51 protein-coding genes and 1 pseudogene (1 of these 52 only partly in view) are annotated in these 56,106 nt (G+C 67.3%); 20 read left to right on the plus strand and 32 right to left on the minus strand.

What is annotated here, in order from left to right:
• A pseudogene (locus ACO2RV_RS15120) lies at positions 1-124 on the plus strand (IS5/IS1182 family transposase); the annotation flags it as partial.
• On the opposite strand, the gene ACO2RV_RS15125 reads toward ACO2RV_RS15120, so the two are convergent.
• The 8 genes from ACO2RV_RS15125 to ACO2RV_RS15160 form a co-directional block, all read right to left on the minus strand.
• On the minus strand, positions 83-340 hold the full coding sequence (locus tag ACO2RV_RS15125) for a hypothetical protein (RefSeq protein ID WP_423294397.1): 258 nt from the start codon (positions 338-340) through the stop codon (positions 83-85). The pseudogene ACO2RV_RS15120 and the gene ACO2RV_RS15125 sit on opposite strands and share 42 nt — an antisense overlap.
• 64 nt (positions 341-404) lie before the next feature.
• The gene (locus tag ACO2RV_RS15130) at positions 405-914 is read right to left on the minus strand and encodes a hypothetical protein (protein WP_423294399.1); all 510 of its coding nucleotides are present in this window, start codon (positions 912-914) and stop codon (positions 405-407) included.
• Positions 915-950: 36 nt separating this feature from the next.
• Entirely contained in the window at positions 951-1,217 is a 267-nt protein-coding gene (locus ACO2RV_RS15135) for a hypothetical protein (RefSeq protein WP_423294401.1), read from the minus strand.
• A gap of 165 nt (positions 1,218-1,382) precedes the next feature.
• On the minus strand, positions 1,383-1,712 hold the full coding sequence (locus tag ACO2RV_RS15140) for a hypothetical protein (RefSeq protein WP_423294403.1): 330 nt from the start codon (positions 1,710-1,712) through the stop codon (positions 1,383-1,385).
• A gap of 20 nt (positions 1,713-1,732) precedes the next feature.
• The gene (locus tag ACO2RV_RS15145) at positions 1,733-3,826 is read right to left on the minus strand and encodes an ATP-binding protein (protein ID WP_423294405.1); all 2,094 of its coding nucleotides are present in this window, start codon (positions 3,824-3,826) and stop codon (positions 1,733-1,735) included.
• Positions 3,827-4,614: 788 nt separating this feature from the next.
• The gene (locus ACO2RV_RS15150; RefSeq protein WP_423294407.1) at positions 4,615-11,496 is read right to left on the minus strand and encodes an autotransporter domain-containing protein; all 6,882 of its coding nucleotides are present in this window, start codon (positions 11,494-11,496) and stop codon (positions 4,615-4,617) included.
• Positions 11,497-11,522: 26 nt separating this feature from the next.
• Positions 11,523-12,338 carry a sulfotransferase family protein gene (locus ACO2RV_RS15155; RefSeq protein WP_423294409.1) on the minus strand — a complete coding sequence of 272 codons (816 nt, stop codon included), beginning with the start codon at positions 12,336-12,338 and terminating at the stop codon, positions 11,523-11,525.
• Positions 12,339-12,803: 465 nt separating this feature from the next.
• Positions 12,804-13,658 carry a helix-turn-helix transcriptional regulator gene (locus ACO2RV_RS15160; RefSeq protein ID WP_423294411.1) on the minus strand — a complete coding sequence of 285 codons (855 nt, stop codon included), beginning with the start codon at positions 13,656-13,658 and terminating at the stop codon, positions 12,804-12,806.
• Between the two features lie 336 nt (positions 13,659-13,994).
• On the opposite strand from ACO2RV_RS15160, the gene ACO2RV_RS15165 reads away from it, so the two are divergent.
• The 3 genes from ACO2RV_RS15165 (at position 13,995) to ACO2RV_RS15175 (ending at position 16,142) form a co-directional block, all read left to right on the plus strand.
• Positions 13,995-14,333 (plus strand): GCG_CRPN prefix-to-repeats domain-containing protein, encoded by a 339-nt coding sequence (locus tag ACO2RV_RS15165; protein ID WP_423294413.1) that lies wholly within the window; start codon positions 13,995-13,997, stop codon positions 14,331-14,333.
• A gap of 35 nt (positions 14,334-14,368) precedes the next feature.
• Complete coding sequence (locus ACO2RV_RS15170) at positions 14,369-14,866, plus strand: Spy/CpxP family protein refolding chaperone (protein ID WP_423294415.1); 498 nt, start codon at positions 14,369-14,371, stop codon at positions 14,864-14,866.
• 523 nt (positions 14,867-15,389) lie between these two features.
• Positions 15,390-16,142: a hypothetical protein gene (locus tag ACO2RV_RS15175; RefSeq protein WP_423294417.1), complete on the plus strand. Its 753-nt coding sequence runs from the start codon at positions 15,390-15,392 to the stop codon at positions 16,140-16,142.
• Positions 16,143-16,442: 300 nt separating this feature from the next.
• Here ACO2RV_RS15175 and ACO2RV_RS15180 read toward each other — a convergent pair whose 3' ends face one another.
• Both ACO2RV_RS15180 and ACO2RV_RS15185 read right to left on the minus strand, forming a co-directional pair.
• Complete coding sequence (locus ACO2RV_RS15180) at positions 16,443-17,390, minus strand: DUF5681 domain-containing protein (RefSeq protein WP_423294419.1); 948 nt, start codon at positions 17,388-17,390, stop codon at positions 16,443-16,445.
• The gene (locus tag ACO2RV_RS15185; protein ID WP_423294676.1) at positions 17,380-18,705 is read right to left on the minus strand and encodes a site-specific DNA-methyltransferase; all 1,326 of its coding nucleotides are present in this window, start codon (positions 18,703-18,705) and stop codon (positions 17,380-17,382) included. The genes ACO2RV_RS15180 and ACO2RV_RS15185 overlap by 11 nt, the downstream gene beginning before the upstream one ends.
• A gap of 846 nt (positions 18,706-19,551) precedes the next feature.
• On the opposite strand from ACO2RV_RS15185, the gene ACO2RV_RS15190 reads away from it, so the two are divergent.
• The 9 genes from ACO2RV_RS15190 to ACO2RV_RS15230 all read left to right on the plus strand — a co-directional run bounded on the left by ACO2RV_RS15190 (position 19,552) and on the right by ACO2RV_RS15230 (position 27,311).
• Entirely contained in the window at positions 19,552-20,187 is a 636-nt protein-coding gene (locus ACO2RV_RS15190; protein ID WP_423294421.1) for a response regulator, read from the plus strand.
• On the plus strand, positions 20,187-21,509 hold the full coding sequence (locus tag ACO2RV_RS15195; protein ID WP_423294423.1) for a histidine kinase: 1,323 nt from the start codon (positions 20,187-20,189) through the stop codon (positions 21,507-21,509). The genes ACO2RV_RS15190 and ACO2RV_RS15195 overlap by 1 nt, the downstream gene beginning before the upstream one ends.
• A gap of 106 nt (positions 21,510-21,615) precedes the next feature.
• On the plus strand, positions 21,616-22,566 hold the full coding sequence (locus ACO2RV_RS15200; RefSeq protein WP_423294425.1) for an AAA family ATPase: 951 nt from the start codon (positions 21,616-21,618) through the stop codon (positions 22,564-22,566).
• Positions 22,560-23,399: a DUF58 domain-containing protein gene (locus ACO2RV_RS15205; RefSeq protein ID WP_423294427.1), complete on the plus strand. Its 840-nt coding sequence runs from the start codon at positions 22,560-22,562 to the stop codon at positions 23,397-23,399. Before ACO2RV_RS15200 ends, ACO2RV_RS15205 begins: the two co-directional genes overlap by 7 nt.
• Positions 23,386-23,727 (plus strand): hypothetical protein, encoded by a 342-nt coding sequence (locus ACO2RV_RS15210; RefSeq protein WP_423294429.1) that lies wholly within the window; start codon positions 23,386-23,388, stop codon positions 23,725-23,727. Before ACO2RV_RS15205 ends, ACO2RV_RS15210 begins: the two co-directional genes overlap by 14 nt.
• Complete coding sequence (locus ACO2RV_RS15215) at positions 23,724-24,665, plus strand: VWA domain-containing protein (protein ID WP_423294431.1); 942 nt, start codon at positions 23,724-23,726, stop codon at positions 24,663-24,665. Before ACO2RV_RS15210 ends, ACO2RV_RS15215 begins: the two co-directional genes overlap by 4 nt.
• Complete coding sequence (locus tag ACO2RV_RS15220) at positions 24,662-25,546, plus strand: VWA domain-containing protein (RefSeq protein ID WP_423294433.1); 885 nt, start codon at positions 24,662-24,664, stop codon at positions 25,544-25,546. The genes ACO2RV_RS15215 and ACO2RV_RS15220 overlap by 4 nt, the downstream gene beginning before the upstream one ends.
• Entirely contained in the window at positions 25,543-26,157 is a 615-nt protein-coding gene (locus tag ACO2RV_RS15225) for a hypothetical protein (RefSeq protein ID WP_423294435.1), read from the plus strand. Before ACO2RV_RS15220 ends, ACO2RV_RS15225 begins: the two co-directional genes overlap by 4 nt.
• Complete coding sequence (locus ACO2RV_RS15230) at positions 26,151-27,311, plus strand: hypothetical protein (protein ID WP_423294437.1); 1,161 nt, start codon at positions 26,151-26,153, stop codon at positions 27,309-27,311. Before ACO2RV_RS15225 ends, ACO2RV_RS15230 begins: the two co-directional genes overlap by 7 nt.
• A 13-nt stretch (positions 27,312-27,324) precedes the next feature.
• Here the strand turns inward: ACO2RV_RS15230 and ACO2RV_RS15235 are convergent, their stop codons facing one another.
• On the minus strand, positions 27,325-30,171 hold the full coding sequence (locus ACO2RV_RS15235) for an ATP-binding protein (RefSeq protein ID WP_423294439.1): 2,847 nt from the start codon (positions 30,169-30,171) through the stop codon (positions 27,325-27,327).
• Between the two features lie 138 nt (positions 30,172-30,309).
• Here ACO2RV_RS15235 and ACO2RV_RS15240 point away from each other — a divergent pair, with 138 nt between their 5' ends.
• Both ACO2RV_RS15240 and ACO2RV_RS15245 read left to right on the plus strand, forming a co-directional pair.
• The gene (locus tag ACO2RV_RS15240; RefSeq protein WP_423294441.1) at positions 30,310-31,485 is read left to right on the plus strand and encodes an MFS transporter; all 1,176 of its coding nucleotides are present in this window, start codon (positions 30,310-30,312) and stop codon (positions 31,483-31,485) included.
• A gap of 200 nt (positions 31,486-31,685) precedes the next feature.
• Positions 31,686-32,276: a hypothetical protein gene (locus tag ACO2RV_RS15245; RefSeq protein WP_423294443.1), complete on the plus strand. Its 591-nt coding sequence runs from the start codon at positions 31,686-31,688 to the stop codon at positions 32,274-32,276.
• A gap of 122 nt (positions 32,277-32,398) precedes the next feature.
• On the opposite strand, the gene ACO2RV_RS15250 is transcribed toward ACO2RV_RS15245, so the two are convergent.
• The 8 genes from ACO2RV_RS15250 to ACO2RV_RS15285 all read right to left on the minus strand — a co-directional run bounded on the left by ACO2RV_RS15250 (position 32,399) and on the right by ACO2RV_RS15285 (position 40,044).
• Complete coding sequence (locus ACO2RV_RS15250; RefSeq protein WP_423294678.1) at positions 32,399-33,694, minus strand: MFS transporter; 1,296 nt, start codon at positions 33,692-33,694, stop codon at positions 32,399-32,401.
• A 108-nt stretch (positions 33,695-33,802) separates the two neighbouring features.
• Positions 33,803-34,756 (minus strand): PDR/VanB family oxidoreductase, encoded by a 954-nt coding sequence (locus ACO2RV_RS15255; RefSeq protein WP_423294445.1) that lies wholly within the window; start codon positions 34,754-34,756, stop codon positions 33,803-33,805.
• Between the two features lie 7 nt (positions 34,757-34,763).
• A complete protein-coding gene (locus ACO2RV_RS15260) occupies positions 34,764-35,258 on the minus strand; it encodes an MOSC domain-containing protein (protein ID WP_423294447.1) in 495 nt (164 codons plus the stop codon).
• A gap of 10 nt (positions 35,259-35,268) precedes the next feature.
• Positions 35,269-35,655: a Rid family detoxifying hydrolase gene (locus ACO2RV_RS15265; RefSeq protein ID WP_423294449.1), complete on the minus strand. Its 387-nt coding sequence runs from the start codon at positions 35,653-35,655 to the stop codon at positions 35,269-35,271.
• A 67-nt stretch (positions 35,656-35,722) separates the two neighbouring features.
• Positions 35,723-36,322 (minus strand): helix-turn-helix domain-containing protein, encoded by a 600-nt coding sequence (locus ACO2RV_RS15270; protein WP_423294451.1) that lies wholly within the window; start codon positions 36,320-36,322, stop codon positions 35,723-35,725.
• A gap of 223 nt (positions 36,323-36,545) precedes the next feature.
• Entirely contained in the window at positions 36,546-37,334 is a 789-nt protein-coding gene (locus ACO2RV_RS15275) for a sulfite exporter TauE/SafE family protein (protein WP_423294453.1), read from the minus strand.
• Positions 37,331-39,028, minus strand: a complete 1,698-nt coding sequence (locus ACO2RV_RS15280; protein ID WP_423294455.1) for a TIGR01244 family sulfur transferase — start codon at positions 39,026-39,028, stop codon at positions 37,331-37,333. Before ACO2RV_RS15280 ends, ACO2RV_RS15275 begins: the two co-directional genes overlap by 4 nt.
• Before the next feature lie 92 nt (positions 39,029-39,120).
• Positions 39,121-40,044, minus strand: a complete 924-nt coding sequence (locus tag ACO2RV_RS15285) for an MBL fold metallo-hydrolase (RefSeq protein ID WP_423294457.1) — start codon at positions 40,042-40,044, stop codon at positions 39,121-39,123.
• Positions 40,045-40,145: 101 nt separating this feature from the next.
• Between ACO2RV_RS15285 and ACO2RV_RS15290 the strand changes: the two genes are divergently transcribed.
• Together ACO2RV_RS15290 and ACO2RV_RS15295 are read left to right on the plus strand one after the other, a co-directional pair.
• Entirely contained in the window at positions 40,146-40,799 is a 654-nt protein-coding gene (locus ACO2RV_RS15290; RefSeq protein ID WP_423294459.1) for a peroxiredoxin, read from the plus strand.
• Between the two features lie 5 nt (positions 40,800-40,804).
• Positions 40,805-41,218: an ArsR/SmtB family transcription factor gene (locus ACO2RV_RS15295; protein ID WP_423294461.1), complete on the plus strand. Its 414-nt coding sequence runs from the start codon at positions 40,805-40,807 to the stop codon at positions 41,216-41,218.
• A gap of 26 nt (positions 41,219-41,244) precedes the next feature.
• Here the strand turns inward: ACO2RV_RS15295 and ACO2RV_RS15300 are convergent, their stop codons facing one another.
• From ACO2RV_RS15300 to ACO2RV_RS15315, 4 genes are read right to left on the minus strand one after another with little or no spacing between them, the layout of a single operon-like run.
• Positions 41,245-41,940, minus strand: coding sequence for an ABC transporter ATP-binding protein (locus tag ACO2RV_RS15300; protein ID WP_423294463.1), 696 nt, complete (start codon positions 41,938-41,940; stop codon positions 41,245-41,247).
• Positions 41,937-43,097 (minus strand): ABC transporter permease, encoded by a 1,161-nt coding sequence (locus ACO2RV_RS15305; RefSeq protein ID WP_423294465.1) that lies wholly within the window; start codon positions 43,095-43,097, stop codon positions 41,937-41,939. Before ACO2RV_RS15305 ends, ACO2RV_RS15300 begins: the two co-directional genes overlap by 4 nt.
• Positions 43,094-44,293, minus strand: a complete 1,200-nt coding sequence (locus ACO2RV_RS15310) for an efflux RND transporter periplasmic adaptor subunit (protein ID WP_423294467.1) — start codon at positions 44,291-44,293, stop codon at positions 43,094-43,096. Before ACO2RV_RS15310 ends, ACO2RV_RS15305 begins: the two co-directional genes overlap by 4 nt.
• Positions 44,294-44,314: 21 nt before the next feature.
• Complete coding sequence (locus ACO2RV_RS15315) at positions 44,315-44,572, minus strand: cysteine rich repeat-containing protein (RefSeq protein ID WP_423294469.1); 258 nt, start codon at positions 44,570-44,572, stop codon at positions 44,315-44,317.
• Between the two features lie 269 nt (positions 44,573-44,841).
• Here ACO2RV_RS15315 and ACO2RV_RS15320 point away from each other — a divergent pair, with 269 nt between their 5' ends.
• The 3 genes from ACO2RV_RS15320 to ACO2RV_RS15330 all read left to right on the plus strand — a co-directional run bounded on the left by ACO2RV_RS15320 (position 44,842) and on the right by ACO2RV_RS15330 (position 47,572).
• A complete protein-coding gene (locus ACO2RV_RS15320) occupies positions 44,842-45,558 on the plus strand; it encodes a response regulator (RefSeq protein WP_423294471.1) in 717 nt (238 codons plus the stop codon).
• A 14-nt stretch (positions 45,559-45,572) separates the two neighbouring features.
• On the plus strand, positions 45,573-46,889 hold the full coding sequence (locus tag ACO2RV_RS15325; protein WP_423294473.1) for an ATP-binding protein: 1,317 nt from the start codon (positions 45,573-45,575) through the stop codon (positions 46,887-46,889).
• A 95-nt stretch (positions 46,890-46,984) separates the two neighbouring features.
• Positions 46,985-47,572: a hypothetical protein gene (locus ACO2RV_RS15330; RefSeq protein WP_423294475.1), complete on the plus strand. Its 588-nt coding sequence runs from the start codon at positions 46,985-46,987 to the stop codon at positions 47,570-47,572.
• A gap of 87 nt (positions 47,573-47,659) precedes the next feature.
• Here ACO2RV_RS15330 and ACO2RV_RS15335 read toward each other — a convergent pair whose 3' ends face one another.
• From ACO2RV_RS15335 to ACO2RV_RS15375, 9 genes are all read right to left on the minus strand, one after another.
• A complete protein-coding gene (locus tag ACO2RV_RS15335; RefSeq protein WP_423294477.1) occupies positions 47,660-48,292 on the minus strand; it encodes an SH3 domain-containing protein in 633 nt (210 codons plus the stop codon).
• Between the two features lie 164 nt (positions 48,293-48,456).
• Complete coding sequence (locus tag ACO2RV_RS15340; RefSeq protein WP_423294479.1) at positions 48,457-48,798, minus strand: hypothetical protein; 342 nt, start codon at positions 48,796-48,798, stop codon at positions 48,457-48,459.
• A 130-nt stretch (positions 48,799-48,928) separates the two neighbouring features.
• Complete coding sequence (gene cydX, locus ACO2RV_RS15345) at positions 48,929-49,069, minus strand: cytochrome bd-I oxidase subunit CydX (protein WP_423294481.1); 141 nt, start codon at positions 49,067-49,069, stop codon at positions 48,929-48,931.
• A gap of 15 nt (positions 49,070-49,084) precedes the next feature.
• Positions 49,085-50,242, minus strand: a complete 1,158-nt coding sequence (gene cydB, locus ACO2RV_RS15350) for a cytochrome d ubiquinol oxidase subunit II (RefSeq protein WP_423294483.1) — start codon at positions 50,240-50,242, stop codon at positions 49,085-49,087.
• Between the two features lie 4 nt (positions 50,243-50,246).
• On the minus strand, positions 50,247-51,824 hold the full coding sequence (locus ACO2RV_RS15355; RefSeq protein ID WP_423294485.1) for a cytochrome ubiquinol oxidase subunit I: 1,578 nt from the start codon (positions 51,822-51,824) through the stop codon (positions 50,247-50,249).
• A gap of 479 nt (positions 51,825-52,303) precedes the next feature.
• Positions 52,304-53,089: an ATP-binding cassette domain-containing protein gene (locus ACO2RV_RS15360; RefSeq protein ID WP_423294487.1), complete on the minus strand. Its 786-nt coding sequence runs from the start codon at positions 53,087-53,089 to the stop codon at positions 52,304-52,306.
• Positions 53,089-53,943, minus strand: a complete 855-nt coding sequence (locus ACO2RV_RS15365; protein ID WP_423294489.1) for an alpha/beta hydrolase — start codon at positions 53,941-53,943, stop codon at positions 53,089-53,091. The genes ACO2RV_RS15360 and ACO2RV_RS15365 overlap by 1 nt, the downstream gene beginning before the upstream one ends.
• Positions 53,940-55,964, minus strand: a complete 2,025-nt coding sequence (gene fhuB / locus ACO2RV_RS15370) for a Fe(3+)-hydroxamate ABC transporter permease FhuB (RefSeq protein ID WP_423294491.1) — start codon at positions 55,962-55,964, stop codon at positions 53,940-53,942. Before fhuB ends, ACO2RV_RS15365 begins: the two co-directional genes overlap by 4 nt.
• Positions 55,957-56,106 carry the end of an ABC transporter substrate-binding protein gene (locus ACO2RV_RS15375; RefSeq protein ID WP_423294493.1) on the minus strand. The gene runs 756 nt beyond the window's last position, so the window shows 150 of its 906 coding nt (coding positions 757-906); its start codon lies off the right edge, out of view; it ends in the stop codon at positions 55,957-55,959. The genes fhuB and ACO2RV_RS15375 overlap by 8 nt, the downstream gene beginning before the upstream one ends.

Below are 56,106 nucleotides of genomic sequence, written 5' to 3' on the forward strand. Positions count from 1 at the left end.
CAACAAGCTCAAACACTTCAGGGCCGTCGCCACCCGCTACGACAAGCGAGACGACAATTTCCTCGCCTCGATCCAACTCGCATCAATCCGCATCTGGCTGCGAAGTTATGAGTCGGTCACCTAGGGCACGCTGTGGGACGAAGCGCGGCCGACCGGCGATCTTCTCTTCTTCGACGAGCTGCCAACCCTCCAAGCGCAGTTGGTCGTTGAACTCCTGGACGAGCTTAAGGGCACCATTCCGGTCGGGCCTCACGACGGGGTGGAGCAGCCGACCGACAGCAGATTTCTTCGGCGTATGTGTTCCAATTCGACGCTGTCCACCAACCCGGCCGATTTGCATACCGCCTTCGACGCAACGCTCTTCGACGTGGCGTCATTTTGCTAGATGACGTCATTTGCAGCGGTCACATCGCGTGATTCCGGCTGTCGACCTGGTTCGGATCGGGCCGATAGAGTCGCAAGAAGTCACGCCAGAACCGGACCACCACCTCGAGCAGGCTCGCGACGGCCTGGTATCTCATCTCTGGCACCGCACCCTCGCCCCAATCGATCATCAGATAGCCAATTCCGAACATTCCGTGACCGCTGGTGCCGGTGCCCTTTACGAATGAAGTGCCGATGCCCACTCGGCTAAAGTGCTTGCTGCCATTAGCTATGTCCTGCAGTGGTCGAAACCAGACGCAGTGCTGGTCTATCCACGCCATGAATAGCGCCTTTTCGCGGCCGGCGATCCCCATCGTCGAGCGGGCGGCCGCGTCCTTGCTGAGCCAGTCTCCCCACACCCAGTCCGCCATGTGATTGGCGGTGATCGCGCAGTGAATCGCCTTTCGCGCTGAGTGCTGTTCGGCGCAGAAATCGTCGAAGTCCTGGACCAGCATGGCGTAGAAGTCCTGGGCGGTGACGACATTGAACATAGCTATGTGCTTCTTTTCTTTGTCTATCGGAACCAGCTAGCGGAGGGCGTTTCTCACGTCGTCCAGCGATGTCCGGGAGTAGTCGAGCGACCGGTATCGCGAGGTGGATTTCAGGACCGGGACGTGGCTAAGGCCGATCCTCGCCAGGTATCCCTTGACCTCGTTTATCGCGCCATCCGCGGAATTCGGCCCCAGAATGATCTTCGTCACCATTTTGGTGCGGTCGAAGGCGTAGGGCACGAAGGGCGTTCCGCGCTCATTAACTCGCAGCACGGCATCGTATTCGCTCTTGAGCCCAATCATGGCAAGGCGTGTCTTCCGCTCCGGCTTATATCCTGGAGTGCTTCGTCGTCAGCGCGCTCCACATCGTTGGTCCGGCGATGACCTCATTGGCGAATTCCCGGATGATCTCCCATTGTGCGGATTGGTCGCCGCGGACTGCCCCACCGATCTCGCTGACGGCATTGCTCAGCGTCTGCGCGTGACGGCCATCGGATCGCGAAACCTTGGCGGCAGGCGCCTGCCGGGGTATCTCACCCTCCCGACGAAGACGCGCTTCTCGACCGGTTGCAGGTCGTCACTGTCGGTCTTGAACATCTCCCTGGAGAAGCCGATCGCGCAGCCCTGGCCGTCCTTGGCGACTTGCTTCGCCTTGAGGTTTTCGAGGCTTAGCAGGATGCGATTGTCGAGATTTCCGTTGTTGTTGAGCCCATCAATGAGATTCGTGTCGAGCGTGAAGCCGACGATCCCGCCTTCGGCAATCAGCCCCCTGAGCTCGTCTGCATCGAACAACGGCATGCGCTTTCTCCCCGCCGAAATTAGGTCACAGGCGCGTGGGCCGGTGCCATGGCGTCGGCCGCCAGTTCGTCCTGGGCCCGAAGGCGCTGATGCGACGTTTCCTGGGCCTCGACGAAGAAGCTTTTGCCTGAGATTCCAGCGCGATCAAAGAACGCCTGATTTCGCTCGCGGGCATCGCTGAGAAGGGTGTCCCATGCGATGAGTTCAATCGAACCTTTGAAGCCGGAACGCGGTTGGTAGAAGCGCCCGCGACCGTCGGCCGTGCGATCCCATGAATAGGTCCAGTCGTCCATCTTGCCCACGATGTCAGCGACTATAAAGCAGTAGAAAACCGTGTCCTCCTTCAGCTTTATGGGGCGCCCCTTGACGTCCAGCTTCCCCCCTTCGAGCAGCCGGCGCACATAACGTTCGACCTGGTGTTGAGGGTTCTCGTCCGCCGCATAGCTGGTTCGACCCGGGCGTTTGAACTCAACGAGCAGCACGCGCGAGGGATCATCAGTTTGGCGTAGCCCGTGGACGTGATCGAAAATCAGGACATCCGGCCGCTCGTCGCTGGCGACGGCGTCAGAGAGATGCTGGAATTCCTCATCCGAGCTAAAATACTGGGCGAATGTCAGTCGCTCATCGATTATCCAGAGATCGTGCGACGCGGCCGGCACGACCTTCCTGGCGCCATCGGATAGGGTGTTGACCCGTAATGGGCAGATGAACGAGTGCAGGATGTCTTCGCGCTGATAACTGCTGTCACGCGTGTCGTCGCGGACCTTTTGTAGGAGGATCTCGATGAAATCGAGCACGACCTTTCGTCGGACGATGTACTCGGTGAGGCTTTTCTGCTCGGCTTCCTCAATGGCCTTACCGGCGGCTTCGATCGCGCTCGCGAACGAATTGACATCGACAGACGGCTCTTTCAATCGCTCCAGGACGGTCCGGATTTTCTCCGCCTGCCGCTGATCGCGCCGATAGCGCTCACGGGAGAGGTGCCCAAAGATCGCATCATCGTTTAGCTCGCCCGAAGGGAGCCTCTCTTGCAGTTCGTCGACGTCGCCGAAAGCTACAGATGGGTAGGATTCCGCAATCGCCTTAACCCGCGTTCGCTGGTCTTGACGCAGCGCCTGCAAGGGTTTCTCCAGAAACTTCTCAATATAAGGCGTGCAGACGTCGGTCACGATTTGATCGAGTACGGCGTCCTCGAACTGGAACTTCGTCCGCTCCTGATTGACGTTGTCGTCAAGAAACTTGCCGGCGAGAACGGCGTGAAAGACCCGATCCTCATTCGGGCCGAAATACTTCAGGCCCAGCTTGCCGTCGATCTTTTGGGAATGAACCGTTCTGTCGTGCGCTATGAAATGGACGAAGTGTGACCCCTGCAGATCCGCACTCGCAACCTTGTCGCACTCCATCAACGTGAGAGAGAGCGGCCCGTAATCAGCAGTGGGTATGCTTTGGATGGTCTCCCGGCGATGGATGATCGCGTTAATTTCATCGGGATAGTGCCGAGTTTCATCACCGCAGTGCACCGTGATGCGAGGCGAGCGCGACCCGATGAAAGTCGGCAAGAAATGCGACGTAAAATGCTGAAAAACATAAGCCGGTCGCCCCGGGAATTTGGCTCTATAGCCATTGTCCCGGAGGCCGTCGAATTCGACCATCACTCCGGTGTCAGTGGCGGCACCCTCAGGTTTGCTTTCTTCATAGTCCTGTATCTGGTCGGATTGCGACAGCACAAAGCGAAATTTCCGGCGCTTCGGATCACCCGTCTCGACCGACGTGCTGGATACGCTGATTGCCTCAAAACAGTCCAGCCACAAAAGACGCCCCACTCCCTTGCCGCCACGCGCAATCTTGTTGTCGGTATCGGTGGTCGTGAATGCATCGTAGTTTTTGCTATCGAGCCCCACGCCGTTGTCTTCGACTACAATCTTTGAGGGGGATTGTCTGCTCGCCATGGAGAGCGTGACAATGATTTTCCCTTGGGTTGCGACGTTTTCCTTGAATCGATCCTGGGTACTGTGGATCGAGTTACTGACCGCTTCGAAGAGTGGTTGCATGGCGTCAGCCGCGTTCGTCGGCTTGGGAAGCCGATCAATTCTTTTAATGAGATTTGTCTTCAATGAAGGCATGTATTCCCCCAAGCTGGATATAGCTTAGCTGCCGAGTAGTTGCGGGTCTATTGTCAAGCGTTTCCTTGTAAATTCGCCCCGCTCGGGTCATCTCCCGGGACGGCCGCGTGGGTAAAGAGATTGAGCGCAGCACGTTGGTACTGCGAATGCAGGCTACCGCAGCACCCCCGCCCAAGCCAACCTATCCGCCCGGCCCAAGTGCTGCGGTTTGGCAGAGCGAACGAAGGGCCAGTTTCGGGCGGCGACAACGGCGCTCCGAGCGGCACTGCACAACGGCGGCTATCTGCACAGCGGCCCCAAAACCGGCCAGTCTGCCCTCGGCCCCAAAGCGGCGGTTCGGAACGTCCGGTCATCGGACAGTGCTAGCGAGTGCAGCACGTTAAATGGCATACAGCTCACTTCACCGCCGACAGCCGAGAGCGAATTCCGCAACTGTTTCGAGAGATTTTTCGAGAGGGTTTACAGCCCAAGCGCTTCCAGGCTCCCGCGACTATTTTGTGTTGATAGACGCCTCGCTATGCGGGTCTTCCGGAAGTTGTGCGGATGCTTCTTGAGTTTGTTGAGCGGAATGAAACCATCTCGCCGCCCACGACGGCGGTTGTGACGGTCGTTTCGACTACAGCAGTCGCCATGGTTTTTGCTCCCGACGGGGAGGTTGCCGCGCAGCGCCCCCCCCCCGTCGGCTTGCCTTGACCGGGACCGATACGAGCCGACTGTCATCGTATGAAGATCCGTCTTGAACTCCGGGTATTCAGTGTTTTTCGGAGCTGTCCGGTCTTTCAGAACCTCAAGACGAAGCTGCCGCGCACGCCGTGGTCGTAGGCATCCTCGGCGAGCTGACCGGAATAGGCGATGCCGAGCTTGGCGTCAGTGCTGACAGCGATGTCGAGGCCCGCCTCCACCACCGCCGCGTCGCGCGCGATCGGCACGCCGGCGATGGTGAACGGCACGCCGCCGCTCAAGGCAAACGTCAGCTCCGGCGTCACATCGCCGAAAGCGTGCTGCCAGCCGAGCGTGCCGCGCGCGGTCATCACCATGCCGTTCGTTACGCCGAGCAGGGCCGAGCCGCGCAGGCCGAGTGTGGTGAAGGTCGCGTCCAGGGATTGACCGGCCGCGCCAAGCGCCGCGACGCCGCCCGTCTCGGTGAAGCCGCCGGTGCGGAGGTTGACATAGGCCACGCCGGCGAACGGCGCGAGCGCGGCACCGCCGAGCGGGATGGCATAGCCCACCTCGCCGAACACCTGCGTGGTGGCGGCGTCGTAATCCGCGGTCGCGAGCTCGGCAAAGCCTGGGAAGGTGACCGAACGCACGGTGTCGAGCTGGTGCCAGGTATAGGCAGCGCCCCCGCGCAGGCCCCACGGGCCTTGCTGGGTGCCGCCGTAGAGCGCGAGGTGGAGATTGTCGAGGGAGGCCGACGAGTTGCGGGCATCCACATCCAGCGAGGTCTGGGTGTAGCCGGCGGCAAGACCGAGCCGCCAGCTGTCGGCGAAGGTGACATCGAACCCGCTTATGAAGCCGCCGACGCTGCGGTCGAGCGTGGCGGCATTGCCGTCGCCGTCCAGCTGTCCCCAGGCGCCGATCACCTGCGCCCAGGCCGCGGACACGGGCTCATTGGGTGTCTGGGGCGGCGCCCTGTCCACCGGCCGCGCGCCGGCTGCCCCGTACCCAAGCGCGGCAGAGCTTTGCGACGTCGTAGGTGCAAAGGTGACGGTCGACACCTCAGGCCCGAGCGCCGCCAGCGGGCCGGGGATGTCACCGTAGGCCTGCCGCGCGCGCCCGAGCACCGCGTCGCGAAGGTAGCGCGACTCGTCGAGCATCACGCCTGCCGCACTCGCATGCACCTCGCCCGACAGCGCATCGAAGGCTTGCCGGGCGTCCGCGCCCGTGGCCTGATTGAAGACCGCTGTGCCGAGCGCGCTGTGGGTGCCGCTGACCTGCAGCGCATCGGCGACTGCTCGCTGGTTCGGCGTCCACGCCACCGAGCTGAACGGCAGCTGCGTCAGATCCAGGAAGACGTTGTTGGCGTCGAAGCTGAGCGTCGGATCGAGGAACAGGGAGTTGACCGTCGTCGACAGCGTCTCGGCCCCGCTCACGCCGCCGTCGGCGTGAAGAATGGTGTAGCTGGTATGGGGCCCATAGTCATCGGGCGTGGCCGCCACCTGCACGGTGCCGCCGAGCGTCGCTGTGCCGCTGACATTGGTGCGGTCGGCGGCAGTCGCCGAGACTTCGATCCGCTGGGTCGCCGCGGTCGAGAGCGCGAGATTACCCTGCACGTTGATCGTCCCGATCGAGTTGCCGGGCGCCAGCGTGCCGCCGTTGATCGTGGTCGCGGGCAGAGTGCCGGTGCCGCCGACGAGACCGCCAGCATCGACCGTGAGCAAGCTCGATGCGCCGATCGAGCCGTTCACGACCAGCGCACCGGCGCTGACGGTTGTGCTGCCAGTGTAGGTACTGACGCCGGTGAGGATGGTGGTGCCGGTGCCGTTCTGCTGCAGGGCGCCGCTGCCGGAGATGGCGCCGGCGAAGGTGACGTCGTCCGAGCGGTTGAAGGCCAGCACGCCATTGTTCAGCACATCGCCGATGATCGAGCCCGACGTGCCGCCGTCGCCAAGCTGCAGCACCCCCGCGCCGATGCTCGTGCCGCCGGTGTAGGTGTTGGTGCCCGTCAGGGTCAGACCGCCGTCGCCGGTCTTGGTGAGCGCGCCGGCACCGGAGATGACGCCGGAGGCGGTGAGATCGGCGGTGGTGCGCAAGGTGCCGCCCCCGGCGGCAAGCGTGATGGCGCGCGCCGTCGCGAACGCCGCCGTGTTCTCAAGCGTGCCGCCGTCGAAGGTGAGCCCGCCGGTCGCCGCGCCGAGATTGTTGTCGGCCGACACCGACAGCGTGCCGCCGTGGAGGACCGTGCCGCCGGTGTAGCTGTTGGCCGCCGCGAGCACGATGGTGCCGGCCCCGATCTTGACGATGCCGCCCGCGCCGGTGATCGGGGTGGCGAGGGTCGCGGTCGTCCGCGTGCCTTCGGCCCACAGCTGCGCCATGCCCGTTGGAGCCAGGGCTCCGCCGCTGCCGGCGACGAGCGTGTAGCCGTCAACGACGAATTCGAGGCTCTCGAAGGCCTGCGTGCCTTCGACCGTCACGGTGCCGGGCGTGCCGTGGAAAATCCCCTGCACCCCACCCCACAGCGTCGACATGCTGCCGTCCGCGTTCAGCCAGTTGGTGGCGGTCGCGGTCCAGGTGCCGCTGCCCCCGACCGGGTTCGAGCCGCCCTGCCAGAACTGCGTCTTGGTGGGATCGGCGTAGACCGTGAGGTTCACCTGCTGGGCGGTGGCGGTGTTGACCGCGGTCGTGAAATCGAGCGGCTGGCTTCCGAGCGCCAGTCCATTGTTGGTGAGGCTGCCGCCATACTCGATCAGGTGGTACACGCCCGTGCCAAAGCCAGTGGCGCCGGAGAGGTTGAGCGTGCCGTCGAGGGTCAGGTTACCGCCGACGTCGAACAGGGTGCCGCTTGGAGTGCCGAGCACGACATCGACGTTCGAGGTCGCGTTGAGCGCAAGGGCCCCCATGCTCAGCGTCGAACCGCTCGCGCCGGCGAGGATGCCGCCGTCCTGCACGGTCGCCGTGCCGCCGATGCTGCCGGAGCCGGTGAGCGTCGCGCCATTGGCGACGCTCACCGCGCCGGCGCCGATCGAGCCGTTCACGATGAGCGTCCCGGCGCTGACGGTCGTGCCGCCGGTATAGGTGCTGGTGCCGGTGAGGATGGTGGTGCCCGTGCCGTTCTGCCGCAAGGCGCCGCTACCGGAGATGGCGCCGGCGAAGGTGACGTCGTCCGAGCGGTTGAAGGCCAGCACGCCATTGTTCAGCACATCGCCGATGATCGAGCCCGACGTGCCGCCGTCGCCAAGCTGCAGCACCCCCGCGCCGATGCTCGTGCCGCCGGTGTAGGTGTTGGTGCCCGTCAGGGTCAGACCGCCGTCGCCGGTCTTGGTGAGCGCGCCGGCACCGGAGATGACGCCGGAGGCGGTGAGATCGGCGGTGGTGCGCAAGGTGCCGCCCCCGGCGGCAAGCGTGATGGCGCGCGCCGTCGCGAACGCCGCCGTGTTCTCAAGCGTGCCGCCGTCGAAGGTGAGCCCGCCCGCCGCCGCGCCGAGATTGTTGTCGGCCGACACCGACAGCGTGCCGCCGTGGAGGACCGTGCCGCCGGTGTAGCTGTTGGCCGCCGCGAGCACGATGGTGCCGGCCCCGATCTTGACGATGCCGCCCGCGCCGGTGATCGGGGTGGCGAGGGTCGCGGTCGTCCGCGTGCCTTCGGCCCACAGCTGCGCCATGCCCGTTGGAGCCAGGGCTCCGCCGCTGCCGGCGACGAGCGTGTAGCCGTCAACGACGAATTCGAGGCTCTCGAAGGCCTGCGTGCCTTCGACCGTCACGGTGCCGGGCGTGCCGTGGAAAATCCCCTGCACCCCACCCCACAGCGTCGACATGCTGCCGTCCGCGTTCAGCCAGTTGGTGGCGGTCGCGGTCCAGGTGCCGCTGCCCCCGACCGGGTTCGAGCCGCCCTGCCAGAACTGCGTCTTGGTGGGATCGGCGTAGACCGTGAGATTCACCTGCTGGGCGGTGGCGGTGTTGACCGCGGTCGTGAAATCGAGCGGCTGGCTTCCGAGCGCCAGTCCATTGTTGGTGAGGCTGCCGCCATACTCGATCAGGTGGTACACGCCCGTGCCAAAGCCAGTGGCGCCGGAGAGGTTGAGCGTGCCGTCGAGGGTCAGGTTACCGCCGACGTCGAACAGGGTGCCGCTTGGAGTGCCGAGCACGACATCGACGTTCGAGGTCGCGTTGAGCGCAAGGGCCCCCATGCTCAGCGTCGAACCGCTCGCGCCGGCGAGGATGCCGCCGTCCTGCACGGTCGCCGTGCCGCCGATGCTGCCGGAGCCGGTGAGCGTCGCGCCATTGGCGACGCTCACCGCGCCGGCGCCGATCGAGCCGTTCACGATGAGCGTCCCGGCGCTGACGGTCGTGCCGCCGGTATAGGTGCTGGTGCCGGTGAGGATGGTGGTGCCCGTGCCGTTCTGCCGCAAGGCGCCGCTACCGGAGATGGCGCCTGAGAAGGTGACGTCGTCCGAGCGGTCGAAGGCGAGCACGCCGTTGTTCAGCACATCGCCGAGGATCCAGCCCGACGTCCCCCCATTGCCGATCTGCAGCGTGCCCGCGCCGATGGTCGTGCCGCCGGTGTAGCTGTTGGCGCCCGTGAGGATGGTGGTGCCGGTGCCGTTCTGCTGCAGGGCGCCGCTGCCGGAGATGGCACCTGAGAAGGTGACGTCGTCCGAGCGGTCGAAGGCGAGCACGCCCTTGTTCAGCACATCGCCGAGGATCCAGCCCACGGTGCCCCCATTGCCGATCTGCAGCGTGCCCGAGTTGATGGTCGTGCCGCCGGTGTAGCTGTTGGTGCCGGTGAGCGTCAGCGTGCCGTCGCCCGCCTTGGTGAGCGCGCCGGCACCGGAGATGGCGCCGCTCACGGTCAGGTCGGCATCGGTCTGCAGCGTGCCGCCGCCGGCTTCCAGGGAGATGGTGCGCGCGGTGGTGAAATTGGAGCCGTTCTCGAGCACGCCGCCGTTGAAACTCAACCCACCGGAGGTGTCGCCGAGATTGGCGTCGGAGGAGACCGACAGCGTGCCCGCGCTGATCGTCCAGGGGGTTACGGCGTCCGTCGTGCCCGTCAGCGTCCAGATGCCGCTCCCCGTCTTCTCGAAATTCTCGAAACCCTGATATTGCTGGGTCGCACCGATCGAACTGACCGCGAAGATCCCATAAGCGGTCCCGCCCAGCGCCAGTGTGTCGTCGGTTCCGCCATTGGCGTTCACATTGCCCTGGATGTCGGAGCCTGGACGCAGTTCCAGCCGGTTGCCGCTACCTGCGAAAGTGATGGCGTCAGCGTGGTAGCTGGGGAGAACCGCGCTCGTGCCGCCGATGATCGTGCCGCTGTTGATCACGGTGCCACTACTCACCGACACGCTGGTGCCACCGACGACGTCGCCGCCACCGCCGGTGATCGTGCCGGAATTGATCAGGGTGGCGCCGTTGCCGAGCGAGACTCCGGCGCCGCCGGCGCCGGGCCGGCCGCTACCGGCATATCCATAGGCGCCCTGGCCACCGCCCCCGCCGAGGGCGCCGGCCCCGCCGGTGATGGAACCGCTATTGGTCAGAGTGGCGCCAGTGCCCGAGAAGACGACGCCGGTCCCGCCGGTGCCGCCGCTGCCGCCGCTGCCGCCGTCGTGGACGCCGTAGCCGCCGGTGCCGCCGCCGGCGCCGGCGCCGCCGTTGATGGAACCGCTGTTGCTCAGGCTGGCGCCAGTGCCGGAGAGCGAGACGCCGGTGCCGCCCCCGCCGCCATTGCCGCCGCTGCCGCCGTCGTTGGCGTCGCTGCCGCCGGTCCCGCCCGTGCCGCCGCTACCGCCGGTGATCGTGCCGCTATTGGTCAAGGTGGCGCCAGTGCCGGAGAGCAGGACGCCGTCGGCGCCCCCGCCGCCGGCGCCGCCAGGAGTGCCGGTGAGGCCCTGGCGGTCGATGCCGCCGTTGCCGGCGTCGCCTCCGGTACCGCCATTGCCACCGGCGATCGTGCGGTTATTGGTAAGGGTGGCGCCAGTGCCGGAGAGCGAGACACCGGTGCCGCCGCTGCCACCGCCGGCGCCGTTGCCACCGTTGCCGCCGAAGATGCCGTAGCCGCCATTGCCACCGCTGATATAACCGCCATTGGTGATCGTGGCGCCGGTAGACGAGTAGACGCCGACCCCGCCGCTTCCGCTACTGGCGCTGGTATCCGTGTTGGCGGAGCCGCCGGTGCCGCCGGTGCCGCCCGTAATAGTCGAGGAGGCGCCGATCCCCACCTGGCTGCTTCCGGTGAGCATGAGGCCGATGCCGCCGGTGCCGCCTCCGCCGCCGTAACCGGAAGTGACTCCCGCGCCGTCACCGCCGTTGCCGCCGTTGCCACCGGTGATGTTGACGTTGATCTGCCCGAGGTAACCCGAACCCGTGACGACCGCGCCGAAGCCGCCGGCGCCGCCGCCGCCGCCGCCACCCTTGTGATAAAAGACAGCGCCGCTGCCCTCGCCACCATTGCCGCCATTGCCGCCGGTCGCGTCGCTGCCCGGCAGCGTGCTGCCATAAAAGCCGTGCGCCCCGCCTCCTCCTCCTCCGCCGCCCGCACCGCCACTGCCGTCGCCGCCATTGCCGCCGGTACCGCCACCGGTGGAGCCCGGAAGACCGCCGGCGCCGGGGCTGCCGTCGGTGCCGTCGTAGGCGCCGGTGCCGCCGTAGCCGCCGCTGACCCCGGCGCCGCCGCCACCGCCGCCGGCACCGCCGTAGCCGTTGTTGGCGTAGGTGGAGCCGTTTCCGCCGGCGCCTGTCGCGCTGTCGGTCCCCCCGGGGGCGCCGGGGTTGCCGTCGCTGCTGGCACCGCCGGTGCCGCCATCGGCAAAGACCGGCGTCGCCGGCACGATGAGGAGAGTCCCCACCAAAGCGACGGCGACCAGCGCCGTCGTGCCGATGAGCGCCCGCCTCAGCCGGCGCGCGCGGCCGGAAGGGTCGGGCGAGAGTTTTACGAACCGCGCCTGGCGAACGGCGATGTCAATTCGCCCCTGCGCGGGGGCGATCGGAGCACTCGACCGATCCAAGTGAGGCTTGGGGCGCGATGCCACCGCTATACCACCCGCACGCCGCGCAGATTTCGCTTGGCATCGGTCCAGAAGGCGTCGTTCTCGACACGACGGACCAGATCGGGCGGCAGGATGGTCTGTCGCTCGACATGTTGCACTTTGGCGGCGACGCGGTGCAGGCCCGGCGTGCCGAGCCGCGCGTCCAACTCCTCTTCCGCGTAGTCGACGTGATCGAAGTCATGGGCGAACGGCGGTTGGCCGATGAAATCGTAGACCGCCGCCATCGCCTTGGCCGGCGTACGCGTCAGCGTCTCGTAGGTCAGCAGCATGAACCGGTCCGCCTGCTCCCCGTAATAGGCTTCCTTGAGCGCGTTATAGGCGAAGCCGACCATGCCATTCATTCCGAGCAGCCCATCCACCCGGTTGTAGACCGTGCCGCCGGGCTCGAAGTTGAAGATCTTGGACGGCTCGAACTTGTTGCGCCGGACCAGCCGCTCCAGGCTGTCGAGCACCCAGTGTATGTCGCGCACGCAGGCGATCACCTTCGCGTCCGGGAACAGCGCCGCCAGGGCCGGCAGCTTGCTGCACCACAGGCGATTGGTGTCGAACACCAGCTTTTCCGCCTGGATGTCCCGGTAATAATTCTCGAACAGGCCGGCGAGGATGGCCTCGCGCTGCGCCTCCGTGATGAACAGGGCGAACTCGTTCTCCTGGCTCATCTGCCTGAGCAGGGCGGTGAACAGCGCGCCGACCGGACTGCTCATCGCGGCATGGACGCCCGGATTCTGGCGCAGAATGCCCGCCAGCAGCGTCGAGCCCGCCCGCGGCAGGCCGGAGATGAAATGGATGCCGTGCTGCATGCCTCCTCGCGTGCCGTTTGCTTCCACTTAGCCCGGGTCGCGGCTCAGGCGTGAACGGCAAGCGGCAATACAGCGCTCGGCCTCGACGCGGACGCTCTTGACCCTTCCGCCTCGACCACGAATTGCTTCGATTTGCACCATTCCAGCCCCAAGAAAACAACCTGCCCTCAGTCCGGCACCAGACAAATTCGCGCGTAGCGCGCCATGCCGTGACATGCAGGTCCGTGTGCACCCAAGTATGGGATGATGCGATGCGATCGCCGGGATAGGCCATTACCCGAAGGAGTAAGAGAGGAAATGTCGCGCTCGCCCGCGAGGTCGTCGCGCTCTGCGCGGCGGAAGCCGTGATGGTCCACCCGCCTATGCCGGACACCATATCGAAAACAACGGTGCCCCCTTCATGCAGCGCGGTTATCGCGGCAGCGGTTTAGTCCTTTGGCGCGTAGTGGTCGCCCAAACTCCCGTTCACGCTGGCGGATGCCCGCCCCAGACTTTCTCGCCGATCCGCCACAAGGGCGGCATGCGCGCGAAAGGCGGGACGGTATGCGCCATCACGGCGATGGCAAGGCGCCCATCGGCGCCGATCTTGGCGTGGATCGCCTTCACATGCGCCTTGATCGTCTCGATACCGACATCGAGGATCGTCGCGATATCCTCGTTTGACTTACCCCTGGCGATCCAGGACGCCACTTCGAGCTGGCGCGGGGTGAGCTCGGGAAAGGCGATGCGCAGCCGGTCGGTGGGTGTCATCGAGGCGAGCGTGCGGTCGCAGGCCTGCCGGTAGCTGCGCAGAACGTGCGGCCGGTAGGCTTCCAATAAATCCCGCTGCCGGTCGCTGAACGTGGCGCGCCCGATCACGCGGTGCCCGGAGATGGTCAGCACATAGTCCCCGCTCTGCATGACGATCGACATGATGCGCCGGGCCATGGATGGCAGGAACACCTCGCGCGCGATCGGCAGGGTCGCGAACTCCTCCTCGCCGAAGAAGTCCGATTCACGTAGCGCCCGCTCACCGAAGAAGGCCGGATGGCAGCGCCAGAAATCGTGGCTGTGCATGTGGCGGGCGAAGGCGGCCATCGCCTCGGCACGCCGCGAAGGATCGTCCTCGACCGACAGGAGGGAACGGAACTCGCCGCTCACATGGTGGAACTCAGAATAGGTCACGACATCGGCGTCAATCAGGCGGCCAACGCCGGCGAACAGGATTTCCGGCAGGCCGATCAGATCAGCTTCCGCCTCGTAGAGCTTGATGATCTCGCCCGGGAGATTCGCCTCGTCCGCTTCACTCTTCCGAGTAATGGCCTGATCCACCAGCCGCATTGCATCATCATCCCATCGGAACGCCTACCGGTCCGCATGCTACGGCAAGTCCGGAGCAGGCGCGAAATTTTTGTGTCTTCCGGCGGGACGGGAACGCCGATCGATTGCTTGGGGTGAAAACGGTGAAAATCGGAACAAATCGCCGGAATTGTGAAGCCAACAATTCCGGGAGCAACCCCAACATCTTCCTCGCCAGCGCCCGATCTTGACGCACGATTCTATCGATCGAGCAGCTTCGAGATGAGGTTCGGCTACGCCGCCGATTTCGGAGACTCCTATCTCGGCCGGACCGCCAGCGGGCGGTTGGCCTACCACTTCTGACCAAAACGGATGGAGATGCAGATGATGTTCACCCGCCTGCTGATAGGGGCCGGATTGCTTGCAGGGACGATCCTGCCGGCCTCGGCGCTGCCAGCCCTTCCCCTGCCGGATCGCCCGGCGGCCTATCTTCCGGTTGCGGATGGATGCGGTCTCGGCGCGTGGCGCGGCCCATGGGGGCATTGCCGCGATACTCCCTATAGCGGCCCGCTGCCGGGAGGCGGCGTCGCCGTGCCTCCGGCGGCCTATGGCGGCTATTACGGCAATGGCTGCCCTCCCGGCTTCTGGCGTGGCCCGTGGGGCAACTGCCGCGACACGCCCTATCACGGGCGCCTGCCGGACGGCTCGTGGCAGTGAGCCCGCTTCCCCTCATGTGGATCAGGAACCAGAAAATGCCCAAGCTCATGTTCGCGCTGCTGCTTGCCGGCGCCGGCCTTGCCTGCCTGCCCGCCGCGCACGCCCAAGAGACGCCGCCCGCGCCGGCCCCCCAGATCGTCGAGCTCTATACCCGCGAGGACGCCCAGGCGGTGCTGGATGCCCGCGTCATCGCGCTCAAGACCGTGATCGGTCTCACCCCCGAGCAGGCGGCGCTGTGGGAGCCGGTGGAGGCGGCGATCCGCACGATCGCCAAGGACGCCGCCGCCCGGAAGGCGGAGCGGGCTAAAATGCCGGCGCCGAAGGATTTCGTCGAGCTGATGGAGCGCACCGCCGACGCGGAAGCCCTGCGGGCGCAGGAGCTGAAGACGCTGGCCGCCGCGCTCAAGCCTCTCATCGCTTCATTGAGCGAGGAGCAGAAGCGTCGCATCCCGACCTTCCTCGGCTTGCAGGAGAATTCACTAGGCCTGCCGCAGCCGACAGCCGAACTCTGGCTGTTCGAGGAAGAGCAATAGAGCTTCGGCGCGACAATGCCATGGGCGACCGCAGCGACGCCTCTGATGACCACTGCGGAGACCCATGGCCCACGGCCGTGCGATAGGCCAGGGGCGGCCGGGGAGATCCGGGTCGGCCATGATCTCTGAGACCGGCCCCTCGGTGAGGCGTAGCGACACCGGCTGATCGGCACAGCCATGGAACGCCACCAGCCGGTGCAGGGAGACTGCGAGATCCGGCATGGTCGTGATGATGGAGCAGTGGCGTCCGTCGGACCGCCCTCCACTATTCCCGCCTTGCCGTCGCGCTGGGCAAGGGATTGATCGAACTTGTAGACCGCGTCGGGCTGGAAAAGGTGGTCGTGGCCGGTGGGTGTTCATTTCCGTCGAGATTTGACCCTGGATTCCCACTGAGAACTGACCCGGGCTGATGGCCGCCACCGGTCAGATTACGCTCACATTCCGTGCTCTCCGCTGGCGAGAGGCAATGAGAACATGGACCAATTCTCGATGGAAAAATTCCCGCTTAAAGGGTCAAATCTCGATGGAATTCAACACCAAGGATCTCTCTGGCCCTCTCGGTGCTGTGGAATCGGTATCCGCGTGGCAGATTGTAGCCAAGGGTGTTGATTTCACTCGACTTTCGCCACACAGCGAGCATTGCTTTGCATGCAAGGAAGCGAAGGAACGGTATATGGCCATTCTGAACGTCGAGGGGCTCTCGCTCGAAATCATCTACGCGGCATTCGATGATGGCGATCTGCACTATGCGATCAGCCTGCAATGGAACGGCCAGTCCATCCTGAATCCCGACCTTCTAAAGCAGGAGGCTTTCGAGCCGGGGCATCCACCGGGCTGGGTTTCTGCAGTGGATGGACCGATCTGCAAGCTGTTGCCACTGCTGCGACGCGCGCTGGAGGAGAACAAGGCCGATTACTGGGAAACCACCGACATGAGCGTAATTTTGGCGGTGTATCCGGATGACCTTTTCCCGTTCCTGCCAAGCCACCTCATTCGAATCCCGCGCGATAACGAAGATCAAAAGGCACGAGAACAAACACCGCCCGAGCCCGAGCAGGACTTTTTCGAACTGCTTGTTTTCGTGGATGCCTTCAACCTCAAGGGAATGGCTTATCCCTCCGGCATCGGCGCCGGGATCCGGCTGTCCCCGACACGCGCTGATCTGAGGGCATTCTACGAGACCCTCAGATCAGAATATGCAATCTTCTACGAGAAAAATAAGCGCTCTACACTGCCTCTCTACTACAAGCAGCCTGGAATACCGCTGCCATTTTAGCGCCATGTCCAGGCAGATTTATCTGCCTGGACATACGTTTATTTGGAGTCTGCACACGCTAAATGGCGAGCATCAGAAGCTTCTCGACCGCCTCGCTCGAATACACCGAGACAATCGCAAGTTGGCAGACGCCTATGCCCCAGTGCCAATCGACGAGTTGCGGGCGCTTACCTGGGTCGAGCCAGCCGATACCACCGCCTGACGGCTTGGCAGCCGTGTTGCCGCATTATGGAGCGAGGACAGCGCGGTTATTGTGAGCCACCCTGCCAAACAGTTCGCAAGGAAACTAAGCGCCCGCGTTTATGAGGCTTTCGGCCAAGGCATGCCCTCGCCAAACTGATGATAGGTCTTCTCGAACTCGGCGAAGGAACGATAGCCTCCACGCTGAAGCAAGGGCTTCATTGCGCTGTTAACGACCCGATAGGTTTCCTTATCCATTGCCCCCGAGAAAGACGGGGGCCGAAGTTCATCGGCCCGACCGCACTGAACAGCGACAAGCGCACGGAGGTCTCCGAGCCGAGCCATCATCAGTGTCATCAGATCGACCTCGCAATGATCGATGATCTGCCATCTTTTCGGCAGCCGTACATCCCAGAACACCCAAAGGTCCCCGATAGAAGCGCGATCGAATTCGCTGTCTTTCCGTTCTCGCAGATCCAGAGCCAAGCGCGCGAATAGGGCATCTCTCTCGGCGCGGCAGTAAACGAAGTACGGCACATCCCTCTCATCGTAGGGTCCACGGATGTGCCAGTGCCGAGTGCCGCTTTCGATGAGAACGTCGTCCGGATGCGGCCAGGGATCGACGGGATCGACGCCACTTTTCGCAGCCGCCGCCCATTTGCCAGCCTGCTGCTCCTTCAAGGAGCAGATGTACTGGAAAACACGTTGCTTCTGTTCCTGGTCGGCTTGCTCGCGCTGCCCGTCTCGCAGCTCCAACTCTCGCCACAGTTTCAAAGCTTCACGCTGCGCACGGACGTCACCCTTTGCGGCGTTATTCGTCAATGATCGGCAAACCACTTCATACATGGCGAGGTCTACAGACCCACTGCCATCGTTCACGCGCACGCGGCGCTCGCGTTCTTTGCGTAGCGCATCGTCCAGTAAGCTAGGGCTGGCCGTATCCGCACTGGTAATGGGCTTTTGCTTGCGCGGGCGACCGCGAGGATTACCGGATTGCCCCTTCTGGAAACGAGTCCAGCTCGGAGGCTTCTTATAGCCCAGCGGTTTGTCGTCCCAATCAGTGCTCATTGGAGACCGCTCCTGTTGTCACCAAAGCCGTGCCAAGTAGCATTTCCTCATGCTCTTCGAAGCCGACGCCGCTGGAACCGTGGCGTGCCTGCTTACCGGTGACCTGCTGCCAGCGTCTTACGATCGTGTCGCAATAGAGCGGGTCGTATTCGATCAGCCGGGCGTGCCGTCCGGTCTTCTCAGCGGCAATCAATGTCGAGCCCGATCCGCCGAAGCCATCCAGCACGATCTCACCGCGCCGCGAGCAATCCCGAATGGCGTCGGCAATCATTGCCACCGGTTTCACGGTGGGATGCATGGCGAGTTCCTCACCGCGTGCCTTACCAGGGCTGGTGATCCCCGGATAATCCCAAACATTGGTCCGATGCCGACCGGTTCCGCCCAGCTCAAAGCTATTGGTGTGAGGCCCCTCCCCATTCTTGAACACGAAAATGAGCTCGTGCTTTGAGCGGTAGAAGCTACCCATGCCTCCGTTAGCCTTGTTCCACACCACCAAGTTCTTGAACTCGGTGAAGCATTCGCGGCCTGCCGCCAGCATCTCCCCCATATGCCGCCAATCCATGCACACGAAGGCGACGGCGCCATCCCGCATTACGGACGCCATGTTGCCGAGCGTCGCGGTGAGGAAGTCCGTAAATGCATCTGCGCTCATCTCGCCGCTGGCAAACGCGAACTCACGATGCCGCACACTGCCGAGCCCGCAGACATTGCCATCTATCTTCACGTTGTAGGGTGGATCCGTAAAAACGAGATCGGCGCGCTCATCGCCCATCAGTGCAGCGAAAGTCTCCGGCTTCTGGGTATCGCCGCAGATCAGCCGGTGACGCCCCAAATGCCAGACGTCACCCAACGCACTAACCGCCGTTCCGCCCACTACCGGAACGTCGTCTTCGGCCGCGTCCCTGCCATCAGGCTTGGCGTCGCGCGCCTCGTCAAGCACCAGGTCTATTTCGGCAAGGCTGAAGCCGGTCAGTTCGACGTCGAACTGCAAGTCGATCAGTCCCTGCAACTCGATAGCAAGCAAGTCGCGGTCCCAGCCGGCGTTAAGCGCGAGCTTATTGTCGGCCAGCACGTAGGCCTGCAGTTCGGCCGTGCTGAGATGGGAGAGCGTCAGCGTTGGCACACTGGTCAGCCCAAGCAACCGAGCGGCCTCGACACGCCCGTGCCCGGCAACAATCTGCCCCTCGTCGCTCACGAGCACCGGATTGACGAAGCCGAAGCGCTCAATGCTCGCAGCGATCTGGCGGATCTGCTTCTTCGAATGGGTACGCGCGTTGCGCGCATAGGGTTTTAGCGAAGTGATAGGGCGTTCCATGAGCGCGGCAGACGCGCGGGACGACGATCGGGACAAGAGGATTCTCCGTGAAAATCTGAGGTCATGTTTAAGCTTACGAAGGTTCTGCTCATGACTGATTTCCTTGCTGTTGGAGGCTCTTACGACCAGGCAGCGGCCTGCGGCGACCGTCTCGACCCGTCATATACTATGAGAACAAAACAAGTTCGCGCAACTCCAATTGCGGTAAATAATTACCGACTCATTACCGAATACCGGGGAGAAGTTCCGGGAATGACGTTTCCTGCGTCCAACGGAAAATAGGGATTTCCAGCGCTTGGACCTGCACAATTCCCTGTTCTGCCGAAACCAATTCCCTGTTGATTGGCCGCCGAATTGATACTCACGAGCTTCTTTAGGGCGGGCCAAACGTCAGAAAACCCCGCGATATTATCGGCTTGCCGCCGGCACTGTCGGCACATGGCAGGCCGAGATGCCTGCTTTGCGGATGGAAACAGGGATTTACAGGCAGAGAGCAGTTCGCAGGTGACTACACCCTCCGCCATTTCAGTCCCAAACTGGGAATGCCGAGTGCCTCGCCTGTGCTGGGTTTTCCCACGAGCGTAGACTACCGAGCGCGGGCCCGAATCTGTCCCATATCGCCTTCGACCCGTTGCGCGAACACAGGCGGCGTGTCCGCCTGCCCATCCACCGCCCCGGCTCGGATGCGGTGACGATCGACCTGGCGCCCGGCTCGATATCCCGCGTGACGGCTCTGCTTCATGCGCGCTCCCACATGAAGCAGACATACTCAGTGTCGGACCGGGTCATCCGGACGGGGTTACATCGCCATTTGTACCGCGGCCGGAGCGCGATACTCTCGCCGCCATGGATCTGATCCGCATCCTCCTGGTCGACGACCATCCGATCGTGCGCGAGGGGTACCGCCGGCTGCTCGGGCGTCAGCCCGGCTTTTCCGTCGTGGCCGAGGCCAATGACGGGGAAGCGGCGCTGGCGGCCTTTGCCGAGCACGCGCCCGACGTCGTGCTGATGGACCTCTCCATGCCGGGAGGCGGCGGCTTTGCCGCGGTCGAGGCCATGCTGGCGCGCGATTCGAAGGCCCGCATCATCGTCGTGTCGATGCATCAGGGGGCGATCTTCGCGCGCAAGGCCATGGCCGCCGGCGCGCGCGGCTTCGTTTCCAAGAGCAGCCCTCCGGACGAACTGGTGCGGGCCATCACCACCGTGATGTCGGGGCGGCGCGTGCTCTCGGACGACATGGCGCAGGAATTCGCCCGCACCTCGCTGGAACACGACGACGTCGCCGGCCTGACGCCGCGCGAGCGCGATATCCTGCTGCTGCTGGCGCGCGGCATGAGCGGGCGATCCATCGCCAGCAGCCTCGGCCTCTCCTCCAAGACGGTGCAGAACAACCTGTCGCTGATCCGGGCCAAGCTCGGCGCCTCCGGCGACGCCGAACTGGTGCTCAAGGCGCAGCGCGCCGGCTTCGTCGACGCGCTGTGATGCGCAGGCTGCTCCCCCAGTTGGTCCTGCGGGTGTTGGCGGCCGGGTTCCTGACCGTATTGGTCGCCGCCGGCTGGGTGCTGTGGGACACGGCGAGCGCCGCCCGGCTGGATGCGCAGACCACCGCCACCCGCGTCGCCGACGCCATCGCCGCGCGGCCGAGCTTCGAGGGCCTCGCCTTTGGCGGCGTGGCGCCGACGCCGGTCTTCCGCGACTGGCAGGAATTTCCCGCCTGGAGCCTGATCGCGCCCGGCATCTGTGTCGAGCTCGGACCGCGCGGCCAGCCGATACAGCGGCGCTGCGGCCCTTATCTGGCGGCCCCTACGCCGCCGGACTGGTTCGTGTGGCTGGCGCAGCATCTCGGCCTCGTGCCCCAGCCGATCGCCGTGCCGGTGCGCACGCGCTACGTCACCGATGCCTATGTGACCGCCATCGCCGATCCCGGCGTCATCGTCACCCGCGCCTGGGCCCGCACCGGCGACCTGATGCGCGTGGCGGTGGGGATGGCGATCGGCGGGGCCATCCTCACCGGCCTGCTCGTCATCCGCCTGCTGGCGCCGTTCCGCATCATACTGCGCGGCATCGAGCGTCTACAGCGCGGCGATTTCGCCACCCGCCTGCCGCGCCTGCACGTCGCCGAGTTCGACCGGCTGAGCGCGGCGCTGAACGACACGGCGGCGACGCTGCAAGAGGCGCAGGCCATGCGCACCGAGCTGACGCGGCGCCTGTTCACGGTGCAGGAGAGCGAGCGCCGGGCGCTGGCCCGCGAACTGCACGACGAGTTCGGCCAGTGCCTGACCGCGACCCGCGCCCTCGCCGCGGCGATTTCCCAATCGGGCGAATCCACCGCGCAGGACGGCGCGCGGATCGCGGAAATATCGGGCCAGATGATGGACAGCCTGCGCGCCGAGCTCTCCCAGCTGCGCCCGCCGGACCTTGACGATCTCGGGCTCCGCCCGGCGCTGGAGCGGCTGGTCGCCGACTGGCGCAACCGCTTGCCGGCGGTCCGTTTTGCGCTGGCGCTGCGCGGCGATGTCGATGCCGTGCCGGACGAGCTCGCGCTCAGCCTCTACCGCATCGCCCAGGAATGCCTAACCAACGCCATCCGGCATGGCGCGCCGAAGACGGTCTCGCTGGAAATCGAGGTTGCCGAGGATATCGTCCTCACCGCCACTGACGACGGCTCGGCGCGACGCGACATCCCGGTCGGCGACGGCTACGGCCTGCTCGGCATTCGCGAGCGGGTGGATGCGCTCGGCGGCAGCTTCTCGCTGGAGCCGGCCGAGGGCGGCATGCGCGCCACCGCCCGGTTGCCGCGCTGAACGCAGCGATCTTCCCGGGCGATCTTCCCGGGTGGGCCGGGAAAGCCTCTCTAGCGCGCCTCCCGTCGCCGGGCGCATCCTCGCCGGGTAAAGGGAGGCTTCCCGCATGAACGACATGAGCCATCCGATCGCGCGGCTTGGCGCCGAGGTCTCCGCCGGCCTGATCGGGCATGAGGAGATGGTCGAGCGCCTGCTGATCGCCCTGCTCGCCGGCGGGCACGTCCTCATCGAGGGGCCACCGGGCATCGCCAAGACCCGCGCCGTGAAGCGCCTCGCCGCGTCGCTTCCAGGAAGCCATGCGCGGATCCAGTGCACGCCGGACCTGCTGCCTTCGGACCTGACCGGCACCCAGGTGTTCCGGCACGAGAGCGGCGGCTTCGACTTCGTGCCTGGCCCGCTGTTCCACGCGCTGGTTCTGGTGGACGAGATCAACCGAGCGCCGCCCAAAGTGCAGTCGGCGCTGCTGGAAGCCATGGCCGAGAACCAAGTGACGAGTTCGGGCGTCACCCGTCCGCTGCCCGATCCCTTCATGGTGGTGGCGACGCAGAATCCGATCGAGCACGAAGGCACGTTTCCCCTGCCCGAGGCGCAGATGGACCGCTTCCTGCTGCACCTCTCTCTCGGGCTTCCGCAGGCCGAGCAGGAACGTGCCATCCTGGATCTTGTGGCGGCCGAGCGAATCGCGCCGCCGCTCCTCACCACGGTCTCGCTGTCGGCCGGCAAGCTGCACGAGGCCAAGGCGGAGGTCGCCCGCGTGCATCTCGCACCGGCGCTGAAGGACTATATCGTGCGGCTGGTGATGGCCTCGCGGCCCGGCGGCGCCGTCGCCGACTGGGTGGAGCACCCCATTTCCCCGCGCGGCACGCTCGCTCTGGCGGTCGCGGCGCAGGCACTGGCCTGGCTCAGGGGCCGCGACTATGTGCTACCGGAGGATGTGACGGCACTCGCCCCCGACGCGCTTTCCCACCGCCTCGTGCCGAGCTGGGCCGCCATCGGCGAAGGGCGCACCGGGCGCAGCCTCGTCGCCGACATCATGCGCGCGGTCGAGCCATGGTGAGGCCGGAGCTGGACGCGCCGGGCATCCGCCTCAGTGTCGGCGAGCTGCTGGCGCTGCGTGACGGCGCGCTCCGGCCCGGCCGGCATCGGCCCGCGTCCCGCCGGCCCGGCGCGCTGCCCGCCAAACCGGCCGGCGCGGGCATGGACCTGCGCGAGATCCGCGCCTTCACCGAGGGCGACGATACCCGCCGGATCGACCCGGCCGCCACCGCCCGCACCGGCATGCCGCACATTCGCAGCTTTCACGAGGACCGCGACGACACGGTGCTGCTGATCGCCGATTTCCGCCCGCCCATGCTGTGGGGCACGGGGCGCGCCCTGCGCTCGGTCCGCGCGGCACGCGCGCTGGCCCGGCACGGCTGGCGAGCGCTCGCCCGCGGCGCTTCGGTCGCGGTGATCGGCGTCAGCGCGGCCGGCGTGACGCTGGTAAGGTCAGGCGCCGGCGTGCAGCATATGGGTCGTATCGCGCTCATGTTGGCGACAGGGCACGACCGGGCGCTCGATGCCGCTGGCGAGAGCCCTTCGCTTTCGGAAGCGCTCATCCGCGCCGCCCGGCTCGCCCCGCCCGGCGGCGAGGTGCTGCTCGCCACCAGCGCGGAAGGGGTCGCATCGGAGGACGAGCCGCCCCTCGCCCGCCTTGCGCGGCGGCGGCGGGTGCGGCTGCTGCTCCCGCTCGATCCCATCGACACCGCGCCGCCGACGCTGGCGCTGCCCATTCAGCATGGCCCGCTCAGCCGGCTGGCACGGTTGCAGCCCCTCGACACGCTCGCGCTGGCCCGGCGCCTGCGGGCGCTGAATGTGAGCCTCGAGGTCATCGCCGATGACGCAGGCTGAGCTCATCGCCACCCTGTCTCAGGGGCGGCTGCCGCCGTCCCTGATGCAGCTTCACGCGGGCGACGTGGTGGCGCTGTTCGGTGCCGGGCTCATCCTCGCGGCGCTGCTGTGCTGGCTGGCGACGCCCTTCCTGCATCGCCGTCCCGCGCGCCGCACCCTGATCCGCGCCACGCGCGGCCTGCCGCCCGAGGAGCGGGCGCTGGCCGTCGCGCGCCTTCTCGGCCATCTGCCGGAAGAACTGCGCGCCACCGCCTATGGCGGCGGACAACCGCTCGATGCGGAGGCGATCGAGCGCATTGCCTTGAAAACGAGGCCGGCGCGCCGATGAACTTCGCCCTTCCCCTCGCTTTACTCCTGCTGCCGCTGCCCCTGCTGGTCAGGCGGCTGCTGCCGGCCCGTCCGCCGGTGAGGACGTCGCTGCGCGTCGGCGCCGGTACTTTCGCCGCCGCCACTCCCATGCGCGCCGGCGACGGCCTCGTCGGCATGCTCCTCCTGACTGCCGCCTGGACGGCGCTGATCGTTGCGCTGGCAGGCCCGCGGATTGCCGCCACGAGGGACATCGTTACGGCCTCGGGGCGCGAGATCGTGCTGGCGCTCGATTTGTCCGGCAGCATGGTCAAGGAGGACTTCGTGCTCGACGGCAAGCCGCTGTCCCGGCTGGATGCGGTCAAGCGTGTCGCGGCGCGCTTCGTAGCGGCGCGGCGCGGTGACCGCATCGGCCTGGTGATCTTCGGCGACCGGGCCTATGTGGCGCAGCCGCCCACCTTCGACGTCGCCTCGGTCGCGCGCGCGATCGAGGTCGCGCAGATCGGCATTTCCGGCCGCTCGACGGCGATTTCCGACGGGCTGGGCATGGCCGCGCGGCGGCTCGTGCAAAGCGACGCAAAGAGCAAGGTCGTCGTGCTGCTCTCCGATGGGGTCGACACCTCGGGCAAGGTCGGGGCAAGCGACGCGGCCAGGCTCGCGGCCAGCCACGGCATACGGGTGCACACCATCGCGCTCGGGCCGGACGATCTCGAGAGCCAGCCTCAGTCCCGCGACGCCGTCGATGCGCAGGCCCTGCGTGCCATGGCCGAGGCCGGCGGCGGCACCAGCTTCCGCGTGCGCGGCATGGACGATCTGGAGGCGATGGCGGCCACCCTCGACCAGCTCGAGCCCAACCCGATGCGCCGTCCGCCCCTGCACTATTGGCGCGAACTCTGGATGTGGCCGGGCGGCATCGCCCTGGTTCTCGCCGTGCTGCTGGCGCTGCGGAGGCGCGCATGAGCACGCTCATCCTGCTGCGCCCCTGGTGGCTTGCGACCCTGCCGCTCCTCGCCGTCCTTGCGCTCTGGCTGCTGCGGCGGGAGCCGGCCGCGGGCGGTTGGCAGCGGGTGATGCCGCCGGCGATGTTGGCGGCGATGCGGACGCTCGGCCATCTCGGCGGCGAGGACGGGCGACGCGGCCTTGTGGCGCTGACGACGGCGGGGCTGGTGGGCTTGGGCCTCTGCGGCCCGGCCGTGCCGCGCGCCGACGCGCCGCTGCTCGCCGGCAGCGGCGCGATCCTGATCGCCATCGACATGTCCCCTTCCGTTGCCAGGGGCCCCGCCATCGCCGACGCGCAAGCGGCCGCCGCCGGGGTACTGGGGGCGGCCGGCGGAAGGCCGGTGGGCCTCGTCCTGTATGCGGGCGAGGCTTATGAGGTCGCCGCGCCGACGGCCGATCCGGCGACGCTGGAGAGCCAGATCGCCGTGCTCGGCACCGACACCATGCCAGGCGGCGGCAGCCGGCCCGCCGCCGCGCTCGCGCTGGCGCGGCAGATGCTGCAAGGCAGCGTCGACGCCGATCTCGTACTGATATCGGACGGCGGCGGCGTCGACGATGCCGCGCGGGTGGAAACCGAACGCCTCGCCGGCGAAGGGATACGCCTCTCCGTCCTGACACTGGCAGGAGCCGCAGGTGGGAAAACCGATATTCGCGCGCTCGAAACGCTCGGCAGCGCCGCCGCCCCGGCCCGTTCGCCCGACGCGGTGTTCCGCCGCCTGTCGCGGGGCGGCACGCTGGAACGCGATCCTGCGCTGACGGCGCTGCAGTTCCGCGATCTCGGCCCCTTCCTTGCCGCGCTGGGCATCATCCCCCTTCTCAGCCTGTTCCGGAGGCGGGCATGAACCGCGCCGTGCTCATGGCGGCCGCCGGCCTCGCCTGTCTCGCATTTGCGGGCCCGGCGCCATGGGGGCGCCTCGCGCTATGGGCCGGCATTCCGGGGAGCGCGGCCTTGCTCGACGATGCCGCCGCGCGTGGCCTCGCGCTTTATCGCGAGGGGGACTACCCGGCAGCGGATGCCGCCTTCGCCGAGGCGGGACGCAGCCAGACCTTCAACCGCGCCCTCACTCTGGCCGCGATCGGGCAGCACAGCCTGTCGGTCGCCTATCTCGACGCGGTACTGTTCGCCAATCCCGCCGATGCCGAGGCCCGCCGGTTGCGGGAGCTGATCGACGCCATGGTGCCCAAGATCCAGGGCGACAGCACCGTGCCGGGACGGCTTGCCGGCCATGGCGGGCTGGCGCCGTCCGATGTCGCGAGCGGCCATGCCATTGCCAGCACGCCGGACCCGACCTGGAAGAAGGCGATCGAGGCGCGCGGCTTTGCCGCCTCCGATGCCTGGCTCGACACGCTGACGGACGATCCGGGCGAGTTCCTGCGCCTGCGCCTGCAAAAGGAATATGAGCGGCGCGCCGGCCTCGGCCTGCTCCGGCCGGTGGAGGGCGACCCATGGTGATCCGGCTTGCCCTGCTTCTCTGCCTGCTGGCCGGCGGTGCCCGCGCCGAGAGCCTGCGCCTCCTCGTGCCGCAGATGCAGCCCGTGGTGAGCGAGATGATCCCGCTCACCCTCCGGGGCGAGTATACGCGCCAGATCGCGCTGGAGACGCTGACCTTCCCGAACTCCGAAGACTATGACTGGATGCAGCTGTCGCGCGACCAGTGGCGGAACGAAGAGATCGAGGGCCGCACCGTCCGGGTGTTCGAGCGCCGCATCGGCATTTTTCCCCGCCATGCCGGCGCCCTCACCATCGGTCCGGTCACGCATCATCTGACCGTGGTGGGCAGCAACAATCTGCGCGAACCGCTCGAGGTGACGGCCCCGCCGATCACGCTGCCGGTAGCCCCGTTTCCGGCGGAGGGTTCTCCGCTGTCGGCCCGCAGCCTTGCCATCGAGGACGAATTGTCGGCCGCGCCCGGCGCCTTGCGCGATGGCGAGACCCTGGTCCGGCGGGTGACGCTGAGGGCCGACGGCACGCTGCCGCATCTGCTGCCCCCACGCCCGGCCCTGCGCGAGCCGTGGCTCATCACCTTCGCGGCGCCGGAGCGGCGCGAGATGCAGCCGACGGCGGACGGCCCGCTGACGACCGTCATCTGGGAATGGCATCTACGCCCCAAGACCGGCGAGCCGGGCGTGCTGCCGGCCGTCGCCATCGCCTGGTTCGACACCAACAGCCGGCAGATGCGCACGGCCGAAGTCCCGGCGATCCCGTTCGGCTATGCCAGCTTTGGCGACAATCGTGCCGGCGCCGAGCACCTGCCCGCCGGACAGGTCGGCGCCGCGCTCCTCGCCCTTGCGGCGGGGCTCGCCGCCGGGGTCGCGGTCGCACTTGCCGGCGTTTCGCGGCGGCGGCGGGCGGAGGTCCGGCGCCTTCTGCTCAGGCTGTCGCTCATCGTCCCGCCAAGGCGCGCACTGCTGCGGGTAGCGGCGACCGGCGACCTGTTCGCGCTCCGCCGCGCGGCAGAGCGCTATCTGCGCCGCCGGCACGATCTGGGTTTGCCGGTGACGGGCCGCGAAACGGCCCATCTCGACGCGGTGCTGTATGCTCGCCCCGGAAGTGCCCCGCCCTTCGAGGCCGGGACCGGGGTCGGCGCCATCCTCACCCACAAATAGGACAGCGCCGTCATCACGACGGGCGGGTATGACCGAGCCCGTCGAGCACGTGCCGCGCCGCGCGATAATCCGGCTTGGCGTGGCCTTCGCCGAAGGCGGCGACGATGGCACCGAGGCGTTCGGCGGACTGACGCGCCTGCGGCATCAACTGCGCGGCAAGCGTCGCCCCGCGCAGCGCCCAGGAGCGCAGGCCGGTGCGCTGCGCCAGTTCCCACGCCTCGTCGAGGGCGTCTCTCGCCGCGTCCGGCCGCTCAGCGCCGAGGATTTTCGCCCGGATCCGCAGCAGCTCCGGCAGCACCCAACCCTCGCCGCTGGCGCGCGCGAAAGAAATCGCCTCGTCCACGCAGGCCAGCGCCTCCACCCCGCGCCCAACTCCGTGAAGCGCCATCGCCCGGTGGCCAAGGAACATCGCCCGGCGGATCGGCCAGCGCGTGCGCGCCAATGCGTCGAGGCCGCCCGCCAGATCCTCGGCAGCCTGCGAGAAAGCGCCGTTCAGCAGGTGCAGCGAGCCACGATAGCAGCGACGCCAGGCCTGCCACGGCCCGAAGGGGTGCCGGCCGGAAACGTCGGCGAGGAGTTCCAACCGCTCCGCAAGCGTCTCGGCCTCTCCGCAATAGAAGGCGACGGGACAACCGGAATCCACCAGATTGAGCGCCAGCGTGGTGGCATGGCCGCGTTCGCGGGCATCGGCGGTGTTGCGGGTCGCAAGTTCCGACGCCTGATCCTGCAACCCTTGCAGCCACAGCGCCGCCGAATAGAAGGCCCGCCCGTTCAATTCCTGGTCGTACTGCATGCGCACGATGGCGTTGGCCGAGATGCCGACGCTGATCGCCGCCTCCAGCGCCAACCGCGCCTCCTCGATGCGCCCGAGGAACAGCAGCGACACGCCGGTCAGGCGATTGGCGATGACCAGATCGGCGGACCTCTCCCCCGCAGCCGCGAGCCGGGTGAAATCACCGGCGATCTCCAGCGAGGCGCCATAGCGGCCGGAGCAGAATGCGGCGAGCCACATGCCCCAGCTTGCCCGCAATTGAAGTTCCACGCTGCCGGTTTCCCGCGCGATCCGGCACGCCGTCCGCAGCGTGTCCCCGGCCTCGGCGACCGGGCCGATGGTGTAGATCAACGCGGTGCCGAGCGAGGTCAGCAGCGCCACTTCGCGGCCGGCATCGGTCGGCATGCCCTCGCCGAGGCTCGCCACCGCGCGCTCGAAACGCGCCCGGCACTCGTTCACCAGCGACAGCTGGAACCACAGCACCGCCGAGGAGATGGTGAGCGCCGCGCCGATCTCGCGGTCGCCCTTCGGCCCGAAGCACCAGTCGAGCGCGGCGCGCACATTGTCCAGCTGGCCGGCATAGGTGGCGAGCCAGTCGGCGGGGCGGGCGCGCGGCCATTCCTGCTCGGCGTTGGCGATCATCTCCTTCATGAGCACGGCATGGCGGCGGCTCAGCCGGTCGAAATCGCCGCTTTCCCGGAGCTTTTCCAGCGCGTAGGCACGGGTGATCTCCAGCAGGCGATAGCGCGGCAGCGCCTGCGAGAAGTCGGCGGCGACCAGCGATTTCGAGACCAGGCTGGTGAGGTTTTCGATGATCTCCCAGCTCGGTTCCTCGATGGCGGCAACCTTGCCCGCGGCGTCGAGCGAGAAATGGCCGGCGAAGACGGAGAGCCGGCACAGCGTGGTCCGCTCGCCCGGGCTGAGGTGGTCGTAGCTCCAGCCCAGCGTCGCCTGCAACGTCTGGTGGCGTGGCAGGGCGGTGCGCCGGCCGGCGACCAGCAGGCGGAACACATCGTCGAGCCGCTGCGCCAGCCCCTTGACGCCGAAGGCATCGACCCGCCCGGCGGCAAGCTCGATGGCGAGCGGCAGGCCGTCGAGGCGGCGGCAGATGGCGACGATGTCCGGCATGTCTTCAGGGGTCGGCTCATAACTGCCCAGCGTGGCGGCGGCCCGTTCGACGAACAATCGGACCGCCGGAAAGCCGAGCGCCACGGCGCCGGCACCCTCGGTCTCGGCCTCGCGTGGCGGCACTTCCAGCCCCTGCAGCCGGAAGACATGCTCCCCCTTGGCCCGCAGCGGCTCGCGGCTGGTGACGAGAAGCCGCAGCGCGGGATTCGCGTTGAGCAGCAGTTCGGCGAGCGCGGCGGCCGCGGCCACCACCTGCTCGCAATTGTCGAGGATCAGCAGCCCGCGCTCCAGGGGCAGCCGGTCGGCCAACCGGACAGGCCCGGCGCCCAGCGTCATGCCGAGGGCGGAGGCGACAGCATTCTCCACCAGCGCGGGATCGCTGATCTGCGCGAGTTCGACCAGCACGACGGCGTCGGGGGCTGCGGCGTCATCCTGCGCCAGCGCCGCCCGCGCGGCATCGAGCGCCACCGTGGTCTTGCCGACGCCACCGGGGCCGACCACGCTGACGAAGCGGCGCCGGGCGAGTTCCTCGCCGATCGCCGCCACCGCCGCGCCGCGCCCCAGCACCGGGGTGAGGTTGAGCGGCAGGTTCTGCCGGATGAGCGGCGCCGCCGGCGCGTCGCGGTCGGCGATGTCGGTGAAGGTGACGTCGGCCACGAAACTGTAGCCACGCCGGGCGATGTTGGCGATGTAGTGCCGCCCGTCCTGGCCGTCGCCGAGCACGCGGCGCAGCGCCGTCATCTGCACCCGCAGATTGGCCTCCTCCACGAACAGGTCCGGCCACGCGCTGGCCAGAAGCTCCTGCTTGGTGACCACCTCGCCGGCCCGCTCGACCAGCGCCACAAGCAGTTCCAGCGCCCGTCCGCCCATGGGAATGACCGCCCCGTCCTTCAGCAGCTGCTTCGGGGCGAGGCCCAGGCGGAACGGACCGAACAACGCGGCGCGGGAAGCGGTTTTCATGAGTGATCCGAGGGGGCTTCAGTCGGCCATCGCATACGGTATTATACCTACTGCCGTCCTAGGCTGATAAGAGCGCTGCACGGTGATTATTCACAGCCGTGACAACGACTTCACCAAACGGCAGGAACGGGCAGCTTCATGGACACCACCCCTTCCGTAGCGGCCGCGCGGACGGAATCGAAGCCCGGCGGGCTGATCGTCGCCGTGCTGCTGGCCCTGCTCGCCATGGCGGGGCCGCTCTATATCGACATCATGCCCTCCATCGTCGCGGCTCTGCGCAGCGACTACGGCCTCAGCGCGACGCAGGCCGGCTTCGTCGCCGCCAGCAATGGCTATGGCTCGACGCTCGGCGCGCTGCTCGCGCTGTTCGTCGTGCCGCGCCTGCCCTGGCGGCCGCTGGCGGTCGGGTTGCTGCTTGCGCTCATCGCCGCCGATGTCGCAACCACCTTCGTGAACGGCTATGAGGCGCTGATCGCCGTGCGGGCCACCCACGGGGTGATCGGCGGCCTGCTGGTCGGCCTGTGTTATGCGCTGATCGCCCGCAGCGCCGATGCCCGGCAGGGGTTCGGCATCCTGTTCGTTTTCCATTTCGGCTTCGGCGGCCTCGGCGTGCTCGCCTCGACCTTCCTGGCGCCGTACATGACGCATGGCGTGGTGTTCCTTGTCCTTGCCGCCTTCGGCGTGCTGGCACTCATGGTGGTGCCGCTGCTGCCGGCGTTCGAGCCGCCGCAACGGGAGCCGGAACGGGCAAGCGCTGCCGGCCGGCTCCCCGTGCGCAGCTTCCTGCGCATCGGCGGGCTGTTCCTGTTCCAGGCCGCCAATCTCGGCCTCGGCGCCTTCCTCGTCGGCATCGGCGCTGATTTCGGCCATGCCGCGAGCTTTTCCGGCGCGGCGGTGGGGCTGGGTCTGTGGGCGGGTGTGCCCGGTGCCCTTGCCATGCTGGTTCTCAGCCGCTTCCTCGGCTGGAGACCGCTGGTGCCGATCGTGCTCGCCGCCGGCTTCAGCAAGGCGCTGATCGGGCTCGGGCAGGAGCCGGCAGTGTTTGCCGCCGCCATCGCCACCGTGTTCCTCACCATGGCGATGGCGCTGCCCTATGTCTTCGCGCTCTGCGCCGAGGGCGATATCAGCGGCCGCTCGGCGGTTCTGGCCGGCTTCGCCTCCAAGCTCGGCCTCTCCACCGGACCGGCGATCGGTGGTCTGATCTATCCGCTCGGGGCCGGGGTGCTGATCACCGCGTCCATCGTCACGGTGACGGCAGCCGCGCTGCTCTTCGCCCTTTCGCTGTATCCGCAACGAGTCCGGCAGCCCGCCTGACCCGAGATTTTGCAGTTTTTTGCACCTCCGCCCGCCCCACATCGGCTATTTCCTAGGGCCTGATCCGATCAGGTTGAGACAAGCTGATCGGTAAATCAGTCTCTAATCTACGAGTAGAGAACGCGTTATTCGATCAGATTGCGCTGTAATCCGATCGGCGCGTGCTCTAGGTGCCGTCAGGTGACGGCGGGGGAACGGCGATGGCCATGGTGTCCGGATCCGGAGCGCGCTGGGAACTGCCTTCAGGCAGCGAGGAGGCCGGCCCGCTCGATGCGCGCGAGCTGGAGCTTGTCCGCCAGGCAATGACCGAGGCCCTCGGCAGCGGCAGCGATTGCGAGATCGAGCAGATGGTGCGGCTACGCAGCGTGCTGCCGGTGCGCCGCAGCGTGCAGGTGCGGCTGGAGCGCGACCTCAACGACGAGATCACCGCGGTGCGCATCGTCTTCGGGCGTGACGGCGACCCCGTGGTCGAGTGGACGCTCGCACCACAGGACGAGATCGCTGGCAATGACGACGTCGACACCGCGCCGGGGGCGGTCGAGGCCATCAATGCCTTCACCGCCATCCTCCTGCACGCCGAGGCGGTCAAGCGGCAGGTGGGGCGGCAGGCGGCCCGCCGGGCGAAGCCCGTAAACGGGTTCGAAGCGGCAGGGCACGAGGTCGCACACGATCCGGAGCACCATATGCTGGCCGATATCTCCGCTTCGGTCGAGCATATCCTGACCAACGCCCACCGGGCCTGGCGCCATGCCGGCAGTTTCCGCCGCGAAGGGGTCGCTTCCGCGTCGTAGGCGCGCCGATCCGCGCCCGACGAGCGGGCGCTTGGGCGCTCACCAAGTGCGCACCCGTCAGCCCGGCCGCGACGGGCGTGGGCTGACGGGTCTTTCCAGGGTTGCGGGATTGCCGCCCCCAATCAATCGATCTTCTTGCCGGCCGTCTCCGGCGCGCAGAAGGTTGCCGCGAGCGTGATCAGGGCCAGCACGATCAGATACACCGAGATCGGCCAGGTCGCCCCGCTCCACGCCAGCAGACCGGCGGCAATGATCGGGGTAAAGCCTCCGCTGAGAGCCGCACCGACCTGGAAGCCCAGCGACGCGCCGCTGTAGCGCAGTCGCGCATCGAAGAGCTCGGACATCCAGGCAGCTCCGATGGCGAACATCACGCCCTGACCCAGGCTGAGCGCAATCGCGACCGTGATGGCTATGATCATCGGATCCGCGGTGTCGAACAGCCAGAACAGCGGGAAGGCGAAGAGAATCGAGAACAGGCAGGCGAAGATGAACATCACGCGCCGGCCGTAGCGATCCGCCATCCAGCCGAACAGCGGAATCGTGAAGAGCTCGATGAATGCCGCGATGAGCAGACCGTTCAGGATCACGCTGCGCGGCAAGCCGAGCTGGACGGTGACGTAGGAAATCGAGAACACCGTGACCACGCTGACATAGGCGATCTCGGACACCTTGAGGCCCACCGCCGTGAGGAACGTGCGGGGATGCTGCGTCAGGATCTCCACCAGCGGCAGCTTGGCGACGCTGTTCTGCTTCTTCACCCGCTGGAAGGCGGGGGTTTCGTGCAGGCGCAGGCGGATGAAGAGGCCGACGGCGACCAGCAGCGCGCTGGCCCAGAACGGGATACGCCACCCCCAGCTCAGGAACTCGCTTTCGGGCAGGCGGGTGGCGAAAGCGAAGACGCCGATCGAGGCGAGCACGCCCAGCGGATAGCCGAGCTGCACGACGCTGCCGAAGAAGCCGCGCCTCTGGTCCGGGACGCTTTCCACCACCATCAGCACGGCGCCGCCCCACTCGCCGCCGATGCCGAGGCCCTGGACGAGGCGCAGCGCGACGAGCAGCACGGGCGCCCAGATGCCGATCTGGTCGTAGGTCGGCAGGCAGCCGATGAGGAACGTGCCGACGCCCATGATGATGATGGTCAGCGACAACATCGCCTTGCGGCCGAGCTTGTCCCCGAAATGGCCGAAGATCGCTCCCCCGAGCGGACGGGCGAGAAAGCCGACGGCATAGGAGCCGAACGCCGCGATCGTACCCACGACCGGGTCGAAGCTGGGGAAGAAGAGCTTGTTGAACACCAGCGCGGCGGCGGTGCCGTAAATGAGGAAATCGTACCACTCCACGGTGGTGCCGATCACGCTCGACCAGACGACCTTGCGACGCTCGGCCGGCGAGAGCGGCCCGGAGGACTGAGCCGACATCGGCGTGTCGGCTGGCATGGTTGATATCGACATTGCTCTCCCAATCTCCAGTTTAGTGGAATAATTTCCATCAAACTGGATGCAAGCCCTATGCCAGCCGACCGTCGATCAGAGCGCGAGCGTGACCCCGACGCGGGCGCGAGACACGCACGGCGTCATCTTGTCCTGGCGGTCGGCAAGGCTCAGCAGGCTGTCGCGGTGGATCACCGTGCCGTCGCGATAGCCGCACACGCACGCGCCGCACACACCGAGCTCACAGGAGGACGGCATGGTGAAGCCGTTGGCGCGCAGAACGTCGAGCGCCGAGCGATCGGCCGGCACGCGCAAGGTCCGCCCGGTCGAGGCGATGGTGATATCAAAGGGCTCGGCCTTGAAATTCTCATCGAAGGTGGGCTGGAACACTTCGGTGTGCCGACGCTCCGAATTCCAGCCCGCGCGCTCGGCCGCGGCGACGATGGCGGCATTCAGTGCCGCCGGCCCGCAGAAATAGAGATGGGCCCGCGGCAACCCGCCTGCGGCGGCGAGGATCGCGGCCACATCGGCTGGATTCTCATCGTCGAAATGAGCGCGAAGCCGTGGCCCGAATTCTCCCTCCAGCTCGCTCAACAGCGGCGCATAGGCCCGCGCGCGCGCCAGAAAATGCAGCTCGAAATCCTCCCCCCGATAACGGGCCTCCCGAGCCAGCGCGGCCAAGGGGGTGACGCCGATGCCGCCGGCAATGAAGACGTGCCGCTGCGCACCCTCCACCAGCGCGAAATTGTTGCGGGGAGAGGAGCAGCCGACGACATCGCCGATGGCGACCTTGTCGTGAATCCAGGCGGATCCGCCGCGCCCGGCGGGCTCGCGCTTGACGGCGATGCGATAGCGCGAGCGGTCGCGCGGATCGCCGCACAGCGAATATTGGCGGATCTTGCCATCCGGCAGATGCAGGTCGACATGGGCGCCTCCCCCCCATGCCGGGAGATGCGGCCGGCGCGGGTGGCGCAGGGACAGGACCACGACGTCCGGCGTTGCATTGTCGCGCTCGACCACATCGAGCTTCATGATCATGCGTGCGGTCATGTCGGCCTCAATCGTCCAGCGGCTCGATAGCGTCGCCCGGCCGGATGATGCCTCCGGCCTCGATGGAACAGTTGAGGCCCGAACGATTGTAGAGCGGCAGATAGACCGGCTGGCCGAGCAGTTCCTCGAGATATTTGCAGGGGAAGTTGAGCCGCCCGCCGCGCAGAACCGTCTCGCCGACGCGAAAACGCTTTCCGACCAAGTGGTTGAGCGGAACGCCGCGCGTGGTGAGGTTGCGCCGGTGATCCTCGGGTGCCAGCGTGATGGGAGTGCCCTGCAGCGGGGGATCGTTCTTGGCGAGCGCTTCCAGCGCTTCGATCTCTATCAGCGTGACTTCGCGAATATCGGGCTTGGGCGAATAGGTGCCGGTGCCCAGGAAATAACGGTCACCCTCTATGCCGCGGCCGGGCACGAGGCGGGCCTCCTGCAGTTCCTCCATCTCGTAGGAAGCTGCCGGAGCGATGTGGATGTGCAGGAGAAGGCCACCTTTCCAGTCGGTCATCGTCCTGCCCTCACGCCTGTTCCACGAGGGCGATGCACTCGATCTCGACCAGGACATCACGCGGCAGGCGCGCGACTTCGATGGTCGAACGCGCGGGCAAGGCATCCGCGAACGTCTCCGCATAGATCGCGTTCATCGCGGCGAAGTCATTCATGTTCTTGAGAAAAACGGTTGTCTTCACCACGCTCGCAGCCGAAGCGCCGGCGGCGGCAAGCACGGCGCCGACATTGGCGAGAGACTGGCGGGTCTGCGCCTCGACGCCGTCCGGGACGTTGCCGTCGAGGTCGAGCGGCAACTGGCCGGCGACGAAGACGAGGCCGTTGGCGCTTATGGCCTGCGAATAAGGGCCGGCGGCGGCGGGCGCCTGGGCGGTACGGATGATCGTACGGGCATGCATAGGCGATTTGCTCCTTCAGAAAAGGAGCAAATAGTGGAATAAATTCCACTCGGATGAAAGCCTGGAATCAGCGCAGGCCGGAGCTGTTGATGATCAAAAAATACTCACACTCGCCGGTGCCGAGATTGGTGAACTGATGGGTCTCATGCGCCTGGAAATAGAGGGCATCCCGGGCCTCCAGCCGCACACGCCGCGAACCTACGCGAACCTCGAGCCGCCCCTTGAGCACGTAGATGTACTCCTCGACGCCGCGTCGATGCGCGACGAACTCGCCGCTCGTACCATGCGGCGGCAGGGTGTTGAGTACCCAGTCCACCCCCCGCCCCGGCAGCACCGGCGAGATGCAGCGGCGCTGATAGCCCGAGCTCGCGTCACTGAGGATCGGCTGGCGATCGGCGGGAATCACGATGATCTCGCTTTCCACCGGGTGGGCCATGAGCTGGGAGAATGTGGTGCCGAGCGCTTCGGCAAGACGCGAAAGCGTGCCGGTCGAGGGCACCGTCTCGCCGCGCTCGACCTTCGAGATCATGGAACGGCTGACGCCGGAGAGAGCGCTCAGCGTCTCCAGCGAGAGCTGCTTCTCCTTGCGATGGCGCCGTAGTTCCGCGGCCAGAATACGAAGCTGATCGGAAACGCTATCTTCGATTTCCACCTGCTCAGTAAGCACGGCACGACTCCCGTCTCGGACAGCACCATTCCCACGCCGCGTCATAACAGCAAATCCGCCGGCGTGCGATCAGGCATGGCAAGCCGGCATGGGGCCTATTGTCCCTCGAAAGGAAGGCGGCAAGGACACGCTCCACCGCAGCCATGGCACCAACGAGCCGGTCTCGCCCGCGAGCCCGCCGAAACGGCGCGACGGTCACGGCCTTCCCCGCCGGCGGAGCCCGTCAGGCCAGCAAAGCGGAGGCGCTCTTGAACAGCATGTAACTCGCCACCACGAAGATCAGCGCGGCGAACACGGTGGTCAGGCGTCCGGTGCGGCCGGCAAGACGCTGGGCGAGCTTCATCCCGGCGACGCTGCCGAGCGCGCCGCCGGCGATGAAGGTAAAGGCCAGCGGCCAGTTCACCAGTCCCGACAGCGCATAGTTGAACGCCGTGGTGAGGCCGAAGGCGGTGACCGCCACCAGCGAGGTGCCGACCGCGTTCAGGATCGGCATGCCGGTCGAGCCGATCAGCCCCGGCACGATGAGAAAGCCTCCGCCAATGCCGAAGAAACCGGAGAACGCGCCCGTGCCGAGGCCGAAGCCGAGCACCTTCGGCGCCTTGTCGCGGTTGCACTCGGCGCCGGGTTCGCCGGGATTGCCGCGCCCGCGCAGCATGAGCACCCCGACCGCGAGCATGAGCAGCGCGAACAGGAACAGCAGCTTCTCGCCCCCCACCAGCTTGCCGAGGCTCGATCCGGCAAAGGCGCCGATGACGCCGGCCGTGGCGTACATGCCGCCACAGCGCCACTTCACCGTGCCGGCGCGCGCGTGGCTGAACAGGCCGGCAGCCGCATTTATGGCGACGGCCAAGGCGCTGGTGCCGATCGCCACATGCGGATTGCGCACGCCGACGAGGTAGACCATCAGCGGGACGGCGAGGATCGAGCCGCCGCCGCCGACCAGCCCGAGCGTGAAACCGACCAGCACGCCGGCCCCGCCGCCGAGCGCATATTGCATCGGTTCGAGCATCAAGCCGCCTCTTGCGGCTTGGCCGGGGCGATCGGATCCGGCCGGCACAGCCATTCGCGGCCCTTCAGCATGGCGTGCCAGTAGATCGGCGGCAGCATGCGGTCCTTGAGGAACCAGGCGAGGCGCGTCGGCCGGGTGCCGTCGAGCACCCAGCGCGGGAAGGTGGGCAGCAGCGTGCCGCCATAGCCGAACTCGGCCAGCACGATCTTGCCGCGCTCCACCGTGAGCGGACACGATCCGTAGCCGTCATACTGTGCAGCCGGTGCGCGCCCTTCCAGCGCGGCCAGCACGTTGACGGCGACGACCGGGGCTTGCTTGCGCGCCGCAGCGGCGGTCTTCGCGTTCGGCGTGTTGGTGGCATCGCCCAGCGCGAAAATGTCGGGATAGCGCGTGTGGCGCAGCGTCGTCGGATCGACCTCGATCCAGCCGCCGGCCCCTGCCAGCGGGCTGGCGGCCATGACCTCCAGCGGCTTCTGGGGCGGCACCGCGTGAAGCATGTCGAACTCGCGCTCGACGCGCTCCGCCGTCCCGTCGGCGTTCTTGCGCTCGAACGTCGCCGTGCCGCTCGCGCCATCGACACCGACGAGCGTCGAGCCGAAATTGAGACCGATGCCGTAGCGCTCGACATACTCCATCAGCGCCGGGACATAGGTCGGCACGCCGAAGAGCACGCCGCCGGCATTGTGGAATTCGACCTCCATGCGCGGCAGGATGCCGGCCTCCCGCCAGATGTCGCAGGACAGGTACATCGCCTTCTGCGGGGCGCCGGCGCATTTGATCGGCATGGCGGGCTGGGTGAAGAGGGCGCGGCCCGGCTTCATCGTGCTCGCGAGGCGGAAGGTGTAGGGCGCGAGATCGTAGCGGTAGTTCGAGGTAACGCCGTTCTGGCCGAGCGCTTCGGCAAGGCCGGGAATGTCATCCCAGGCGAGGCGCAGGCCGGGGGCGGCGACGAGGATGCGGTAACGCATCGTGGAGCCGTCCGCCAGCACGACCTCCTTTGCCTCCGGCGCGAAGGCGGCGGCGGCCTGGCGGATCCAGGTGACACGGTCGGGCATCACCGCGCCCATCGGCACGCGCGTGGTGTCGGGCTTGAACACGCCGGCGCCGACCATGGTCCAGCCGGGCTGGTAGTAATGGCACTCGGCCGGTTCGACGATGGCGATGTCGAGTGAAGGGCGGCGCTTGAGAAGGCTCGCGGCCGTCGCGATGCCCGCCGCGCCGCCGCCGACGATGACGACATCATGGATCTTCGCGGAGAGGCCGGGCCGCACGGCCTGCGACGCGGCGGCGACCAGTCGGCCGCGCTGAGCCGAGAGATCGAAACCGGCCCGTTCGGCCAGCGCGAGGATGTCGTCCGGCGATCGGCGATCGGCCTCGGCGAGCGCCCACAGCGTCGCGGCACGGGTGCCGCTTCGGCAATAGCCCAGGACCGGACCTCCGGCTTCGTCGAGCGCCTTGCGCATCCGCCGAACGTCGGCATCGCCGAATGTGCCGGGCGTGATCGGGATATGCACGAAGCCCATGCCGAGCGCCGCGGCAAGCTGTGCGATATCGGCGGCCGAAGGCTGGGCGGCTTCCTCGCCGTCCGGCCGGGTGCAGATGATGGTCTTGAAGCCGGCGGCCTCGGCCTGGGCGACGCCGACGGCATCAATCTGGGTGGTCGCCGAAAAATCCGGCGTGATCTGCTTCGGGGGCATGGCGCGTTTCCTCGATCTTGTGATGTGCCCCGGTCGCGGCGGCCGGGGCCATGGTCGTGGCCCGGACGAGGAAAGACGCGGGGCTCTGTGTTTCAGAGAGTGTCGAGCGGCAGCTTGAGGTAGCGCCGGCCGTTTTCTTCCGGCTCGGGAAGGTGGCCGCCACGCATGTTCACCTGCACCGAGGGCAGGATCAGCTTGGGCATGGCGAGCGTGGCATCGCGCTTGGTGCGCATGTCGACGAAAGCGTCCTCCCCGACGCCGTCGCGCACGTGGATATTGCCGGCGCGCTCGGCCCCGACCGTGGTCTCCCAGACATAGGAATCGCGGCCGGGCGCCTTGTAGTCATGGCAGAGGAAGAGGCGCGTCTCTTCCGGCAGCGCCAGCAGGCGGTGGATGGAGCGGTAGAGCTGCCGGGCGTCGCCGCCGGGAAAGTCGGCCCGTGCCGTGCCGAAATCCGGCATGAACAGGGTGTCGCCGGTGAAGACGACGTCACCGATCACATAGGCCAGGTCCGCCGGCGTATGGCCGGGCACATGCAGCACGATCGCCGGGATCGAGCCGATCGCGAACGTATCGCCATCGTCGAAAAGCCGGTCGAATTCCGAACCGTCGCGAGCGAACTCCGTACCGACATTGAAGATCTTTCCGAACACCGACTGGACGGTGAGGATCTCCCGGCCGATGGCGAGCTTTCCGCCGAGCTTCTGCTGGATGTAGGGGGCCGCCGAGAGATGGTCGGCATGGGCATGGGTTTCCAGCAGCCAGTCGACGGTCAGCCCTTCGGCGCGCACATAGGCGATCATGGCATCCGCCGAAGCGGTCGAGGTGCGGCCCGAGGCGGCGTCGAAGTCGAGCACGCTGTCCACCACGCCCGCACGCTTCGTCGCGGGATCGTGGATCACATAGCTCGCCGTGTTCGTCGGCTCGTCGAAGAAGGCTTTGACGGCCAGCTTCACAGCGGCGGCCTTGTTGGCGTGAACCTGGTCGATGGCGTGCTGGAGAGGGGTATCCGACATGGCATCCTCCAAAACTGAAAGCGTTGATTTCATAATTTATGATTTTATGTAAATGTAAATACGGATTGCATCAAGGCAACCGGAAAGGCAATCAGAACGGCATGGCTGCCGAACACACTTCCGCGACTGAGACCGCCCCGTCCCCCCACCGTCCGCTGCGGATCGGTGATCCCGCGCCGCTGTTCCATGCCCGCTCGACACGCGGGCCCGTCGATCTCGCCAGCTATCGCGGGCGCTGGCTGGTGTTTTTCTCTCACCCGGCCGATTTCACGCCGGTGTGCACGAGCGAGTTCATCGCCCTTGCCCGACTGGCGCCGCGGTTCGAGGCGGCCGGCTTTGCCCTGTTGGGTCTGTCGGTCGACAGCCTCTTCGCGCATGTCGCCTGGCTGAGGGCCATCCGGGAAGCCTTCGGCATCGACGTGCCGTTCCCCGTCATCGAGGATCCTTCGATGGCCATCGGCCGCGCCTACGGCATGATCGACCAGGCGGCGCAGGACTCCTCCACCGTGCGGGCCAGCTATTTCATCGACCCGAACGGCATCATCCGGGCCATGAGCTGGTATCCGATGACAGTGGGGCGTTCCGCCGACGAGATGCTGCGTCTCGCGGCGGCGCTGAAGCGCGTCGAGGCCGGCGATGCGGTTACCCCGGAAGGATGGCAACCCGGCGATCCCGTGCTTTCGCCGCTCAGTGAGGAGACCGCGCTGAGCGAGCCGGCCGGCGACTGGTTCTGCCAGCGCATCAAGGGGGTCTGAGCGCCGTGCCGCTGACACGCGAAGAGGCCGACCGGGCCGTCGAGAAACTGAGAATCTACAGCCAGCCGCAGCGGCTGATGATCCTGTCGCACCTCCAGTCGGGCGAGCTGACCGTCGGCGAGATCGACACCGCCACCGGCATTGCCCAGCCCGCGCTGAGCCAGCAGCTCGCCGAGTTGCGGCGGGCGGGCCTGGTGGCGACGCGGCGGGCGTCGAAGCAGGTCTTCTATCGCCTCGCCGACGCGGCGGTGGCGCATTGCGTGCGCAGCATCGAGGCGCAGTTCGGCGGCGTGGGCGAGCTTCTCGCACCAGCCGGGCCCGCTGCCCTGCCCGCCTCGCCCCCGGCGCGGGCCGCCGAGCCGCCCCGCAACGCGAACGCCGCCGTCTTCGCCAGGATCCTTCAGCCGGGCGACCTTTAGGTCCACCTGAACCTCGCTGGTGGACGCTATTGGCGACGTCCCTCGACGAGACGCCCGTCCTCGAACTGCACCACCCGGTCGAACAGGTCGACCGACCGCGGATCGTGGGACACCACGACGACCGCTCCCCTCTGCGTGGCGGCGATGCGCCGGAACAGTTCCATCACCTGCCGGCCGCGCGCGCCGTCGAGTGCCGCCGTCGGTTCGTCCGCGAGGATCAGCGGCGGGCCGTTGGCGAGCGCTCGCGCGACGGCCACGCGCTGCTGCTCGCCGCCGGAGAGCTTGGAGGGAAGGTTGTCGGCACGATGCGACAGATCGACCATCGCCAGCAGGCGCCGCGCATGGGCGAGCGCATCCGCCGGGGCGACATCCGCCAGCTCAAGGCTGAGCGCGACATTCTCCAGCGCCGACAGGAAAGGGATGAGATTGGCCTTCTGGAAGACGAATCCGATCCGGCGGCGCCGCAGCCCGCGGAGCTGGTCCATCTGCGCGCCGGGATAGGAGACACGTTCGCCGGCGAGCCACACTTCGCCGGCGCTCGGCGCCTCCAGCAGGCCGGCGAGCATCAGGAACGTGCTCTTGCCGGAGCCGCTCGGGCCGTAGACGCCCACCAGTTCGCCGGCGCCCACATCGAGCGAGACGCCATCGAGCGCGCGAGTGATGCCGCCAGGACCGGCGTAGTGGCGCGCGAGGTTTCGCACCGACAGTACGGCGTCGCTCACGACAGGATCTCGCGGGCGCTCACGCGGGAGGCGCGCACTATGCCGATCCACGCCGCCACGGCGCAGATGAGCGCCAGCGCCACGCCGAGCAGGGCCATATCCGAAAGCTGCATCACCACCCGGCGAGGAAACAGCGGAAAGAGGAATTGTGAAATACCGAGCGCCAGCACAAATCCCGCGATCCCGATCAGCCCCGCCTGCTGGCCGATCATCCCGGCCACGACGCTCTCGCGCGCGCCGATCAGCTTGAGCAGGGCGATCTCGTGCAGCTTCTCGATGGTCATCGTGTAGATGATGAGCGAGACCACGACGGCGGTGATCATGAGGATCAGGCCGGTGAAGGCGAGGATCTGCAGCCGCAGCCGCCAGAGCCGGGCGTTCAGCATCAGGTCGCGCTGTTCGGCGGTGGTCAGCACCCGCACGTCACCCCAGCGCTCCATCACCGCGATGACCTTGGACGGATCGGCCGCCGGCTCCAGCCGGACCAGCACGCTTGCAATCTTGCTGTCCTGCGCGACAGAGCTCGTATCGGCCGATACGGCGACATCGTCGCGCGTGGCGCGGGCAAGGTGGATCTCCTCGGAGGTGCGGCGCTGGGCGATGGTGGTCGCGTCGTTGATGCCGACAAAGAGCAGCCCGTCGCCGGACGAATCCACCATGTGCCGCGTCGTGCCGACGATGGTGTACATGTCGCGGGCCAATTGCACATTGTCGCCTGTGGCGAGCCCCGTGCTCGCATCCGCGACCGCCTCGTACCGACCGGGATTGAGCCAGCGACCGGCAACGAGCTCGATCCAGCGCCCATCGTCACGCGGTATGTCGACCCCGGTAACGGTTGCCCGCTTTGACGTGCCCTGGAAAACGAATTGCTGGCTGAACTGGGTGAAGCGACGCACATCCGCGACACCGGGAACGCCTTCCACCCGCCGGTCCATGTCGCGCGCCACCGCGGAGCCTTCGGCGAAGGGGCCGGCGCGCTCGCCCTGAACGACCCACAGGTCCGCATCGATGCCCTCGATGATCAGCAGCGCATCGTCGACCACGCCGCGATAAAGGCCGGTCATGCCGATGACGGCCGTCATCAGCAGGGCGACGCCGCAGGCGGTCAGCACGAAGCGGGTCGGGCTGTGAAGCGCATCCCTGAGGGCCAGATTCACGGCGGCCCTCCCGCGGGGCTCACCCGCATCAGCGGATAGACCCCGGCCGGCGCCAGAGCGACCTCGCCGGAACGCAGCCCGCCGCTGATTTCGACGCGCTCGGCGCCGATCGCACCGAGAATCACCGGGCGCCAGCGGGCGCGGCCGCCCTCGCTCACCCAGACGCCGGGCTTGCCCTTCCGGCGCGCGAGAAGGGCCTGCGGCACCGTCAGCACGCCGTCGCGCCGCTCGACCGCGATACGCGCCGTGCCGCGCTGGCCCAGTGCCCAGTTCTCCGGCAGCCGGTCGAGGACGATGTCGAGTTCGAACTCGCGCGTCTCCTCATCCACCTGCCGTCCCAAACGCAGTACCTTGCCGGAAACCGCGGGAACGGAGCCGAACGTCACCTGCGCGGGCTGTCCGGGCCGGACGAAGCCGATGGCGCTTTCATCCAGCCGGGCGGTCAGTACGAGGTCGGCGGGGTCGACGATACGGAGCAGCTCCGCGCCGGGTGTCAGCATGTCACCCATGTGATGGGCGCGCGAGACGACGACCCCGTCGATCGGCGCCGCGAGCACGCTGTCGCCGAGCTGGGTGCGTGCCACCATGATGCGAGCACGGGCGGCCTCCTGCTCGGCTTCCGCCTTCTCGACGGAGCGATCGGCGTGGGTGACATCGGCCTCGGCCTGGCGCAGTGCAGCCCTGGCATCGTCCAGCCCCGCCTGGCTGGTGACGCCGCGCGTGAACAGCGCCTGCTGTCTCTCATTGGCGGCACGGGACTTGTCGAGCGCGGCGGCGGCGCTCTCCCGGTCGGCCTCGGCGGCGCGGACGGCCCGCTCGCTCGCCTCGGCGCTGGCCTCGGAGGCCGCGAGTTCACCGGCAAGGTCGTCGAAGGCGAGCCGTGCCAGCACATCGCCTTTCGACACCACGTCGTTGCGGTCGACCAGCAGATGCTCGATGCGGGCCTGAATCCGGCTGCTCACCGTCGCCTCGTTCAGGGCGGTCAATGTGCCCGGCCCTTTCAGCTCGACGAGGAGGGCACCCGGGCGAACGCGTTCGGACGGCACATCATGAGGATAACCATAGCGCCAGCCGGGCAGGCCAAGGGCCAGCAGGGTCAGCGCAACCAGCGCCGCGTTCCGGCGCCGCGTCCCGGGCTTTCGGGGCGGTGGAGGCACCAGTGGAGGCAGCGTGTCGATGGCCGTCTGAATGTTCATCGCGCGCTGCCGGTCTGCCGCTCACTGCGCCTTCGCGGCCTTCACGGAGGCGAGCACATCCTTGCAGCCCTGCGAAATCCTGTCCGGGTTGGCCTGGATGCACTGGAGAAGCCGGCCGCCACCGGGCTGTATGCCGGCGCAGACCGCACGAATGTCCGCCCCGCAGGCGGAGCGCAGCGCCTGCTGCTGGGCACGGGTGAGGCTTTGCGCGAAGGCGGCGCTGGCCGATACGGCCAGCACGACGACGAGGGTACCGCGAATGACCGGATTGCGATGCATGCATTCTTCTCCGATTTGGCAGGAAGGGTATCGCCATGGAGCCCGCCGCGTTGGGGCGGTCGGTCGGGCGGGCTCCATGGCGCGGGGTCGGCGGGTTAGGCCAATCCCGCCCTGTGGCGCCACGCCTTGGGTGTGGTGACGACGCCACGTTGCCAGGATGACGGTCGCACGTTGCGGCGGTGTCTCCGCAGACGGGCATTTTGTTACAGTTTGTGTCGATGGCCGCCTTGCCTCTTGCCGGCGGACGCGAGGGCTGCGATCCCGTGGATATGAGCCTGGAACGACTTCTCTTGGTCGAGGACGACCGCGACATACGCAGCCTGCTCGTCGATTTTCTCGGCGCCGAGGGTTACGGCGTCGAGGCGGTGGAGAGCGGGGCGATGATGGAGCGCGTCCTGCTGCGCGGCATGCCCGATCTCGTCATCCTCGATGTCATGCTGCCGGGTGAGGACGGGCTGTCGATCTGCCGGCGCCTGCGTTCGCGCTCGCGCGTTCCCATCCTCATGCTGACAGCCAAGCATGACGAGATCGACAGGATCGTCGGGCTGGAAATGGGCGCCGACGACTATCTCGGCAAGCCGTTCAATCCACGCGAACTGCTGGCGCGCATCCGTGCCCTGCTGCGCCGCTCGTCGGGTCCATTATCCACCGGCCTGCCAGAACGTCGACGCCGCGGCTTTTGCGGTCTTGTCGTCGATCTCGACGCACGGACCGCAGAAGATGCCGACGGCCGCCGCATCAACCTCACCACGGCGGAGTTCGACCTGCTGACCTGCTTTCTCGAACGACCGGGCCGGGTACTCTCGCGCGACCAGCTGCTGGACTGGACGCGCCGGCGCGCTTCCGATCCCTTCGACCGCACCATCGACGTCACGGTCTCTCGCCTGCGTGCCAAGCTGGCGCAGTGCCTGACCGAGAATGAGCAGCCCATCACCACCGTGCGCAATGTCGGCTACCTGTTCTCCGCCGACGTGCGCGACGCCTGAACGAGGAGCGCCGCGTGCGACTGGGTCTGCTTGCGCGTGTGATGTTGATCGTCGCGCTAGCGCTGTTCGCGATCCAGCTCACGGCCCTGGCGCTCTATTTCGGCTTCCCCGGCGGGCGCATGCGCATCGGCGACGCCTCCGCGGGCTTCGCGCGTCAGGTCGCCGCGCTCGTCAGGCTGGTCGACGAGGCTCCGCCCGCGCTTCGTCCGGCGATTCTGGACGCCTTCTCCGAGACGGGCCGGGCCGCCGCCATCGTGCCGGGGCTTCCGGAGGACGTGAACCAATCGCGCTCCCTGCTCCGGATCGAGCGCAGCATCCTCCTGGCCCTGAAGGCGCGGGGCGTTCCCGACGGCGAGGTCCGGGTGCGGCTGGACGAACGTGCGGATGGTGGCGGGAGCGACAGGTTCAGCGTCTTCGTCCGGCTTGCCACCGGCGGCTATCTCTGGCTCGACGTGGAGGATCGGGTGACGGTGCGCGTGCTCGGCGTGCCGATCGGTTTCTTCGCCGGACTGTTCGGCGTGCTGGTCGCGATCGCCGCGCTTTTCGCGGTCGCGCGGGAGATGAAGCCGCTGACGCGCCTCGCCCACGAGGTCGACCGGGTCGGCGCGCGCATCGATCCCGTGCCGGTCGCGGAGCGCGGCGCGCCGGAACTGCGCTCGCTGATCCGCGCGGTGAACGCCATGCAGGAGCGCATCGCCGCGCTGGTGCGCAACCGGACGCTGACGCTGGGCGCGATCTCGCATGACCTGCGCACCTATCTCACACGCTTGCGGCTGCGGGTGGAGATGCTCCCGGAAAGCCGTCACCGTGCCGGCGCCATCGCCGATGTCGAGGCGATGCAGGCGCTCGTCGAGGACACGCTGGATTTCGCGCAGGACGCCTTCTCGTCTGCCGGCCCCGCATCGGCCGATCTCGTCAGCGTGCTGCGGATCTATCGTGACGGACACCAGCAGGCGGCGCGGATAGGGCTCGATCTGCCCGATGAACCGATGCCGGTTCGGATCGACCCGAAGGCCCTGCAGCGGCTCTGCGCCAATCTCGTGGAGAACGCCCTGCGCTATGGCGGGGCGGCCTTCGTGCGGGTCGAGCGCACGCCATCGGAACTGGTCCTGATCGTCGAGGACGAGGGTCCCGGCATTCCTCCCGAGGAGCGCGCGCGGGTTTTCGAGCCGTTCTACCGCCTGGAAGACTCCCGAAGCCGGGAGAGCGGCGGCACGGGGCTCGGCCTGACCATCGTCCGGCGTATCGTCGAGCGTCATGGCGGGCGGATCGTGCTCGGCGACAGTTCGAGAGGCGGGCTGCTCGTGCGCGTCAGCCTGCCGGCGGGCTGACGCGCACGCTGAAACAAATCGTCATGCCCGCGAGCAACCGGCGAGACCTTCGCTCCCTAGCCTCGCTCCATCCTCAACTCCGAAGGATGGACGTCATGAATCGAATGATCACGGATCGACCGACCTCAAAGTACCTCACGCGCGGCCTGCTGGCCGCCGCCATGCTCGCCGCGCTCGCCGGGGCAGCCAGCCAGCGGGCCTGGGGGCAGGCCGGTCTTCTGAAAGAGCCGGCCGAACAGAGCGAGCCTGATATGTGTGAGGCGCCTCCCCCCGACCACCTTGCTCCGCCGATGCTCGACCCGGCCGCCGTCCGGCTGTTTGCCGGCGTTCTATTGTCGGCGCAGGAGACCACCCTCGGAATACGTTCCGACCAGCTGGATGCCTGGCGTGCCTATACGACGGCGCTCATCGCCCTCATCCCCACGGGCGACGGCGCGGCGCGGTGGATCGATCCCGAGAAGCGCGCACAGGCCGAAGCGTTTGCGCTGGCCGAAGACATCGCCGGCCTCGCCCTGGCGCGCGCAGCCAAGGCGCAGACGCTGCGGGATGCCATCGCCACGCTCAAGACCAAGCTGACGGCCGAGCAGCTCGACATGGCCGCGAAGATGCAGCGGCGCCTGGTCGAGCGTCTCATCGAGCTCGCCGAATGGCGCTACGGCGCGGATTTGAGCTCGTCGCACTGAACGCCTGGCTCCAAGAACGGAGACCAAAATGAAGGCCGGGAGCACGCTCCCGGCCTTTCCATTTTCCGATCGCCCTTGAACGGGACGTTACCAGCGCCCAAAATTCCGCGTCGCGCTGCACCCCTGTCCGGCGGTACAGCTGCGGGTGCGCGTGGCCGTGCCGCCACGCGGCCCGACGGTGTTCCGGGTCGCGGTGCAGCTGCCATTCGCGCAGGTCCGCACCTGGTTGGTCGCCCCGCCATAATAGCCGTTCGCGCCCCGCACGGCCGTACAGGAGCCGTTGGCGCATGTGACATCGCGATAGGCCGACGTCACATGGGGACCGCGGTAAGGCGGATAGGCGGCCCAGCGCCCATACCAGGGATAGGTCCTGTAGTGGCGATCCCAATAGGTGCGGTTGAACGACACGACGGTGATGCCCACCACCGGGGCGACCGGCGCCGTGAGCACCACGGGCGAGCCGCGATAGATCACCTGGACATAGCTGGCCGCCACCCAGCCGCGATACGGCCCGAAGCCGATGTCGCACCAGCTGTAACCGCTTATGCAGCCATAGGTGGCGATCGTCATGCCGGCCGGCACGACCGTGACGGCGGGATAGGATGTGGAGGGGCCGGCGCGCAGATTGACGTTCGCCGTGGCGATCGCCGCTGTCGCGGCGGCGCCCGCCGACGTGCCCGCGACGATCAGCGCCGCGGCGAGAATGAGCTTTCTGAGCATTCTGCAGTCCTCACGATGTCAGCCCCCTCGCGCAGCGATGACTTCTCTTGAGGAGGAGGCCTCTGAAGCACCGTTGCTAAGGACGCGACGTCACGGGACGTTCTCGTGCGTGTTTCAATTTGTGAACGACGACGTTGAGCGCCAACGGGGAAGAAGCCGCCCGTTCAGTGCTGGACCATCATGCGGGAAGTGCCCGACCTTCTGCCGCGAACGGAACGCATCCGGGCGAATGCTGGCCTGGGAGCGCGGTTCGGCTTGCCACGCCCGCTCTTTGGCCCGGTGTCCGTTTCGGACAGGAGCATCACCGCGAACCCCATCTGCACGCTGGCGAAGGTGACGCCGATCGAGAAGGTAAGCACGAATGCGGCGATGACACCCGTGGGCGACACCCAGATCAGCGAGCCCAGCCGGGCCACGTCCAGCGCCAGCAGCGCGCCGACGAACACGATGGCAAGAGCGAAGCCGATCAAGGCATGGCGCATCAGAAAGCGAACGAGATGGGGCATACGGACCTCCGCCTCTCAGCGAGCGCTGACCTGCGACCGAGGGTGACGGAAGGCGCCGCTCCGGTCAAACGTGCGCGGGTTCCCTGCGGTGCGCGCGGGGAACCCGCTCATCGACATCGTCAGTGCCGCGTCAACGCTTCGCTGAAGCCGGCGCCGCTTTCAGTGTCCCGGTCTTTTGCGCGGCATCGTCCATCAGCTCGTACCACATGGCGTTGAGCACGGCGAAGGCGGCAGCCAGCGGCAGGCCGAGGAGCCAGGCGAAGTACCACATGTCGGTTGCTCCCTTTCAGTAGGCGTGGCTGCCGTCGCGCTCGATCTCGCGCGGCTCCACCTTGCCCCACAGCACGCTGTAGACCCACGTCGTGTAGGCGACGATGATCGGCAGGAAGATGATGGTCACCACCAGCATGATGAACAGGGTGAGGTGGCTCGAGGAAGCGTCCCACACCGTCAGGCTGGAGCGCGGATCGATGGAGGACGGGAGGATGAACGGGAACATGGAGAGCCCGACCGTCGAGATGATGCCGAAGATCGACACCGTGCTCGCCAGCAGCGCGCCGATCTCCGCCTTCGAACGCAGCAGCGCGAAACTCGCCAGTGCGCCGAGCAGCCCCAGCACCGGCCCGGCCATCATCCAGGGATGGGCGGCGTAGTTCGCGAACCAGGCACCGGACGCGACTTCGACCGTCTTGGCGAGCGGATTGGACGGGCCCGCCACGGCCACCGCGCTGATGATGCGATAGCCCTCGATGCCGAGCCACAGCCACACTCCGCCGAGCACGAACAACACGACGGTGATGAGCGCCGCGAGGCTGCCCAGGGTGCGGGCGCGGGCCGCCACTTCGCCATTGGTCTTCAGCACCAGCCAGCCGGCTCCGTGCATGGTGAGCATGGCAACCGAAAGCACGCCGGCAAGCAGGCCGAAAGGATTGAGCAGCTCGAACAGCGTGGTGCCGTCATAGAAGATGCGCAGGTCGTTGTTCAGGTGGAACGGCACGCCCTGGAGCACGTTGCCGACCGCGACGCCCATCACCAGCGCCGGCACGAGCCCGCCGATGAACAGCGCCCAGTCCCAGCCGGCGCGCCAGGCCCGGCTGTCGCGCTTGGAGCGATACTTGAAGCCGACCGGACGCAGGATGAGCGCGAACAGGATCGCGAACATGGCGAGGTAGAAGCCGGAGAACGAGACCGCATAGAGCGGCGGCCAGGCGGCAAAGATCGCGCCGCCGCCGAGGATGAGCCACACCTGGTTGCCTTCCCAGACCGGGCCGATGGCATTGATCACCACGCGCCGCTCAATGTCGCTCCTGGCGACGAAGGGCAGCAGGATGTCGGTGCCGAGGTCGAAGCCGTCCATCACGGCAAAGCCGATCAGCAGGACGCCGAGCAGCAGCCACCAGATGACGCGGAGGGTGTCGTAGTCGATGAGCGTGTGAAGGATCATGGATTTACTCCCCGGCCACGAGGTGGGCCGGGATCAGCTCGGCCTCTGGATCATTGTCCGGTTCCGGACCCTTGCGGATGGCGCGGATCATCAGGGTCATCTCGATGACGATCAGCACGGTGTAGATCGCAGCGAAGCCCACGATGGTCATGAGGACGGTCGCCGCACCGAGATCGGAAACGGCGGCGGCTGTGGGCAGCACGCCCTCGATGATCCAGGGCTGGCGGCCGAATTCGGCGACCACCCAGCCCAGTTCCGCCGCGATCCACGGCAGCGGGATCGCCAGCACCGCGAGCCAAAGCAGCGGGCGGTAGCGGTCCAGCATGCGGCGGGCCGAGAGGTAGAAGAACAGGCTGGTCAGGAGGATGAAGAAGAAGCCGAGGCCCACCATGACGCGGAAGGACCAGAACAGCGTCGGCACGCTCGGCACGGTGTCCCACGCAGCCGCCGCGACCTGCTCCGGCGTGGCCGTGCGGGGGTCGTCGACATGGCGCTTGAGCAGCAGCGCATAGCCGAGATCGGCGCCATGTTCCTCGAAGCTGTTCTTGACGTCCTCGGGGATCGCCGCCGTGCTGCCCGCCGCGCGGATCTTCTGCAAGGCATCGAAGGCGATGACGCCGCTGCGGATCTTCTCCTCCGCCTGCCCGACCAGTTCATTGATACCCGGCACCACGGTGTCGAGCGAGCGGGTGGCGATGAGGCCGAGCGCCCAAGGAATCCGCACGGCGTAGTGCGTCTCGCGGCTCTCCTGGCTCGGCAGGCCGATCAAGGTGAAGGCGGCCGGCGCCGGCTCGGTCTCCCACATCGCCTCGATGGCGGCGAGCTTCATCTTCTGGTGTTCGGTGGTGAGATAGCCGCTCTCGTCGCCGAGCACGACCACCGACAGCGAGGCCGCAAGGCCGAACGAGGCGGCGACCGTCATCGAGCGCTTCGCGATCTCGATATGGCGTCCCTTCAGCACGTACCAGGCCGAGATGCCGAGCACGAAGATCGAGGCGGTGACATAGCCGGCGGAAACCGTGTGCACGAACTTGGCCTGCGCCACCGGATTGGTGAGCACGGCAAAGAAATCGGTGATCTCCATCCGCATGGTCTGCGGATTGAAGGCGGAGCCGGTCGGGTTCTGCATCCAGCCATTGGCGATGAGAATCCACAGCGCCGACAGGTTGGAGCCGAGCGCCACCGCCCAGGTGGCGATGAGGTGCCCGACCTTGGAAAGCCGGTCCCAGCCGAAGAAGAACAGGCCGACGAAGGTGGCCTCGAGGAAGAACGCCGTCAGCCCTTCGATGGCGAGGGGCGCGCCGAAGATGTCGCCGACATAGTGGCTGTAATAGCTCCAGTTCATGCCGAACTGGAATTCCATGACGATGCCGGTGGAGACACCGAGCACGAAATTGATGCCGAAGAGAGTGCCCCAGAACTTGGTCATCTGGCGCCATATGCGCCGGCCGGTCATGACATAGACCGTCTCCATGACCGCGAGCAGCACGGACAGGCCCAGCGTCAGCGGCACAAACAGGAAGTGGTAGAGCGCCGTCATTGCAAATTGCAGGCGCGATAGGTCAACGACGTCGAGTTCCATTGTGCGATTCCGGTTGGGTCCGGTCTCCTGGTAGAGGCGCACCGTACGGGCACGGCGCGGGTACAGGTCACGGCAGCAGCTCTATCGGAAGGCTGCGGATGGGACGTATGCTTGCAAAAATCCGGTGAGGCGGGGGTGCCGGTCGTCCGCCCGGCTTCCCGCCGGCAGGCCAAGAGGCAATGCGAAGGACGGGATGAGTGGCGGCAGGTTCACGGTGCGTGTTCCTTGCAGACCGGCGCGAAAGCGGCGCATGTCGCAGCGGAAGCTTCAACAGCCTCTAAAACTCTTGCCCGAGATGTATTCCATCCGCCGACCGTGGCCCATCCGCAGGAGCCCTTAGACGTTCGGTTCGAAGCGGGACAAATTGTCCGGGGCCGGGATTTGCAGGGAGCCAGGATTCGAGCGCGTTTCGCCGACGGCCTGGTTCCACCCGGCCAGCCAGCCAAGCGCCTGCGCCGATATGGCGCGCTTGAACGGGCCTACAGCGGCAAGCCCACCGAAGCGTCATTGGCGCGCCGGATGACCTCCATCGAGATGCCATAGATCGCTCGCAGCGTATCGGCATTCATGATCTCGGCGGGGGTGCCGCGGGCGATGAGGCGCCCGGAATGCAGCGCCAGCATCTCGTCGCAGAAGCGGGCGGCCATGTTGACGTCATGCAGCACGACGATGACGCCGAGGCCCTTGGCGCGGCTGAGCCGGCGGACCAGCGCCAGCACCTCGATCTGGTGCGCAATGTCGAGCGCCGAGATCGGCTCGTCGAGCAGCAGCGTGTGGGGATCCTGTGCCACCAGCATGCCGAGCCAGGCGCGCTGGCGCTCGCCACCGGACAGCGTATCGACCAGCCGCTCGGCGAAGGGAGCGAGATGGGCCAGCTCGATCGCCTCGTCGACCTTCTCCCGGTCCATCGCGCTGAAGCGTCCGAGCGCCCCGTGCCAGGGATAGCGGCCGAGCCGGACCAGTTCGCGCACCGTGAGGCCGCCAGTGGGCGGCGGGTTCTGCGGCAGATAGGCGACGCGGCGGGCGAATTCGCGGCTGCCCCACTGCGCCAGAGGGCGGCCGGCATAGCGTAGTTCGCCCCCGCTCGCCGATTGCTGCCGGGCCAGCAGCTTCAGCAACGTCGACTTGCCCGAGCCATTATGGCCGATCAGCCCGATGAGGCGTGCCGCCGGCACGCGGAGGTCGATCGGGTGCAGCAATGTCCGTCCGTCCACATCGAAGCGGACGGCGTCGAGCGCGAAGAGCGGGGTGTCCTCGGCCGGCATTATCCCTCCCGGCCGAAGGCATGGCGTATGGCGAGGTTGAGCGCGGTCGGCAGCACCGACATGTGCGTCTCCCCCGGCAGCGGCAAATAGTCAGCGCGCAGCCCGGGCACCAAAGCGAGGCGCTCGGCCATCAGCCTGGTATTGTCGACGATGCGGCTTTCCTCGAAGCCGGCGCGCCGCTTCTCCTCGTCCTCGGCCCCGATCTGGAACGGAGCGAGCGCCTGCTCGTACTCCCCGGCAATGAGCAGCACCCGGCCGCTGCGTTCGCCCGCCTCGGTGATGAAGCTCTCGGCGGCGTCGACGATGCCGGCCCCTTCCCACCAGATGGCCGGGCTTGCCGCGATCCAGCGGGAGAACGCCAGCGGCCGGCGGAACAGCGCGTGCAGCACGAACAGCCCGCCGAAGGAATGGCCGAGGATCGCCTGGCGCGCGCTGTCGATGGCGACGCGGCGGGCGATCTCCGGCTTCAGCTCGTCCTCGATGAAGGCGAGAAACTCGTCGGCGCCGCCGGTGCGTACGTCGGGACCGTCGGGCGTGTGCGGCGGATAGGTCTTCCCCGGTGGCGGCCCCATGTCCCAGGAGCGGCGCACGCTGTCATAAGCGCCATCGACGGGATAGCCGATGCCGACCATCACGCCCCATTCGATGCCGGTGCCGAGCGGCCAGGCCGCCTGCACCCGCATGATGTCCGCCGCCGTGCCGGCGACCGCATTGGCGTCGAGATAATACAGCACCGGCCAGCCCCCGGCCGGCGGCTCGCCCGGCGGACGATAGAGGAAGATCCGCCAGGGTGCGCCGCCCGCCTTGGGCGCGATGTCGAAGATGTGGGTGTCGGGGATGGTGGCCGGGATCATGACGCCGTGCGCTTTCGGGAGAGAAGCCAGAGAAAGGCCGGCGCGCCGATCATCGAGGCGACGAGGCCGGCCGGCAATTGCCAGGGAAAGGCGATGGTGCGGCCGGCGAAATCCGCCGCCACCATGATCAGCCCGCCGAGCAGCGCCGCCCCGCCGAGTTCCGGCAAGGGCCGGCGCAGGCCGATGAGGCGCGCCAGATGCGGCGCGATCAGCCCGGCGAAGGACAGCGGCCCGACCAGCAGCGTCGCCATGGCGGTTGCCGTGGCGGCGAACACCAGCAGCAGCGCCCGGCTGAACGCGGGCGGCACGCCGAGCGCACGGATCGCCGCATCGCCGAGCGGCAATATGTCGAGCCAGCGCGCCAGCAGCGGCAGCAAGGCGAGGAGCAGCATGGCTACCGCAAGGCTGGCGGCGGCGGCCTCATAGCCGAGGCCATAGGTCGAGCCGGTCATCCAGTTGAACAGCAGCACCGCGCGCGGATCGCCGCTTGCCATCAGCAGGCTGACCAGCGCGTCGAGCAGCGCGCCGACGGCGATGCCGACGAGGATCACCCGCTCCGGCGTGCCGCGCGAGGTCCGGCCGAGCGCCAGTATGACGAGAAGCGCCAGCAGCGCACCGAGCGAAGCCGCCGCCAGTTGCTGCGTCCGGCCGACATCGTCGATGAGGAACAGCGCGGCGGCGAGGCCGCAGGCCGCACCCGCGCTCACCCCCATCACCTCCGGGCTCGCCATCGGGTTGCCGGTCATGCGCTGGAGAACACCGCCGGCGACCGCCAGCATCGCCCCGCCGGCCAGCGCCGCCAGCGCGCGCGGCAGGCGCAGCGCCCAGACCGATGTCGCGTCGCCCGGTCCCGCGAAGGACCAGCCCTCGAGGCCGGGGCCGAAGCTGCTCGAGACGACGACCAGCGCCACCAGCAGAACGAGAAGCAGCGCGAGCACGGGGATCGGCCGCGCCACGCCGCGCCCGCCGCCGGCCGACAGCCCTGCCACCGTGTGCGGCGGCAGGCGCAGGCGCGGCACCATCCAGAGCAGCAGCGGCGCGCCGAACAGGGCGGTGACGGCGCCGGTCGGCAGCATGTCGTCAAAGGCGCCAGCCGCCAGCTGCACGCCCTGATCGGTGGCCCAGAGCAGGCCCGCACCTACCAGGCTCGACACGGCGAGCCGGGTGCCGACGCGCCGCGCGCCAGTGATGCGCGCGAAGGCCGGCGCGGCGAGACCGACGAAGCCGATGCAGCCGACCGACGCCACCACGAAGCCGGTGAGCGCGATCGCCACCGCCAGCGCACCGAGGCGTGCGGCGACCAGCGACAGGCCGAGGCTGCGGGCGCTGGCATCGTCGAGGCCGAGCAGGGTCAGCGGCCGGACAAGGAAGCCGGCGGCCAGCCCGGCGAGGGCGAGGCGCGGGGCGAGGAAGGCCGGCTCCGACCAGTCCTGCTGGCTCAGCGAGCCGGCGCCCCACAGGAACAGGCCGGCGAGGTAATGGCTGTTGAACAGCCCGATGAGTGCGGCGAGCGCGGCGCAATAGAGGCTCGTCACCATGCCGGCGAGGATCACCACCAGCGGCGCGAAGCCGCTGCGTCCGGACAAAAGCAGCACGGCGCCGATGGCAAGCCCGCCACCGCCAAGCGCCACCCATTCCCGGCCCAAAGCCAGGAGTCCCGGCATCCAGATGAGCGCCACGGCCAAAGCGAGATTGGCACCGGATTCGATGCCCAGCGTGGTCGGCGAGGCGATGGGATTGCGCAGCACCTGCTGGAGCAGCGCGCCGGCGAGGCCCAATGCCGCGCCGGCAAGCAGGCTGACTGCGAGGCGCGGCGCAAAGCTGTACGCCAGCAGCAATTGCGCCGGATGATCCGTATCCGGTGCCGTGAGCGCCGCCCACCATTCGCCCGCCGGCAGTCGCGTCAGCAGATTGCCGATGGTCGCGGCGATAGCGGCCGCACCGAGCAGAACCATGAGCATGCCGGGCCCAAGGCGTCGGCGCATGCCGGAGGGTGGTGGGAAGGTCGTGGTGTCAGCCATCGATGCGCTCATTGGTGAGCGCCACGGCCAGCTGGCGGGCGAAGCGCATGGCCGAAGGCAGCATGCCGAACATCAGCACCGCCGGCAGGCGATGCACTCGCCCGGCGCGCACGAAAGGCAGGCTGTTCCACAGCGGACTCAG

This window comes from Ancylobacter sp. VNQ12 (genome assembly GCF_049445835.1).
Lineage (GTDB): Bacteria > Pseudomonadota > Alphaproteobacteria > Rhizobiales > Xanthobacteraceae > Ancylobacter.

Bases quoted from the DNA above. Each gene is read 5' to 3' on its own strand.
- ACO2RV_RS15125 (WP_423294397.1), bottom strand. From the start codon at position 340: ATGCAAATCGGCCGGGTTGGTGGACAGCGTCGAATTGGAACACATACG.
- ACO2RV_RS15130 (WP_423294399.1), bottom strand. From the start codon at position 914: ATGTTCAATGTCGTCACCGCCCAGGACTTCTACGCCATGCTGGTCCAG.
- ACO2RV_RS15135 (WP_423294401.1), bottom strand. From the start codon at position 1,217: ATGATTGGGCTCAAGAGCGAATACGATGCCGTGCTGCGAGTTAATGAG.
- ACO2RV_RS15140 (WP_423294403.1), bottom strand. From the start codon at position 1,712: ATGCCGTTGTTCGATGCAGACGAGCTCAGGGGGCTGATTGCCGAAGGC.
- ACO2RV_RS15155 (WP_423294409.1), bottom strand. From the start codon at position 12,338: ATGCAGCACGGCATCCATTTCATCTCCGGCCTGCCGCGGGCGGGCTCG.
- ACO2RV_RS15160 (WP_423294411.1), bottom strand. From the start codon at position 13,658: ATGCGGCTGGTGGATCAGGCCATTACTCGGAAGAGTGAAGCGGACGAG.
- ACO2RV_RS15165 (WP_423294413.1), top strand. From the start codon at position 13,995: ATGCAGATGATGTTCACCCGCCTGCTGATAGGGGCCGGATTGCTTGCA.
- ACO2RV_RS15170 (WP_423294415.1), top strand. From the start codon at position 14,369: ATGCCCAAGCTCATGTTCGCGCTGCTGCTTGCCGGCGCCGGCCTTGCC.
- ACO2RV_RS15175 (WP_423294417.1), top strand. From the start codon at position 15,390: ATGGAATTCAACACCAAGGATCTCTCTGGCCCTCTCGGTGCTGTGGAA.
- ACO2RV_RS15180 (WP_423294419.1), bottom strand. From the start codon at position 17,390: ATGAGCACTGATTGGGACGACAAACCGCTGGGCTATAAGAAGCCTCCG.
- ACO2RV_RS15185 (WP_423294676.1), bottom strand. From the start codon at position 18,705: ATGGAACGCCCTATCACTTCGCTAAAACCCTATGCGCGCAACGCGCGT.
- ACO2RV_RS15190 (WP_423294421.1), top strand. From the start codon at position 19,552: ATGGATCTGATCCGCATCCTCCTGGTCGACGACCATCCGATCGTGCGC.
- ACO2RV_RS15195 (WP_423294423.1), top strand. From the start codon at position 20,187: ATGCGCAGGCTGCTCCCCCAGTTGGTCCTGCGGGTGTTGGCGGCCGGG.
- ACO2RV_RS15200 (WP_423294425.1), top strand. From the start codon at position 21,616: ATGAACGACATGAGCCATCCGATCGCGCGGCTTGGCGCCGAGGTCTCC.
- ACO2RV_RS15205 (WP_423294427.1), top strand. From the start codon at position 22,560: ATGGTGAGGCCGGAGCTGGACGCGCCGGGCATCCGCCTCAGTGTCGGC.
- ACO2RV_RS15210 (WP_423294429.1), top strand. From the start codon at position 23,386: ATGACGCAGGCTGAGCTCATCGCCACCCTGTCTCAGGGGCGGCTGCCG.
- ACO2RV_RS15215 (WP_423294431.1), top strand. From the start codon at position 23,724: ATGAACTTCGCCCTTCCCCTCGCTTTACTCCTGCTGCCGCTGCCCCTG.
- ACO2RV_RS15220 (WP_423294433.1), top strand. From the start codon at position 24,662: ATGAGCACGCTCATCCTGCTGCGCCCCTGGTGGCTTGCGACCCTGCCG.
- ACO2RV_RS15225 (WP_423294435.1), top strand. From the start codon at position 25,543: ATGAACCGCGCCGTGCTCATGGCGGCCGCCGGCCTCGCCTGTCTCGCA.
- ACO2RV_RS15230 (WP_423294437.1), top strand. From the start codon at position 26,151: ATGGTGATCCGGCTTGCCCTGCTTCTCTGCCTGCTGGCCGGCGGTGCC.
- ACO2RV_RS15235 (WP_423294439.1), bottom strand. From the start codon at position 30,171: ATGAAAACCGCTTCCCGCGCCGCGTTGTTCGGTCCGTTCCGCCTGGGC.
- ACO2RV_RS15240 (WP_423294441.1), top strand. From the start codon at position 30,310: ATGGACACCACCCCTTCCGTAGCGGCCGCGCGGACGGAATCGAAGCCC.
- ACO2RV_RS15245 (WP_423294443.1), top strand. From the start codon at position 31,686: ATGGCCATGGTGTCCGGATCCGGAGCGCGCTGGGAACTGCCTTCAGGC.
- ACO2RV_RS15250 (WP_423294678.1), bottom strand. From the start codon at position 33,694: ATGTCGGCTCAGTCCTCCGGGCCGCTCTCGCCGGCCGAGCGTCGCAAG.
- ACO2RV_RS15255 (WP_423294445.1), bottom strand. From the start codon at position 34,756: ATGACCGCACGCATGATCATGAAGCTCGATGTGGTCGAGCGCGACAAT.
- ACO2RV_RS15260 (WP_423294447.1), bottom strand. From the start codon at position 35,258: ATGACCGACTGGAAAGGTGGCCTTCTCCTGCACATCCACATCGCTCCG.
- ACO2RV_RS15265 (WP_423294449.1), bottom strand. From the start codon at position 35,655: ATGCATGCCCGTACGATCATCCGTACCGCCCAGGCGCCCGCCGCCGCC.
- ACO2RV_RS15280 (WP_423294455.1), bottom strand. From the start codon at position 39,028: ATGCCCCCGAAGCAGATCACGCCGGATTTTTCGGCGACCACCCAGATT.
- ACO2RV_RS15285 (WP_423294457.1), bottom strand. From the start codon at position 40,044: ATGTCGGATACCCCTCTCCAGCACGCCATCGACCAGGTTCACGCCAAC.
- ACO2RV_RS15290 (WP_423294459.1), top strand. From the start codon at position 40,146: ATGGCTGCCGAACACACTTCCGCGACTGAGACCGCCCCGTCCCCCCAC.
- ACO2RV_RS15310 (WP_423294467.1), bottom strand. From the start codon at position 44,293: ATGAACATTCAGACGGCCATCGACACGCTGCCTCCACTGGTGCCTCCA.
- ACO2RV_RS15315 (WP_423294469.1), bottom strand. From the start codon at position 44,572: ATGCATCGCAATCCGGTCATTCGCGGTACCCTCGTCGTCGTGCTGGCC.
- ACO2RV_RS15320 (WP_423294471.1), top strand. From the start codon at position 44,842: ATGAGCCTGGAACGACTTCTCTTGGTCGAGGACGACCGCGACATACGC.
- ACO2RV_RS15330 (WP_423294475.1), top strand. From the start codon at position 46,985: ATGAATCGAATGATCACGGATCGACCGACCTCAAAGTACCTCACGCGC.
- ACO2RV_RS15335 (WP_423294477.1), bottom strand. From the start codon at position 48,292: ATGCTCAGAAAGCTCATTCTCGCCGCGGCGCTGATCGTCGCGGGCACG.
- ACO2RV_RS15340 (WP_423294479.1), bottom strand. From the start codon at position 48,798: ATGCCCCATCTCGTTCGCTTTCTGATGCGCCATGCCTTGATCGGCTTC.
- cydX (WP_423294481.1), bottom strand. From the start codon at position 49,069: ATGTGGTACTTCGCCTGGCTCCTCGGCCTGCCGCTGGCTGCCGCCTTC.
- cydB (WP_423294483.1), bottom strand. From the start codon at position 50,242: ATGATCCTTCACACGCTCATCGACTACGACACCCTCCGCGTCATCTGG.
- ACO2RV_RS15355 (WP_423294485.1), bottom strand. From the start codon at position 51,824: ATGGAACTCGACGTCGTTGACCTATCGCGCCTGCAATTTGCAATGACG.
- ACO2RV_RS15360 (WP_423294487.1), bottom strand. From the start codon at position 53,089: ATGCCGGCCGAGGACACCCCGCTCTTCGCGCTCGACGCCGTCCGCTTC.
- ACO2RV_RS15365 (WP_423294489.1), bottom strand. From the start codon at position 53,943: ATGATCCCGGCCACCATCCCCGACACCCACATCTTCGACATCGCGCCC.
- fhuB (WP_423294491.1), bottom strand. From the start codon at position 55,964: ATGGCTGACACCACGACCTTCCCACCACCCTCCGGCATGCGCCGACGC.